Source organism: Paenibacillus lignilyticus (assembly GCF_017942085.1).
GTDB lineage: Bacteria > Bacillota > Bacilli > Paenibacillales > Paenibacillaceae > Paenibacillus_Z > Paenibacillus_Z lignilyticus.
This window is the reverse complement of record NZ_JAGKSP010000008.1, coordinates 57,672-115,342: the sequence shown is the minus strand read 5'-3', so window position 1 is coordinate 115,342 and position 57,671 is coordinate 57,672. Positions and strand designations below refer to the sequence as shown.

Below are 57,671 nucleotides of genomic sequence, written 5' to 3'. Positions count from 1 at the left end.
CGTCATAGTCGGAGATGCGATGGACGGTCAAGAAGCGCTGGAAATGGCGGAGCGGGAGCAGCCGCATGTCATTATTACCGATATCAGCATGCCTGTCATGGGCGGGCTGGAGCTGATTCGCGCCATTCACGAGAAGGGCTGGAAACCGGAAATCGTGATCCTATCCGGGTACGGTGAGTTTGATTACGCGCGGGAAGCGCTGCGATATGGCGTGGCCGATTATATTTTGAAGCCGATTCGCGTCTCTGCCGTTAAGGAACTCATGATAGGGCTCTATGAGAAGCATCGGGAGAGAATCGAATGCTGCCGCACGAAGAGCGACCTGATGTTCCAATGCCTGCAAGTATCCGGAGGGTTGTTCGAGCTGATTTGGAAAGTGGACGAGCGCGGCGTGAAAGCGGCGGCCGAAGAGGTTGTGCGCATGATTCTGAGCTACGAGCTGCCGGATGAGCAGAAGAAAGAAAGCTTGCTCGACACCGCTGCCGCCATTCGGCATCAAGCAGAAGAGCGGGGAACGCCGCTTGCCTTCCATCTTGTATGGAGAGAGCAGCTCTCGGAGATGATACAGGACTTTCACGACATGCTTCTTCATGAGCTTGGTCAAGTAAGAAGCAGCCGAAATTGGGGGAAACACTCCCTCATTCACGAGGCAATTGCGGTTATTCAGGCCCGTTACGCCGATCCCCAGTTTAAGCTGGAAGAGCTGCTCTCGGTGCTCAATATTTCCGTCACGCATTTCTATAATATGTTCAAGCAGGAGACAGGCAAGTCGTTCATCTCCTACTTGATCGAATACCGGATTGAGCGAGCGAAGGGGCTGCTGAGTCAGCAGAAACAGCTCAAAACCTATGAGGTCGGCGAGCGGGTGGGCTATCCGGATTACCCGCATTTCACCAAGCTGTTCAAGAAGGTCGTTGGCGTCACGCCAAGCGAATACCGAAAGCTCGTGTAAACGCTATCATTCCAGTGATGAATAACACATACTCGTGAAGATATGTACATCCTCAATTCCGTTCATGTCCCCTAGTATAAGTCATGTAAACATTGCAGCTCGAGCGAATCACTATTCTGTTAGGGGGATGAAAGGATGAAATTTAGAAAGAGTACGGCTGTGGTATTAGGCTCGGTGCTTCTAACCGGGGGTTTGCTGGCCGGCTGCTCGGACAACGCAAAGGATGCGAATACGGGCAATGACTCCAATGGTGCAGCAACGAACACGCAGCAGAATACAGAGACAGATGCGGCAGCTGCGCCGAAGGTCAATGCGTTTGGCTGGACGGTTCCGGAGAAGACGATTACGATCGATTACTATTCCGCAGACAAAGAAAATCCCGACAAAGCGGCTAAGAAATTAGTTGCGATTCATGATTATATCCTCGAGAACTTCAACGTAGACGTGAAGAAAACCTCCTATGATGTGGATGGCAAAGAGAAGCTGAACCTGATGCTTGCTTCCAGCGATTACCCCGGCGTGATGTCTTCGATTGACAGCGAATCGCTGGACAAATGGCGCTCGCAAGGCAAGCTGATCGACTTGGCCCCACTGGTGGATAAGTACGGCCCGAACATCAAAAAGGAACTCGGTGCCAAATATAGCTCTTACTTGGACAAGGACGGCAAACTCTGGGGAGTGCCAAGAGGCTGGGGTTACCTGCCGATTCCGGATTTTAGCGCCCATATTCGCTGGGATTGGTATCAAGCGATGGGCTCGCCGAAGATCGAGACGCCGGATGATTACTACAATGTGCTGAAGCAAATGGTGGCCGATCATCCGAAGAATGCGCAGGGTGAGAAAACGTACGCGATTTCCTGGAACGATCAGGTGGGCATCAACAACGTAATGGGCATCTGGGGCTTGAAGGACGGCTACAAAGAAGATGCGAGCCACAACCTGACGCACTGGCTGAATACGTCGGAAGGTCTGGAAGCAGTGAAATATTATAATCGCTTCTACCGCGAAGGGCTGATGGATCCGGACAGCTTCCTGAACAAATTCGATGACTGGAAGCTGAAGTTCTCGAACGAACGCATACTCGGCCATATCGGACCTTGGTGGCAGTCGTGGAATGCCGGCCATGAGGTATGGAAGACGACCATGCAGGGCTGGACGGATGAGCAGCGCTACGTGCAAATCGGCTTGAAAGCGCCGGAGGCCGAAGCTGCTTACTTGTCGCCCAAAGATACAACGGGCTGGAATTACACCGTCATTACGGATAAAGAAGAACATCCCGAAGATATCATCAAATTCCTTGATTTTGAAATGACGCCAATCGGCACGCGTTTATTGGGCTGGGGGATTCCGAATTTGCCGGAGTCGGTCTGGAACTATGAAGAAGGCGGCAAATGGTCCTTCAACGAGGAGCACAAGAAGGAGCTGTTTGCGGGTACGCTTGATTTTGAGAAGGAAGATGAGCTCACGGGTTGGAATCAAATTTGGCTCGCCCATCCGCAAGGCCTCATGAGTGACGACAATAAGAGCACCGCTTGGTACGACCAGAACTTCAACATGGAAGACAAGTGGAAAGCGCTGATGAACACGAACCTGAAGGATACGATCTATGACAATACGGCAAGACGCGTCGTCTTCTCGGTGGATAATCCGCTTACCATCGTCAATCAGCAGATTGAAGATTTGATCAAAACCGGCTTCGCAAAGGCCGTCATGAGCAAATCCGAGCAGGAAGCCGTTAACGCCTTCAACGATATGAAGGACAAAGCGGAGAAGCTTGGTTTGAAAGACATCGAAGCTTTCCGTACCAAAGAGTATCAGAACAATTTGGCTAAAATGCAATAACGAAGCGGAAAGCGGGGAACCGTTCCTGTTCGGAACGGTTCCCTTTTTTCATAGGAAATGGAGGCACAAGTATGACACAGCTATGGAAAAGAGTGCGGCGCGAACGGCAAATTTGGCTGCTCTGCATTCCGATGATCGCATGGGTGCTTACCTTCTCGTATTACCCCATGTATGGACTGCTCATCTCCTTTCAGAATTACGTCCCCGGCCACTCCATGTTCTCCAATTGGATCGGGCTGGATAATTTCGTTCGCTTCTTCAAGGAACCGGACTTCCTTCAGATTATGCGCAATACGCTCGTCATCAGCTTCTTGAACCTGGTGGTTGGTTTTCCCGCTCCGATTATTCTCGCCCTGCTGCTGAATGAATTGAGAGGCCGACTGTTCAAAAAGACCATTCAATCGCTGTCGTATATTCCTTACTTTATCTCGTGGGTGGTGGTGGCCAACATCCTCATTACGCTGCTGGGAAGCGACGGGATTCTGAACGATATATTGCTCAGGCTTGGCTTCATTGATGACCCGATCGGATTCCTGACCGAAGGGAAGTATTTCTGGACCATCCTTGTGAGCAGCAATGTATGGAAGGACATGGGCTTCTCGGCCATTATTTATTTGTCCGCCATCGCCGGCATTGATAAGGAGCAGTATGAAGCAGGCCGGGTAGACGGACTGGGGCGCTTCGGACTTATTCGCCATATTACCATTCCGGGCATCCGCTCTACGGCCGTACTTCTGCTCATCCTCGCGATCGGCGGCATTCTGAATGCCGGCTTCGAGCAGCAGCTCTTAATCGGCAATCCGCTCACGCAGGATCATTACGAGGTTATCGATACGTATGTGTATCGCTTCGGCGTACAGCTCGGGAATTACTCCTACGGAACGGCCGTCGGATTGATGAAGAGCGGAATCGGTCTTATTCTCGTCATCGTGGCGAACCGTCTGTCCAAGCGCTACATGCAATCATCTATTTTCTAGGAAGGAGGACTGACCGCGATGGAAACCTCTTATATCAAGCCCTCTTTTGCAAGCCGAGTGGCGGATGTGCTCATCATCGCTGCTTTGCTGCTGCTGGCTTTTATCGTTATCTATCCGTTTATCAATCTGCTGGCGTTGTCCTTTAATGATGGCAAAGATGCGGCGCGCGGCGGCATTTATTTCTTCCCGCGCAAGGTTTCGTTCTCTGCATACGGGATGCTCTTCGAGAACGAGAAGCTGCTGAAGGGGCTTGGCTGGTCCGTTCTTCGTGTCGTAATCGGAACGGGCACCTGCTTGTTCGTAACGGGGCTCTTATCTTACATCATCAGCATTCGAACGTTCTCGGGCCGTAAATTTATGCGGATTATCTTCTTCATGACCATGTACTTTAGCGGCGGCATCATTCCGACGTATATTCTGATGAACCAGCTGCATCTGACGAATACGTTCCAGGTGTACTGGATTCCGGGGCTTATTAATGCGTATTTCATGCTGCTCATGGCTTCCTATATCTCCGACCTGCCGGAAGCGCTGTTCGAATCGGCACGGATCGACGGAGCAGGGGAGCTCCGCATCTATTGGCGCATTGTCATTCCTGTAGCGATGCCGGTGTTCGCCGCCGTTTCCATCTATGCAGCCGTAGGGCACTGGAACTCTTGGTTTGATGTTATTCTGTACAACTTTAACGGGAAGTTCGATACGCTCCAGGTGTACCTGCGGCGGCTGCTTCTGGAAGTGGAGGCTACGCAGCAAATTCGCGATCAACAGCTGCTGCTGCATAAGTTTCAGGGCTTATCTCCGCAGACGCTGCGTGCGGCGACGACCGTCCTCGTGACGGTGCCGATTCTGTGTGTGTATCCGTTCCTGCAAAAATATTTTATCGGCGGGATTACGTTAGGTTCTGTCAAATGATAACGATCCGGCTGCTTTGAGATAAAGGGGTTATGAAATGAGTCCGATATCCGCGTTAAGTCCGTTTAAGCTGACTTCTTCATCCGAAGCGCTGGAGGCTGCCGCGCGCTGGGCCAAAGGGCAGGCGCTCGCCTATGCGTCGGTAAGCGATCCGGTTGGACCGTGGTACGAAGCGGCACTGCCGGGGCGTCAGGCTTTCTGCATGCGCGATGTGGCGCATATGAGCGCGGGTGCTGCCGTGCTGGGGTTAGGGGCGCATACGAAAAATATGCTGACGAAGTTCGCCGAGCATATCAGCGAGTCGAAGGATTGGTGCACGTACTGGGAAATAACGAAGGACGGGCTTCCGTGCCCGGATGATTATACAAGCGATGATGATTTCTGGTACAACCTGCCCGCCAACTTCGATGTCGTTGACTGCTGTTATCGGCAGTATTTGTGGAGCGGGGACCTGGATTACTTGAACGATGAACGTTTTCTTGCTTTCTATGAGCGAAGCTTAAACGACTATGTACGGCGCTGGGATCGCGATGGTGACGGCATTCCGGACCACGTGAAGGGGGAAGGCCGGCGCGGCATAGCATCCTATGTGGAAGATTCGCTTACGCCTCGAGTGGGAGGCGATCTGGTAGCGGCGCAGTATGGCGCTTATGCCGCCTATAGTGCCATTGCTTCGCTGCGTGGCGAGTATGATAAAGCGGCGCATTATATGGCTTTGGCGGAGCGGCTGCAGCGGAGGTTCGACGCCGAATGGTGGAGTGAAGCGGAGCAGCGGTTCAGTGCGGCGATCTTGCAGGATGGCCGCTATCATACGGACTACTATTTGTCGGCGCACTATATGCCTGTTTATTTTGGACTGATCTCGTCCGGCGAAAAGCGGCGGTTGGCGGTGCAAGACATTATTCGCAACGGCGTCTCCAATGTGGAGGAGATGTCGCATTTACCGGATATTTATTATGCCGCGGGAGAGAAAGAAGCGGCCTATCGGGCTATTCTCACGTTGTGTGACGAAGGGACCGAACGCAGGGAGTACCCGGAGGTGTCGTATTCCGTTATCGGCAATATGGTGACCGGGTTGCTGGGCGTCCGCCCATATGCCGACCAACAGCTGATTGAGATTGCGCCGCAGCTGCCGGACGGGGTGAATTGGGTACGAGCGGAAGGGATTGCGATGCTGAACAATACGCTTCTTGTTGAAGTTCGGGATGGCCGCATTGCGGTAACTAATCAACAGGGGCCGGTGATCCATGTGCGCATTGGCGATAAGAGGGTTTCTCTGGCGGAGCGGGAGGCATTCAGCGCCTAGCGCCGGTGTCGCTGCTTTGAAGCGGGTTTTAGGCGAGTGCAAGAATCGCGCGGTTATAACAAAGAGGCTTTCCCCGGACGTAAAATATTGGAGCGGCTGCTGGGGTGCAAATGCTGCTCGTTATGCAACATCTTGCCCCTCGAAGCAGGAACAAACGGCGAAATGCTGCGTGTATTGCAACATTTCAGAGAGACTGGAAAGCCAGAGGGATGATTGAGCCGGAAATGTTGTAACACGCGCAACTCTTCCTCTGCGAGTGCTCGACTTAGCCGAGAATGTTGCACGGATTGCAACAAATGGGAACGAGAAAGGTCTGAACTGGGGTGTTCTAAAGGCGGGGGAACAAGGGTGCGCGTTCCCGTGCTGCAGTCGACCGGAATTAAAAAAGGATGGCAGCCGGGTAACCCCAGCTGCCATCCTTTTTTAATGAAATTAAGCTTGTTTCGAAGCTTCGATTTCGATCGTGAATTTCACTTCGTCGCCGATTAGAACGCCGCCTGTTTCAAGCGCCGCGTTGTAAGTCAGGCCGTAATCGCTGCGTTTGAAAGCGCCTTTGCCGCTGAAGCCCACTTTCTCGTTGCCCCATGGGTCTTTGCCGCTGCCTTCATAAGTAACGGTGAACGATTCTGTACGAGTCAAGCCGTGCAAAGTCAGATCGCCGCTAACGTTATATTCGCCATCATCTGTTTTGCTGATGGATGTCGATTTGAAGGATAGGGTCGGGTATTGCTCGATATCGAAGAAATCACCCGTGCGAAGGTGGTTATCGCGATCGGCATTACGAGTGTCGATGCTGCTAAGCGCAATGTTAAATTCAATGTTTGCTGTAGTCAAATCCGTTGGATCCGCTTCGATTACGGCATTAAATTCATGAAACGTACCTTTAACTTTAGCAATCATCATATGTCTGATTGTGAAATCAACACTACTGTGGCTTGCATCAACGATCCATTTGGACAAAGACATGAATTGACCTCCTAAATTTACTTACAATTTATAATAAGCTTAATATTATATAGTAAGTTTATTCGAGAAAGAAGGTCTTTGTCAATACGAATGTCAGAAAAATCCTGCCGCCTTATTGCGGCTCCGGATAAGGGAACAAATCGGCAATGCGAGTCGTTTGGCCGCTTTCGGTCGTGAATACAACATGCTCCCGCCGCAGTCCGCGCGGACTGTCGAGACCGCATGCCGCAGACAGCGAAAACAAACCTTCCCTCAGCTGCAAAATATAATTCATGACGCGCCACTGCTTCTCCTCAGGCGCAAGAGCGGCTTGATATTTCGCATCGGTTGTCGTAATGCCTGTCGGGCATTTGCCCGTATGGCATTGCAGCGCCATGATGCAGCCGTTAGCCATCATGAAGCCGCGCGCCGAATTGACGCAGTCAGCTCCGAGCGCGAGGGCGATTGCGACTTTATCCGGCGTGATCAGCTTGCCGGAGGCGAAGATCCGAATGCGCTCGCGAACGCCGAATTTGCGGGCGGTGTCGTCAAGGATGATAAGCGCCGCATACAGCGGCAGCCCCATGCCGTCGGCCATCGCCTTGAACGTGGCGCCGGATCCGCCTTCGGAGCCGTCGACTGTAATAAAGTCGGGATAGATGTCCAGCTCCAGCATCGCCGAGAATAGTGGCTCCAGTCGCTGGGGATCCCCGACAACGATTTTGATACCGACAGGTTTGCCGCCTGCTTCTTGCAAGGAGCCGATGAATCGCAGCGCTTCTTCCGGACTCGTCAGCAGCTCGAACCGATTAGGCGAATTGACGGTCTGGCCGACAGGGACGAGCCTTGCTGCCGCTACCGCCTCTGTAACTTTGGAGCCTTCAAGATGTCCGCCGCGGATCTTGGCGCCTTGATGGAATTTGAGCTCGAACGCTTTGATGTTCGGAATCTCCGCTTTGCGTTTGAACTCGTCTATGGAGAATTTACCCAGATTGTCGCGGAAGCCAAACATCCCCGGACCTATCTGGGAAACGACGTCTGCCCCGGTTGCGAGGTGAACGTGGGCAACGCCGCCTTCGCCCGTGTTGATCCAGGATCCGCCGGCCATCGCTGCGCCGCTGCCGGTCGATTGGATATAGTTCTCGCCTACAGCGCCGAAGGAAGTGGCAGATGCGCCAAACATGCCCTTAAGCCGCCAAGGCTGAGGGCGATCTTGACCGACAATGATGACGTCGTCATCCGCGAGGAGCCAGCGCTTCACGTTTTCGTCGACTGTTTTTTCTTTGCGCGTGAACAGACCTTCATCGGTAATGACGTATTTTCTGCCGGGTACAAGCTGGAGGTTGTCGACCTTAAGCTCGCTCGTCAGCTTGGGAAACATCGCATTGGATAAATAGAAGCCGGGCTTCTCGTAGTCGCGCCGGCCGCCGAAGGAGATGAGATCCGTGCGGTATTTGGCCGCGTACACGATGCCGACGAAATCGGCCCGCGAGAACGGTCTTCCTTCCGTATCATTGTCGAACCAATATTGGCGGAACTCCGGACCGAGCTTCTCCAGCAAATAGCGGACCCAGCCGAGAAACGGATGAGAGCGAATGATGGAATGTTTGGGCCGTTTGGAGAGGATGTACATATAGCTGAAGAATGCAAGCAGCGGCAGCGCAACAAGCAAGAAAACGGCTGTAATTAGAATCGTGGATACCATCTCGGACTCCCCCAGTTGTCATATTAACAGGTGATAATTTCCCATTTCAGTATACCGTTCACTGCCATTTTTTAGTCGTGGACAACCTTGGAGAACGGGCAAAACGAGAAAACCTCCACCCCACCTTGGGAAGGTGAGAATGGAGGTTAGATAATAGACGGCTTGAAGCTAGCTGACATCCTGACGCTTGCGGTTGCTGAACTGGCTTTCGTACAGATCGGCGTAGAAGCCGCCTGCGGCAAGCAAGTCTTCGTGCGTGCCTTGCTCGATCACGGTGCCGTGGTTCATGACGAGAATGAGATCGGCATCGCGGATGGTCGAGAGGCGGTGGGCGATGACGAAGCTGGTTCGTCCTTGCATCAGCTGATTCATCGCATGCTGAATATGAATTTCGGTCCGCGTATCGACGCTGCTTGTCGCCTCATCGAGGATGAGGATGGCTGGGTCAGCGAGAATGGCGCGGGCAATGGTGAGCAACTGCTTCTGACCTTGCGAAATATTCGAGGCCTCTTCATTCAGAATCGTGTCGTAGCCGTCAGGCAGCGTACGAATGAAGTGATCGGCGTAGGCCGCGCGGGCTGCTGCAACCACTTCGTCTTCCGATGCGCCGATACGGCCGTAAGCGATATTGTCGCGGATCGTCCCGTTGAACAGCCACGTATCCTGAAGCACCATGCCGAACAAGCTCCGCAGATCGCCGCGGCGAAGCTGCGTCAGGTTTACGCCGTCGATGGTAATGCTGCCGCCATTGAGCTCATAGAAGCGCATCAGCAGGTTGATCAGCGTTGTTTTGCCGGCGCCGGTTGGGCCGACGATGGCGATCGTTTGACCTGCGCGGACATGGATATCCATGTCTTCAATGAGCGCCGTGTCCTCTTTGTAACGGAACTGCACATGGTTGAAGCTCACGTCGCCCTTCGGCTTCATCGCTTTGCCGACGACCGCTGCCGCTTGGCTGCTTACAAGGGCAACCGGAGCTGCTGCTTCCAGCACTTCTTCCTCCTCATCGAGCAGCTCGAAAATTCGCTCCGCGGACGCAATCGTCGACTGAATGATGTTGGCGATTTGGGCCGTTTGCGTAATCGGCATCGCGAATTGGCGCGAGTAGGAGATGAAGGCCTGCACGTCCCCGATTGTAATCGACTTATGCAGCACAAGAATGCCGCCCGCGACGCTGACCAGCACATAGCCGATGTTGCCGATGAAACCCATGATGGGCATAATCATCCCGGAGACGAACTGCGCGCGCCAGCCGGATTGATAAAGCTCTTCATTGACCGCATTAAACTTGGCAACGGATTTGCGCTCATGACCGAACGCTTTCACGATATTGTGGCCGGTGTACATTTCCTCAACGTGGCCGTTCAATTCCCCAAGCGCTTTCTGTTGGCCTTTAAAATAAAGCTGCGATCGCTTCGCAATCATCTTAATCGCGAGGAAGCTGAGCGGCAGCGTCACAATCGTGATGAGCGTCATGAGGGGGCTGATCGTCAGCATCATGACGACAACGCCGATTAGCGTCACGAAAGCGGTGATGAACTGCGTCAAGCTTTGCTGCAGCGTTCCGCTGATGTTATCCACGTCGTTGACAGCGCGGCTCAGTATTTCCCCGTGCGTGCGGGAATCGAAGAACTTCAAGGGCAGTCGTGCCAGTTTCTCGTTCACGTCCTTGCGAAGATCGTATACGGTCTTCTGAGCCACGCTTGCCATGACATACTGTTGAATGAATCCGAATAACGCACTAATGACATATAAGACCGCAAGTACAACAAGGATTTGCCAAATATAATGGAAGTCGATTTCTGCACCGGGAACGCCATTGATCTTGCCCATGAGTCCTTCGAAGAGCTTCGTTGTTGCTTTCCCCATGATCTTCGGTCCGAGAATCGAGAAGACGGTACTAAGCACCGCTGTCAAAAGGACGATAAGCAATGCGGTCCGGTGCGGCTTGAGATAACCGGTCAACCTGCGCAAGGTGCCTTTGAAATCCTTCGCTTTCTGAACCTGCATCCCCATCATGCCGCCGGGGCCGCCGCGGCCCGGGCCGAAGCCGAAATTACTTGGACCCGGGCCGGTTGGAGCGCCCGGTCGCGGACCGCCGGGACCGCCGTCTGCAGGGCCTTTCTGTAGTTCACTCATGCGATTTCCTCCTCCGACAGCTGTGACGTGACGATTTCGCGATAGACGGTGGACGAGTGCAGCAGCTCGCGGTGGGTGCCGATTGCCGAGATTTGGCCGTCGTCCAGCACGATAATGCGGTCGGCATCCATGACGGTGCTGACCCGCTGCGCGACGATCAAGACCGTCGCATCCGTCGTTTCGCTGCGAAGCGCCTCGCGCAGCTTGGCATCGGTCTTAAAGTCGAGCGCGGAGAAGCTGTCGTCGAACAAATAGACCGAAGGCTTGCGAACGAGTGCGCGGGCAATGGACAGCCGCTGCTTCTGGCCGCCGGATACGTTGGTTCCGCCTTGCGCAATCGGCGAGCCGAAACCTTCCTTCATCTCGGAGATGAAGTCGCTGGCTTGCGCTACAACGGCTGCATGGCGAATGTCCTCGTCCGTCGCATCTTCTTTGCCGAAGCGAATGTTCTCGGCGATGGTGCCCGTGAAGAGCACTGCCTTCTGAGGCACGAGGCCGATCATGGCACGCAGCGTTTCTTGCGGCATGTCTCGCACATCGATGCCGCCAATCGTAATGCTGCCGCTTGAAGCATCATAGAAGCGCGGAATGAGATTGATCAGCGTAGATTTGCCGGAGCCTGTGCCGCCGATAATGGCGGTCACTTCGCCGCGGCCTGCGCGGAACGAAATATTGGAGAGCGCCGGCATTTCAGCTCCCGGATAATGAAAGGATACGTTGTTGAACGCAAGCTCGCCGTTTGCCGCAACTGAACGAGCCGATGAAGCTGCATTAGGATCCGTAATATCCGGCACCGTGTTCAGCACCTCGTTGATCCGAGTCGCCGAAGCGGAAGCGCGCGGAATCATCACGAACATCATCGAGGCAAAGATCAGCGCGAACATAATTTGCCACGCGTATTGAATGAAGGCCATCAAGTCGCCGACCTCCATATGGCCGCTGTCGATACGAAGGCCGCCGTACCAGACGATGGCAAGGCTGGCGAAATTCAAAACCAGCATCATCGCCGGCATAAGCGAGGCCATGATCCGGTTAACTTTGATCGACGTATCGGTCAGATCGCCGTTGGCATCATTGAAGCGGCCTTGCTCGTGGTTGATCCGGTTAAAGGAACGGATAACGCGGATCCCGGTAAGATTTTCGCGGAGCACGAGGTTAAGCTTGTCGATCTTCTTCTGCATCGCTTTGAACAGCGGAACACCGCGGCTAACGATCAATAAGATAATGAGTGCGAGAATCGGTACGATCGCAATAATAATGAGCGAGAGGTTGACGTCCTTGTAGAGCGCCATGATGATTCCGCCGAAGCACATCATCGGGGCCATAACCATGACCCGCATCATCATCATGAGGACCTGCTGGACTTGGGTAATGTCATTGGTCGTCCGCGTAATGAGGGAGGCTGTGCCAATTTGGTCAAATTCGTGCAAGGAATACTTCTCTACATGCCCGAAGACACGGCTGCGCAGGTCGCGGCCGAAGCCGCCCGCCGCCTTAGCGGACAAGTAGCTGGCGCCGATCGAACAGATTCCGCCGCCGAGCGCGATGAGCAGCATCAAGCCGCCGATCCGCCAAATGTACGGATTATCGCCTTGCACGACGCCTTTGTCGACAATGTCGGCGAGCAGCGTAGGGAGATACAAATCGGATAACGATTGAAGGAATACGAATAACAGAACGAATGAAACAGGGATGCGGTAAGGCCGCAGCATACGAAGCAGTTTCATCATAAATGCCTATTCACCCTCTTCGGAATGGATTGGTTTGCTTGGATTGTCCTTGCACCATACGGAATATTCCTCCGGTCGCTCGCCATGATAGAAGGCGAAGACATCATCGAGCAATTCTACCAGCAGCGCTGCACGATCTTCGCCCAGATGTTCGATCAGCCCATTCATCCGGGCATGCATGGCGGCTCGTGCAAGACCGGTCAGCCTGGCGCCTTCCTCCGTCAGCTTAATCCGTACCACCCTGCGGTCGCTCGGGTCCGCGCTGCGCTCAAGCAAGCCTCTTGCCGTGAGCACATTGACTGTCTGCGTGATCGTCGGCGAGGCGACATTCATCAGGCTGCTGAGTTCCGACGCCTTCAGTCCGGCGGGATTGGAGCGCATGGCTCCTCCGATTGTAAACAGCGTCATCGTCTCGCTGGGCGTGCAGTTCTCGATCGGATTGCGGTTCTTAAACGGAATATGCTTGAGCTGCCGGAATGCGCGGATAAGCTGGTGGGCAGTGCCGCGGTCGTGCTCGTTATCACCTTGCATAGGAAGTGCTCCTTTTTTGCATCATGCATTTATTTTAGTTAGCTAACCTAAGTATATTTATTTCGCCAATGGAATGTCAAGATTGCTATTTATAAACACTCTGAAAATTGTGTATGATAGTAGGATAAGATTTTAGGTAGGAAAGGTTGGTCGCTATGGAGAACAAGACATCATCCTCTAACTTTATTAAAAATATCGTGGCTGACGATTTGAAAGCCGGTAAAGTCAGCGAGGTTATTACCCGCTTCCCGCCGGAGCCGAACGGTTACCTGCATATTGGCCATGCCAAATCGATCTGTTTGAATTTCGAGCTTGCCGATGAATACGGCGGTAAAACGAACCTGCGTTTTGACGATACGAACCCGGTGAAAGAAGATACGGAATATGTGGAATCGATCCAAGAGGACGTGACTTGGCTTGGTTTTGAGTGGGACGACCTTCGTTTTGCTTCGGATTATTTCGAGGAGCTCTATCAACGTGCGGTGCTTCTCATCAAGAAAGGCAAAGCATTCGTCTGCGATCTGACGGCCGAGCAAATGCGCGAAATGCGCGGCTCGTTGACGGAGCCCGGCAAAAACAGCCCGTACCGTGACCGCAGCGTGGAAGAGAACTTGGATCTGTTCGCTCGCATGCGTGCCGGCGAATTCAAGGACGGCGAACGGATTTTGCGTGCCAAAATCGACATGAGCTCGCCAAACATCAACCTGCGCGACCCTGCGCTGTATCGTATTGCGCATGCCCATCACCACCGGACAGGCGATGCTTGGTGCATCTATCCGATGTATGACTACGCGCATCCGATCAGCGATGCGATTGAGGGCGTAACGCACTCGATCTGTACGCTGGAATTCGAAGATCACCGTCCGCTGTACGACTGGACGATTATCGAGTGCGAGATGGAATCTCAGCCGCGTCAATATGAGTTTGCCCGCTTGAACGTGACGAACACGATCATGAGCAAACGTTACCTCAAAATGCTCGTCGACCAAGGCGTCGTCGAGAGCTGGGACGATCCGCGCATGCCGACGATCAGCGGCCTTCGCCGCCGCGGCTTCACGCCGGAATCGCTGCGTGCGTTCTGCCGCGAAATCGGCGTGGCGCGTGCCTATAGCGTAGTGGACGAGCGGATGCTGGAGTTCTTCATCCGCGAGGATTTGAAGCTGAAGGCGCCGCGCACGATGGCCGTGCTTGCGCCGCTGAAAGTCGTCATCACCAACTACCCGGAAGGGCAAGTGGAGATGCTTGATGCCGAAAATAACGCGGAGAACGAAGAGATGGGCAGCCGCCAAATTCCGTTCTCGCGCGAGATCTATATCGAGCAGGACGACTTCATGGAGAACCCGCCGAACAAATACTTCCGGTTGTTCCCCGGCAACGAAGTCCGCTTGAAGCATGCGTACTTCATTACTTGCCAAGAGGTAGTGAAGGATGAAGCCGGCAATGTCGTGGAGCTTCGCTGCACGTATGATCCGGAGACGAAGAGCGGGTCAGGCTTCACCGGTCGCAAAGTGAAGGGCACCATCCACTGGGTGGAGGCTTCCCAAGCGGTGCCGGCGGAATTCCGCCTGTTCGAGCCGCTGCTGCTCGACAATCCGGACGATGAGGGCAAGGACTTCCTCGAGCGCATCAACCCGAACTCCCTCGACGTGCTGCAAGGTTTCGTCGAACCGAACATGAAGGAAGCGCGCGGACAAGACAAGTTCCAATTCTTCCGCCACGGCTACTTCAACGTAGATCCGAAGCATACCAGCGAATCGAAGGTTGTCTTCAACCGCATCGTGTCGCTGAAGAGCTCGTTTGATCCGAAGGCTTAACTATAATGGGGCCGGCTCGCAAGTCATTGTTGATGACTTGTGGAGCCAGCCCCTTATTTGTGCTTGTTTTGTTTAGTTGGCTGCCGCAGCGGCCGCTCTCAACATGCTCTTCTTCAGCAGCTTCTCCCAACTAATCTTGGTGGAATTGTAGCCGATTTGGTGCTCAAAGTGGAAAATTCGCAAAAGAAGTCGCTCGATCGCCGAAACCTAACAACTCGCCTTTTCTGGGAGCTGTAAGTGGATATTCCGCCTACCAGCACGAACTAATGGCGTGGTTTCGGAGGTGAGAGTTCAGTTTCCGCGCTCTCATCGTCCGGTGTGGCTGCCCATGGGTCCCCCAACCAGCCTCACACAAAAACAAAAGTGCCAAGATCGTCTCCTGATGTTGCATATCCAGCAACATTTTGATTATTGGAGAATGGTAGTCGTTATAATGTTGCTTGATATACAACATTTACTTATAAAACAGGCTGAATGGGGTGTGTTTCCTCTGAAATGTTGCATATAGAGCAGCATTTTGTCCAAACGGAGCTGTTAATCTGCTTGAATGTTGCTTTTTAAGCAACATTTTATGAAGCGGTCGACCGGCGTGACTGGGAGGCGGGAGGACCGAGGCAGATCGGCCAGCGTGACTGGGAGGCTGGAGGACCGAGGGCAGGTCGGCCAGCGTGACTGGGAGGCCGGAGGACCGAGGGCTGGTCGGCCAGCCCAGCGAGGCCCAACCCAGCCTAACCCCGCCGCCCAGCTGGCCGCGCAAGAAAAAGGCGCCCCAACCCAGCGGGGCGCCTAGTTCTTATCCCTTCCGCGCCAGCTCATTCGCGCGGATTTCCTCCATAAACTGCGGCCACCACTCGGCTTGCTCAGACCAATCGGCCGTTTTGACGTTCGCTTGGCCCCATGCCTTCATGGCTTGGTCGCCGCTTTCGGTCATGGCCGCTAAGCTGCCGTAGTCCGGAACGAGCCACTTGCGTCCGATTTGGGCATGAAGCACCTCGTCGGCCCAATCGTAATCTTGGATCAGGAGCGAAATCGGATTGTTGGTGTCCTTCGCGATTTCCCATTCTTTTTGCTTGCCCGTATGTTTAGGCATGAGGCTTTGCTCGATCCGCCACAGGATGAGATGAGCCTCCTGCGGACTGAATTCGGTATTAAGAATCACCGAAGACCCCATATGAATCGGGTACTTATAGAATGGAACTCCGCCGAAGTAGAGGCCGATCTCCCCAAGCATCGCATGCCGGGTTTCATCCCAAAGCTGGCGGCTGAGATCGGTGTAGTATTCCCACGGCTTGCCTTCTGTTTTGTACAGAATCGGCCCCATCCACTCCGGTACATCCATCTCGCGAAGCCGCTTATAGATGAGCGAGTAGGCGCGCTCTTCCGGTGAGCAGTTCTCATCCCAGAAGTAGGAATCGATTTTGGCGGACGTATTGTAAGGATCGATGAACCGCTCATCGCGGCGAGGCATCGGGTCCATTTCATAGCGTTGACCATCCGAACGCGGGATTGCTTCACATACCACAGCATCGAGATCTCCCGACACGCCGCCGGCAGCGAGCAAGAAAGCGCGCAGATGAGCTTCCCACTGCTCGGCAATGCTCGCCTGCTCAGGCGAATCCATTAACGCCGCGAGGGCCGCTTCTCCCCAGGCGATCATTTCCTCTTCATCCTGCAGCATGCCGCGAAGCAGGCGGTACGTCGGATGCTCCGTCATTTTATTCATATTCCCAATATACTGGGACAGCGCTTTCACGATTTCCGGTCGAATGACCCGGTAGACTCCGGTAAGCAGCTCTACCGTATTCTCCGCGCGAATCGCTTCATCCAGCCAGATGCGCAGCTGCTCATCCGGATCTTGATCAAGATGAAGGGGAGGCTCGCGCATTTCAGAGACCCGTTTGCGAATGGCGGCACTATGCTCGGCGTCGAGCCACAGATGATAGCCAAATGCACATTTCACTTCCCATTCCGGAACAGCTGCCAGATGCGCGGACAAGATTTGATTGAGGTTCTTGGCAATAAAGTTGAAACGCTTCAGCAGATTTACGCTTTGGTCGACGGTAAATCCGGGTTTACAGGCCTCTTCGTAGGAACATATTCCGGCAAGAGGCGGTATGCCTTTATTGTCAATAACGACTCTGTTCAATACGCGACACTCCCTTGTGAAAGTTGTACTTACGTACGATTATATAAGTTCTAAGGGAGAATTTCTTGGTCTAAACAATCTCGTTTTTTGTCAAAATCAACTGTTCAACTCTTCCGCACTCGGACCGTTCTTCGCTCTGAAGGCTATTGGAGGAATACCCTCGGCCACCTTGAAGGCGCGACTGAACGCATGAATACTGCCGAAGCCCAAGTGATCGGCAATGTGCTGAATGGAGAGATTGGTATAACGCAGCAATTGTTTGGCTTGATCCATTCGAATCTGTCGATGGTACTGGATGGGCGTCGTCAAATAGTGTTTCTTGAACGTGCGCAGCATATAGTACTTGCTGATGTTAAACCGCTCGGACAGCTCCTCCAGCGTAATCTCGTTGTCCCATTTGGAGTGAAGATGACGGCGGATAGCTTGCATGTCTGTACCCGGCCGATTCATTCCGAGTTCATGCTGCCTGATCAAGTAGGTGAGCAAAGAGAGCAGCAATCCTTTGCAAGAGGTTTCATAGAGCGGCAAACGCATCTGAAACTCTTCGATTAATTCGAGCAGCATGGACTCGAACCGCTTCGGCTGACGGAGCCGAATATGGCTTGGCAGCGCGAGCGCTCCGTCAGACATCCGGTCCGGCCGAAACCATGCCAACTGTTCCTTTGTCATGTGGCTCGGCATCTGGAAGGACACCGACAGCTCCGGGCTGTCCGGCATCTCGATCAGGTCGAAATGCACATGAGGCTGACTTACGGGCGTATCGCCAAGCGCTTGAATGGAATGGGGCTGCCGCGGTTTAAACAAGAAGATGTCGCCGGGAATTCCCTCGTACGCTACACCTTCCACCGTTACAAGCAAATGCCCCTCCTGCAAGTATAGAAGCTCGTAATCCCAAATTTGCCGTGCGGGTATGGACCAACGGGCCGGGACGATGCTTGCCATTGCTATGCGAACATAAGGACTAAGCCTCGTGAGGAGATCTTGTTCTTCCATCTGCGTTGCCTCCTGGCTGCAATCTACTAGTAGAGCAATTGCTGTTAAAAAGTCACATGGTCCTGATAAATATTTCTTCGAAACGGTTCGTTATAATCTAGCTATCACGGAGCTAGTGAGAGGAGACGAATATGTTAAACCATATCAGTAAGATTCAACCCGGCATCAAAACAAAACGGATTTCGAGCTACGACCGCAGCGGAGGGAATGCCGACTTTATATCGATTCCCGCGGGCGAGACAGCAGATCTTGCCGTCATTGCCGGCGCTGGCATCGTAAAGCATATTTGGATCACGGTAAATGCACCGGACAAGTTCATTCGCCGCAATGCCGTCATTCGCATGTACTGGGATGGCGAAACCGAGCCGAGCGTAGAATCCCCGATGGGCGATTTCTTCGGACAAGGGTTCGGAGAAGAGTACAATTTCGCCTCGCTTCCGCTTGCTGCGGCACCTGTAAACGGCAAAGCGTTTAACTGTTATTTTCCGATGCCGTTTGGCGACGGGGCAAGAATTACGATCGAGAACCAATCGGCCGAGCCGATTACGAACTTCTATTATTATATTGATTTCGAGCAGCACCCGGAGATTCCTGCCTCTGAGGGCCGGTTTCATGCTTGGTGGAACCGTGAGATTACAGGCGTTCATCCGCAAGAAGGGGAGACGGAGTGGGGGGTTGTCGCGCCGCAGGGGAAGAACCCAACAACCGAGCATAACTATGTGTTCGCAAATATCGTCGGCAGCGGACAGTTCGTCGGCATCAACTACTACGTGGATAACCCGGGCCCGATGTGGTACGGCGAGGGTGATGACATGTGGCTCATCGATGGCGAGGATTGGCCGGGTTCCCTGCACGGAACGGGGACGGAGGACTTCTTCAACAGCTCCTGGTGCCCGAACGAAGTGTATGCGCATCCGTATTTCGGCTATGCTAAAGTGCCGAACAAGCTGGGCTGGATGGGCCGCACGCACTGCTATCGTTTCTTCCTGGAGGATCCGATCCGTTTCGAGAAATCGCTGCATGCGAGCATCGAGCACGGACATGACAATAGCTTGACGCTCGATCTATCGACCGTTGCTTATTGGTATCAAAGCGAGCCGCATCACCCATTCCCGGCGCTTCCGGCGAAGGAAGAGCGGGCCAACATGCCGGAGGTCGGCGTCGTGGATGTGCATCGGTGGCGGCATGCATGGCGCAATGCAAACGGCAGCAAGCCTACATTGTGGGGAAATGAGAAATAAGAGGCAGATAAGCGAGGATCGGAGCAGCTTGTACAAGCTGCTTTCGGTCTTTTTTTATTAGAAGCGAGTGCAGGTGTCCACGGTTGGCTGGTATACTTAGGGCAACTATCTTGATCGGAGGGGAACCGCGTGTCGTTACTGCTATCGGGGGTTCCGGGCGTCATTCTTGCAGGTGGACGAAGCTCGCGGATGGGGTCCGATAAGGCATTGCTGCCCGTTGGGACGCAAGGCGATGTGATTCTGAGAGTGGTTGCCGAGCAAATGTTGACTTTAGGCATGCATGATGTCGTTGTTTCCGTTGGCGATAGTGAGCGGGAGGACGCATACAGGTTGAGGCTGGGTGGGCTGCTCGGCCAGGTACGATTCGTGCACGACACCTACCCGGATTGCGGTCCTCTGGCTGGACTGCATGCTGCTTTGAGCTCTATGCAGGTGCCGGGTTATGCTTTCGTTATGGCATGCGATATGCCGGTGCTGTCGGGTGCCCTGCTGGCACGGATGCTGCCGCTGGCAAGCGAGGCGGCGGCGCCGCGTTCGGAAGCGGGCATGCCGCAAGTTATTCGCACGCCGAATCAACCGTTCCATGCGCTCTATCATACAAGCGTCACGAGTGAATTGAAGCAGCGGCTGGAGCGGCATGAGCTTCGCCTTATGTCGCTGCTTGATGCACTGCATACAGTTGAAATAGAGCCGCAGGCTAATGAGGAAAAGGCGTTTGTGAATCTGAATACACCTGAATTGTATGCCGACTATGTGCGCTCGAAAGGTAACTTATAGCCATAAAGATTGCTTTAATCCCAACTGCTTGCCCATGTATTGCCCTGAGGGCGACACATCCGCTGAAAACGCCAATTACCTGATGATGTGTTGCTCGTGGAGCTACACATAGTCCCAAATCGGCAATTGAACGCGGATGTGTTGCTCTTGAAGCTACTCTTCGTTCAACTAACCAGCAATCCCGGCCTTATAGAGCCTCATTCCCTCTGGAGAGAGGTAACAGGTACCGCTCATGGAGCGAGAAGGTCGCATTCCTGCTAAAGAGAGTTAACTGTTACCGCTCATGGAGCGGGAAAGCAGCAATCCAGCAAAAGAACGGTAACAGTTACCGCTCTAGGTAGCAGTCAAGGCCGCGTCAAAAGCACCATTACCACATAAAAAAAGCACCCGAAGAGGTGCTTTTTTTCACGACTACCCGTTGATATGCATTTCCATTTCGATATACTCATTCGAGCTATACGCGCCGATCACGGACTCGACCAATTGGCGCAAGGCCTCGACGGACGGTGCCTCCCAGAACGTAATGCTTCTGGAGCGGTCTGCGGTTCGGGATTGCACGCGAAGCTTAAAACCCGCTGGCAATCCGACGGAATCGGCTTGGCCGGCGGCGGCGAAGAATTTCGCCGGATCGGAAATCGTATGTAGGACGGCAATGGTCAATGGACATTCCCCCTATTCGTTGGTTATCGAATCGATATATCATATTCGAGCCCACGGGGAATATTCAGAACCGGCAAGGATGCATCTAACAAGCGCATCCTTGCCGGCTGCCGCTTACGGTGGCGCCTCCCGCGCAAGCCGGACGGCGCATAGCTTAAATTCCGGCATGCGGCTGATGGGGTGCAGCGCATCGTTGGTCAGCTTATTGATGGCGAGGTCGCCGCCCCAATGGAAAGGGACGAATACCGTCGTGGGGTGGATATCCTGCACCACCTTCACGTCGATGACCATCGTACCGCGCCGCGTGGTGAGGCGCAGGCGGTCGCCGGGGCGCAGCAGAAGTTTCTCTGCGGCGGAAGGATGGATTTCCGCGACGGGAACCGGCGCTTTCTTCATCAAGGCAGCCGTCCGACGCGTTTGGGTGCCGCTCAAGTAATGGTTGCCGAGCCTGCCTGTCGTCAGAATATAAGGATACTCGGAGCTCGTCGTTTCCGCGGGTTTCTTCGGCGTAATGCCGTGCAGCTTGGCGCGTCCGTTCGGATGATAGTAGACGCCGTTCTCGAACATGCGCGGCGTTCCGGGATGGTCCGGCGACGGACAAGGCCAGAATAACCCTTTCTTCTCCTTAATCCGCGAGTAGGACATGCCGCCGTAGTCAGCTTTTCCGCCTGCGCTGGCTCGGCTTAACTCATCGAACACCGCTTCCGGGGATTCATACTGAAAATAAGCACCGCGTCCAAGCCGCTCTGCCAGTGCCGCAATGAGCTTGTAGTCCTCCATCACTTCACCGGGCGTCTTCAGCGCGCGCGGACGATGAAACACACGGCCTTCAAGATTGGTTAACGTACCCTCGGCCTCCAGAAAAGTCGATCCCGGAAGCAGCCAGTGCGCATAAGCGGCGGTCTCCGTCTCGAAGAGATCGACGACAACGAGCAGCTCCAGCTTCCTCAATGCTTCTTCCACGCGCGAGTTATTCGGGCTCGATACAAGCGGATTAGAGCCGAGCACGATCATCGCTTTGATTTCGCCGTCCAGAATGCGGTCGAACAGCTCATAGGCAGAAACCCCTTTGCCCGGGATCTCCTCCGGCTCAATTCCCCAAACCGCCGCGACATGCCGCCGTGCTTCGGGATCGTCTATCATGCGGTAGCCGGGCAGCTGGTCGGCTTTCTGACCATGCTCTCGGCCGCCTTGCCCGTTGGCTTGACCGGTTACAGGTCCGAATCCGCAGCCGGGCCGGCCCATTTTGCCCGTTAACAGACAGAGATTAATATAGTTCAGCGTGTGCTCCACGCCGTTGATTTGCTGTTCCAATCCGCGTGCAGTGAGGACGACGCCTGTTTCCGCACGGGCAAATCCGCGCGCGATGGTGCGGATGACTTCTTTGGGAATGCCGGTGTACCCGGACACGGTATCGGGCGAGAAATCGCGAACAGACTCCCGCACCTCTTCAATGCCGGTTGTGTGAGCGTCTACGTAGGCTTGATCAAAAAGATTCTCGTTCAAGATGACATGGAGCAGTCCGTTGACGAAGACGGAGTCGAACCCCGGCTGTAAATTCACATGAATATCAGCCAGCTTGGAGGTCATGGTAGGGCGCGGATCGATCGTAACGATAATGGCCCCGCGTTTCTTCGCTGCCATTAGATAGGGAACCATCGTCGGCTGACATTCCGCAATATTGGTTCCGGCCAAAATAATATAGTTCGCCATCATTAAATCATCCAGCGGCACATTCATTCCGCGATCGATGCCGAAGGCGCGCATTTGCGCCGCAGCAGCGGAAGACATGCAGTAGCGCCCGTTGTAATCCACATACTTGGAGCGTAAAGCGACACGTGTGAACTTGCCTAGCAAATAACAGACCTCATTGGTGAGCGAGCCGCCGCCGAAGACGGACACGGCATCGCGGCCGTGCTGCTCTTGAATGGATAAGATCGAGGAGGCGATGCCATCCAGTGCATCTTCCCAGCTCGTTTGCTGCCATGTCGAGCCCGGCAGGGCAGAGCCGACCCGGCGCTGCGGCACAAGGAGACGCTCCTCATGGACGGTATGCCCCAAGGCATTCAGCCCTTTCTGGCATAGGCGGCCCGTCGCCACCGGGAAATCCGGACTTGGCTTAATCTCGAAGCCTGCCGCATTGTCTTCGGGAAGCAGCTCAATACCGCACTGCATACTGCAAAAGCAGCAATGGGAGCTAATTCGAGTCGCAGTTGGATCGGCTGCTATAGGTAGTGCGCTCATGAGGTTTCCTCCATTTCCGCTTGCGTAGGGTAAGGCGTGCAGACGGAACGGCTTTGTTCCGTCTGCCCCGGATGATGCACGCTGCCTTCGGCCGGCATAGGGTTCGGTCAACTGAAAGTGCGGGTATCAAGCGGGCTGGTCAGTCCGCCTAACGAAATCATTTAAGAAGCGGCTGTGTTCTGCATGCCCGCCGAATCGATGCGTGCTTTGCCGCCGCTGCCGATCCAGGATTTCTTCCAAGCGCCTTGCACGAGGAAGATCAAGACGATACAGATCAAGGCCACGCCGCTAAGAATAAGGAAGCCCGGCGTATAGGAACCGGTCGAGAGCTTTAAGTTTCCGAGCACCTTCGGGAGAAAATAACCGCCAAGTCCTCCTGCCGCGCCGACGATGCCGGTGACGATGCCGATCTCGTTCTGGAAGCGCTGCGGCACGAGCTGGAATACGGAACCGTTGCCCATGCCGAGGGCCATCATCCCGATGAACAGCAGAACAATCATCGCCGGAAGCGGCGGCAAGGTGGAGATGCAAGCCATCATAATGGCGACGACCGCATACAAGGCAATCAGCATGCGAAGTCCGCCGAGCCGGTCGGCAAGCCAGCCGCCAACCGGACGGAAGAAGCTGCCCGCGATGACACAGATTGTGGCAAAGTCCGCTGCGCGTACGGGGCTAAGGCCATACTGGGTATTGAAGAAAATCGTCAAATAGTTGGACATCCCGACGAAACCGCCGAACGTGACGGCGTACAGCATGCAGAACATCCACGTGTCCCGCTGCTTGAGCACCGAGCCGTAATCGGACAGCTTGCGCGGGGAAGGCTGGTTCGGACTGTCTTTGGCAAGCAGGGTGAACACAATGAATACGATCGCGATCGGAATGAGCGCCATGCCAAAAACAACATGCCAGCTGCCATAATGCTGGGCGATCCGATTGGCGAACAGCGTGGTGAATACCGTTCCGCTGTTGCCTGCGCCGGCGATGCCCATCGCGAGGCCCTGATATTTCGGCGGATACCAACGGCTTGCAAGGGGCAATGCAGCGGCGAAGGAAGCACCGGCAACGCCGAGCAGCAGCGCGACGATATACAGCTCGCCTAGGGAGTCGACGAACTTCCAGCCCCAGACGAGCGGGACCATCGTAAGGGCAATACCGATCTGGCCGGTACGCTTCGGCCCGATTACATCGGTGAAATACCCGAGCACAAGGCGAAGGATGGAGCCGCCGAGTATTGGCAAGGCGACCAGGTTCGCTTTCTGAGCGGCATCCATCTGATAGTCGCTCATAATAATGACAGCCAGCGGCCCCAGCAGGACCCATACCATGAAGCTCATGTCAAAATACAAAAACGCGCTCAGCAAGGACGGGCTGTGTCCGCTTTTCAAAAATCCATCGCGATTCATCATTGCAAGTAGCTCCTCTCCATTGTTCATTCCGGTCAATCTCTCTCTTTTTGTAAACGGTGCTGCTGCTTGATCTTCAGCTTCGGCTTGTCAAACGAGAAAATGAGGGTTGCTCGCTTGAAGCGACTGCTTTGTAAGCGTTTCTAACACAATAAAAGGCCGCATCGCAGTTAAATAACTGCAATACGGCCTCTTTGCCATCGGCCCCACGTCGGTGTGGCAGCCAAATTATCGTTCGATTCACGTCATTGTGATCTTAGTTGCAATTATAGGGGGCTTGCGAGGGTCATGTCAATATAGCTGACACACATATTTTTTATCGCCTGGGAGAGTTATTACCCGTGGATGAGTTGATAGACTTTCACGATGGAGGCGGCGATATCGCCGATTCGCTTACGTTCATTCATGGCCTGTTTCCGCAGGAAATCATAAGCTTCCGCCTCGGAAATCCCTTTGATTTCGCATAGTACAGCCTTCGCTTGATCGATCCATTTACGCTCATCGATCCGCTGCAGCAGCTGCTCCCGTTCCTCGGCCCATCGCTTGCGCTGCTGGAATACGCGCTGGCCCCACTTCAAAGCAACGCCCATTTCCAAGGTATTCATGGAGCTGAAGAGGACGCCGTCCAGCGTAAAGCCAAACTCAAGCTCATTCGGAACCGCGTTCTCGGAGCAAAGCCAAAGCGTTGGCAGCCGTCTCATGCCTGCGATTGTGGATTGCCAATCCTGCATCCGCTCTACGGTGACATGCATGACCGCGGCATCCGCGACACTAATAAGGCTCTTTACCTCTTCGGCATTAGCTGCACGGTGCAAGGTGCGGCAGTTTTGCTGCAAGCTATGCATCGATACGGGAGGTCTTCCTTCCTCAAGAAAAAGGATGGATCTCATCATCGGTCACCTCGTTTAGGCACAGCAAATGTCCAGCTTTGGAGCCCTGCCTGCAAATTTGTAATAAAATATAACATACCCTCCCTCAGAATGTCGACGTTCATTTCAACTATTTTTCCTAAATTTTAGGCGAGTGACCAAAAGTGGCATGTTACGTCCTATTTTATGTTAGATATATTGACATGTGCGGAAATGCAACCTATACTAAAGCCAAGATCTTTACGACGGCACAATGGCGTGCCCTCTTAAATCCGGCAATGGAGCCTGTTCTTTCGTCAATTGCGACGAGGGGATGGGCTTTTTATGGTTTCGGAAGCGGCCGGGGCTGCAGCGCAATAAGGGTCGTACCTCGTGCGACGCACTAACTTTTAGGAGAGATAGCCATGAGAAAGAAATTAGTCATGATTGGTAATGGGATGGCCGGTGTTTCATTCGTAGAGCAGCTGCTGAAGCTGAACCCGCATCGCTACGACATCTCGATCATTGGGGCGGAGCCGCACCCCAACTATAACCGCATTATGCTGTCGTCGGTTCTCGCAGGGGATGCGAGCATGAAGGATATTATATTGAACGATTGGGACTGGTATCGCGATAACGGCATTGCGCTTCATGCCGGTCAACAAGCCACATCCGTGGATACGGAGGCGCGTACGGTAACGACTGATCAAGGACTGACGCTGGCTTACGATGAGCTTGTTTTTGCTACAGGGTCGCTGCCTTTCATGCTACCGATACCCGGAGCAGATAAGGAGGGCGTTATCGCATTCCGCGACATCAAAGATTGCGAAACGATGATCGATACGGCGAAAACGTACCGGAAGGCCGTAGTCATCGGCGGCGGTTTGCTCGGTATCGAAGCGGCGCGCGGGCTGGTCAATCTCGGCATGGAAGTGAGCGTTGTTCATATCTTCACCTACTTGATGGAGCGGCAGCTTGATGCAACGGCGTCGCGTCTCTTGCAAGCGGAATTGGAACGGCAGGGGATGAAGTTTCTGCTGGAGAAGCAGTCCGATTTCATTACGGGCGAGGATCGTGTGACAGGCCTGACCTTCAAGGATGGGACGCATGTAGAGGCGGACCTCATCGTCATGGCTGCCGGAATTAGGCCGAACGTACAGCTGGCCAAGAGTGCCGGCGTGGAAGTCAATCGCGGTATCGTCGTTGACGATCATCTCCAAGGGAGTATTGCTAACATCCATGCGGTAGGTGAGTGTGCCGAGCATCGCGGGAATGTGTATGGTTTGGTGGCGCCGCTCTATGAACAAGGCGCTGTTCTCGCCAAGAAATTGGCGGGTGTCGAGAGTGACGGCTATCAAGGATCGGTGCTGTCAACCAAGCTGAAGGTGTCGGGGGTAAACGTATTCTCGGCCGGGCGATTTGCGGATGAACCGGGTACGAAGGCGCTTCGCGTACAGGATGATTTGGACGGTATTTATAAGAAGGTCGTGTTTGAGAACGGGAAGGTCGTCGGTGCTGTTTTGTTCGGCGATACGAGCGACAGCTCAAGGCTTTTCTCCGTCATTCGCAGCGGCAAGGACTTTACGGGAAATGAGAAAGAGGTGCTGTTCGGACCGTCCGGCGGTAACGGAGGCGGTAAGTCGGTGAGCACGGCGGATCTGGTAACCGCGATGAGCGGGGACGAAATCGTCTGCGGCTGCAACGGCGTTACGAAAGACACGTTGGTGGAGGCGATCACGGAGAAAGGCTGCGTCAGTGTTGGCGAGCTGAAAGCCTGTACCAAAGCATCCGGCGGCTGCGGCGGCTGTAAGCCGCTCGTGGAAGCGATTCTGACAGCCACGCTAGGCGCAGATCAGGTGGCGGCGGTGAAAGAAGGCATCTGCGGCTGTACTGCGCTCTCGCGCGACGAAGTCGTGAATGCCATTCAGCAAATGCACCTGACGACGACGAAGGAAGTCATGCATGTGCTGGAGTGGAACAATCCGGAGGGCTGCTCCAAATGCAGGCCGGCGCTCAATTATTATCTCGGCATGGCATTTCCGGATGAACACGAGGATGAGCTGGAATCCCGTTTCGTGAATGAACGTAACCATGCGAATATTCAGAAGGACGGCACGTTCTCCGTTGTTCCGCGCATTTACGGAGGGGTGACGACGCCGGAGGACTTGAAGAAAATCGCGACGGTTGCGGAGAAATACCAAGTACCGCTTGTGAAAATAACCGGGGGTCAGCGGATTGACCTGCTCGGCGTGAAGAAAGAAGATCTGCCGGGCATGTGGAAGGATCTCGATATGCCTTCCGGTTATGCATACGGCAAAGCGCTGCGCACCGTGAAGACCTGCGTAGGCAATACGTTCTGCCGATTCGGAACACAGGATGCGATCAAGATGGGCATCGATCTGGAGAAGAAATTCGAGCGGCTGAATACGCCGCATAAAGTGAAGCTGGCTGTCTCGGGCTGCCCGCGTAACTGCGCGGAGGCGACGATTAAAGATCTCGGCGTTGTTGCGATTGACGGCGGATGGGAGATTTACGTGGCCGGTAATGGCGGCACCCGCGTACGCGCGGCAGATTTGCTGACAAAGGTGAAGACGGAAGAGGAAGTTCTGGCGTGGACGGGCGCTTACTTGCAATATTACCGGGAAACGGCCAACTACATGGAGCGGACGAGTGAGTGGTCGCTTCGAATCGGCCTGGATACGATAAAGGCTGCTCTGGAAAAACCGGAGGATCGTGATGCCTTGAATGCGCGCATTGATAAGACCCTGGATCTCATGAAGGATCCGTGGCAGCAAATTATTGAGAGTGACGATCTGCGCAGTGCTTTCGATGCCCTGACAGCACCAATGAGTCCGGAAGCTGCGGCTGCAGATGCGACGGTAAAGCCATAACCAGAGACAGAGCTGCGGCTTTCATGCGGCAGCAGAGGGAGCGGATGAGAAGATGAATGAACTGATCATTGGGCACATTTCAGAATTTCCTGAACGGACCGGGCGCGTCGTGCGGCTCGGAGAGATCGAACTGGCGCTGTTTAAGCTGACGGATGGAACGGTCAAAGCGATCGAGAACTTATGCCCGCATAAGAACGGCAAGCTCTCCGAAGGGATAGTATGCGATCATCATGTTTATTGTCCGCTGCATGATTGGAAGATTAATTTGCATGATGGGCTCGTGCAGGCGCCGGATGAGGGCTGCGTGACGACATACAGCACGATTGTCGATGGAGCGGGTAATGTGATATTGCTGGTACAAGACGGAGCGAATGAGCGAAAGGTATCGTAGGCTTGCTGCCTGAAACGAGTGAATATCGATAGGACTGGGAGGCGGCGGCTATGGCGCGTTTAGAGGGGAAAAGGATCGCTGTGACGGGGCCGCGCAAAGCGGATGAGCTGAGCAAAATGATTGCGAAATTCGGCGGAACGTCGGTGCTTCGTCCTGCGCAGGGGACGGTGTTTCTCGACGATTCTCAGATTGAAGAGCAGCTGAGCGCACTCATCGCGCGACCGGCCGATTGGCTTGTGCTGACCACGGGCGTTGGAACGGAAGCGCTCGTGCAAATTGCCGAGCGGCTCGGTTTGGCGGAGCAGTTTGTGCATGCGCTGAGCGGGATGCGAGTCGCCGCCCGCGGATACAAGACGGTGAACGCGCTGCGCAAGCTGGGGATTACGCCGGAGGTGCGCGATGATGACGGCACGACTGCGGGATTGCTTCGTTTAATGGGCGACCATGATCTATATGGTCGGACCGTTGCGCTCCAGCTGTACGGCGATCCGGCCCCGCGTCTGATCGGCGAGCTTTCCCGTCGCGGCGCGCTCTGCGAGGAGCTGCTGCCTTATCGGCATATCCCGCCGCAAGGAGATATCGTCGAGACGCTGATCGACGAAATCGTGAGCGGGGAGGTAGACGCTGTCACGCTCACGAGCACCGTTCAGGTGCGTTATGTGATGGGCTGCGCGGCTAAGCTTGGCAAGCTGGAGGCGGTTCGCGCCGCTTTTGCAGAGCGCGTGCTTGCGGTTGCCGTCGGTAAGGTGACGGCGGAAGCGCTGCATGAGGAAGGCGTGGAGCGGGTGATGTTCCCGGAAGAGGAGCGCATGGGCAGCATGGTAGTGGCGATGAGCAAATATTTTGGCGGCGGGCAGCTGACGGATAGCGAAGCGGCGGTTGGCGCGGTGTCGGGCGATTGCGCGGGCGGCGCCGAGGCTGGTGCAGGCGCAAGTGCAGGACCAGGTCCGGGTCCAGGCGTGGGCGTGAATGCAAGCAGCGCAGTTGCTGATGCACATGAAGGTCCGGGTGCGGGGCTCGGAGTAAGCGTAGTAGGAGAGCCAAACACAGGTGTAAGTGCGAGTGCATAGTCTTAGGGCGGACGTTTAGGCAACATAGTGGCAGCAAGACATATCTGAGCTGGGGAGAGTGGGCGCATGGGCGGCGATTATGGGAAGGTGTACTTAACGGGAGCGGGTCCGGGCGACCCGAAGCTGATTACGGTCCGCGGGCTGGAAAGTATCCGGCTGGCTGATGTCATTGTTTATGACAGGCTCGTGTCAGGGGAGCTGATTAAGGAGGCTCGAAAGGACGCGGAGCTTATCTATGTCGGCAAAGCTTCAGGCAGACATACCCTTAAGCAAGAGGATATTAATGCTCTTCTCGCCGAGCGCGCCATGCGCGGTCTGACCGTTACCCGGCTGAAGGGAGGCGATCCTTTCGTGTTCGGGCGCGGCGGCGAAGAAGCCGCTCACTTAGCTGAGCGCGGAATCGCATTCGAAATCGTGCCCGGCATCTCTTCTTGCATCGCCGCCCCTGCGTACGCCGGCATTCCGGTTACCCATCGGAAGCTGGCTGCTTCCTTCGCGGTCATTACCGGCCATGAATGTACCGACAAGGACAGTGCCTGCGTCGATTGGGCTTGGGCGGCCGGAGCGGAAACGCTCGTCGTGCTGATGGGGCTGGCGCAGCTTCCTTATATCGTGGAGCAGCTGCTCGGCAATGATAAAGCGCCGAGCACGCCGGTCGCACTCGTGCAAAGCGGGTCCTGCTCCGAGCAGCGAACGGTTGTCGGCACGCTTCGGACCATCACCTCGCAGCCCGAGGTCGAGGAGCTGGTTAGCCCGGTCGCCATCGTCATCGGCCCGGTCGTCACCATGCGGGACAAGCTGAAGTGGCGAGCGGTGGAGGCCGTGCTGAATTGACCCTTTAAACGATCGATGAGTCGTTATCCGCGAGCGAGCCGGCGCGTGGAGGCGGCTTTTTATTTTCACTCATATACTATCCAGATGCTGTATGATTGACCATATACTGCAACCAATCTCAATATAGCCTCGTCTATAGGTGCAACAATGAGAGTCGGAGTGAGGATACATGAAGCAAGGTTTTGGCCGGAGGTTATATGCAATGCGAGCAGTACTTCTTCTATTAAGCTGTCTGTTGCTGCTGTCCGGTTGCTCTTTTCAATTGCCGGGCACCAAGGTCGGCGGCGCTGATAGGAAGGAATGCCGCGATAAGACGTCCATTCCCGAATATATCCCGGCGCTCCGATGGAATGGCATCACTTATATGTCTATGGGGAACAGCGAAGATGCAAGCTTCGTGCGGCAAGGGGAGAAAATCGGGCAAATCGGCTATAAGCTATCGGAGCATGCCTGCGAGGATTATGTGATGCAGGACGGGGATGCGACGCTGCTTGAGATCGGAACGGAGGTATTCGAAGTCAAAGGCTACAAACAGAGCTATCGACTTCTGGCAGGCGGACAGCTCTTTCAAGTTTCGGAGAATAAAGCTGCGGTTACAATCGGCGACCTCTATGATATTGCGGGCCGAATCAAGAATGTCCGTTTCGTAAGCGGAAACGACGGTTCGCCGCTGAAAGATTTCACGCCGGAAGCGGTCGCTGCGTTTGCCGAGGAATACGTAAAGCTGAAGGTTGTAGACCGCATGGCGCTTGCCAAACAGACGAAGAATTTAGCCGGCGGGAATTACAGTTTGCGCGTTATTTTGAAAGACGGTTCGTCGTTTGGGATGAGTTATTGGATCAAGTTCGGCGTGCTGAGTCCGGGCGCATATGCGACAGAAGAACTGAAGCAGCTGGTAGAAGAGCAGCGGAAGCTGATGTATACGAGTTAATGCAGAACGGACGGCGGGTGGCTCGATCACCGGTCGTCTTTTTATTGCTTACTTCGCTCAGGAAGCGGAGGTGGATTTGGTATTGGTATAATAGGGAGAGAAAAGGAGGCTGCTGCCAGTGAAAGCGAGTACGGTTTCGGATACCTACTGCGAGGATCTCGAGAAGATGCTTCGCAGTCATGCGAGTGAGGAAGTTGCCGGGCCGATGACGGCTTATATGCGGGATTTGTTTCCGTTTCTGGGGATTCGGACGCCGGAGCGGGCTGCGGTGACGAAGCGGTTTATGAAGGAGCGCGGTGTTCCGTCGGGTGCGGAGCTCGAGCGGGTCGCTCGCAAGCTGTGGGCATTGCCGGAGCGGGAATTTCATTACACGGCGATGATGCTGCTCGAGAAGCGGAAGAAGGATCTGACGATCGAGCAGATCGATTTCATCGAACATCTCATCACAACACATTCTTGGTGGGATACGGTCGATTTGATCGCGAGTCATCTTGTAGGGGGAATGTTCACCCATTATCCGGAGCTTGTGCCAACCTATACGGAGAAATGGATCGTATCGGACAACCTATGGCTGCGTCGTACCGCAATCCTATTTCAGCTCGGCTATAAAGGCCGAACGGATGCGGAGCTGCTCTTCTCGCTTATTCGCCGAACGGCGCATGAGGATGAATTCTTTATTCGCAAAGCGATCGGCTGGGCACTGCGCGAATATGCGAAAACCGATGCGGCTGCGGTGCAACGGTTCGTGGCGGATACTGAATTATCGCCTTTAAGTGTGCGTGAAGCGCTCAAGCATGTCGGTGCAAAAGCATAGTCCGATGCCGGGCAAACTGGCGATTGACGGGACGCGCATTTCCGTGCTATTCTTAATTCCAACAAAGTAGGTAGGAATTATAGGAATAAGGTGGTGCCGATTATGAATCATCCGATATCAATCCGCAGCGGCGACATAGAATTGTCCGGCGTGCTGCAGTATCCCGTAGTGGATCGCGAAGAGAAAAGAGCTGCCAAATATCCGTTAATCATCATTTGCCACGGCTTTATCGGCAATCGCATGGGTACGGACCGGTTATTTGTTGAAGCGGCGGAACGGCTGACTCGCAGCGGTTATCTTGTGCTGCGCTTCGATTACGGCGGCTGCGGCGAGAGCACCGGCGATTACGGCAGCGGCGGTTTGGATGAGCTGATCGGACAGACGAGAACGGTCATTGACTACGCGCTCAGCCTCGATATGGTTGACGCGGAACGGCTTATCCTTGTGGGACACAGCCTGGGCGGTGCGGTCGCAGTGCTGACGGCTGCTCGCGATTCGCGCGTGAAGTCATTGGTCATGTGGGCGCCGGTTGCCCACCCGTTCATGGATATTCGCAACATTATCGGAACCAAGGCGATCCAAGAGATCGACACCGTCGGAACGACGGATCATATGCATTATCAGTTTACGAAGAAGTTCACCGATTCGCTGGCGCAATTCCAGCCGCTGACGGAGCTGCGCGGCTACAACGGAGATGTGCTGATCGTGCATGGCACGGCGGACACGGTCATCCCCGTCGACTACTGCTTCTTGTATCAGAAAATGTTCTGGCTGCGCAAAGAGGGCAATTGCGATAAAGAGGTTATTTTGCAGGGTGACCATACGTTCTCCTCGAAGGCTTCGCGCGATGAGCTGTTCGATGTATCGCTGCGCTGGATCGATGCAATCGGTCGCAGACGCAATGATTGGAGCTTGTGGACGATCTAATCAAAATGTATTGTAAGTTAGGCCGCTTTCCCTTTCGTCGGGGAAGGCGGTTTTTTTTGCGCTGCAGCACGCATTTATAGATTAATAAAATCTAACTCTGCAACTTTTGGCGGTTCTTCTTACGTTGTAATGGTTACAATTGCAATAAGTACGCGAAGAGGAACGGGTGACCATGCAGATGAGAAAACTTGCTATAGGAATAATGGCTTTGACGATTACGATATTAGGCGGTTGTACGCATAAGGGAGAGACAAGTGAACAGCCGCCTGTCGTATCGCCGCCTGCCTCGGACCAGCCGGCTGTGAATGAGCCGGTGCCGCCAACGGAAACACCGGATACCACGGATGAAGAACCGGCAACGCCGGCCGTGCCGGAGACGCCCGAACAGGCGCCGGCAGATGAAATCACGCAGCAGGTCGAGAAGATGTCGCTCGATGAGAAGCTCGGGGCGATGATTATCGCCGGCGTGGACGGCACGACGGGCAGTCAAGCAGCGAAACGAATGATTGCGAGTCAGCACGTGGGCGGGGTTATTTTCTATGCTAATAATATTACGACCCCCAAAGGGGTCGTCGCCTACGTGAATCAGCTGAAGGCGTGGAACAAAGGGAATGTTTCGCCGCTCATTATCTCCGTCGATCAGGAGGGGGGCAGGGTGAGCCGCCTTCCCGGACTTGTAAAGCTGCCAACCGCCAAGGCGATCGGAGACACCGGCAACAGCGCGTATGCAGCTAAGATCGGAAGCATACTCGGGGAAGCGAGCAAGAAGATGGGCTTCAACGTGGACTTCGCTCCGGTGCTGGACATTAACAGCAACCCTAAGAATCCGGTTATCGGGGATCGCTCCTACGGCTCGACGCCTAAGCTTGTGACGAAGATGGGGATCGCCGCCATGGAGGCTATTGAGAAGGAAGGTGTCATTCCGGTTGTGAAGCATTTTCCGGGGCATGGCGATACGTCGGTGGACTCGCATCTGGAGCTGCCTGTCGTGGGCAAAAGCGAAGCTGCGCTCAAAGCCTTCGAGTGGGTCCCCTTCCAAGAGGCGATTAACGAAGGGGTGGACGCGGTCATGATCGCGCATATTCTCTACCCTAAAGTGGACGCCAAGGTACCGGCCTCCCTATCGAAACGAGTGATCACGGATGAGCTTCGCGGCGAGCTGGGTTACGAAGGTGTCGTTATGACGGACGACTTGACGATGGGAGCAATCGCGAAGAATTATGGCATGGGAGAAGCGGCGGTCATGACGGTCAAGGCGGGCAGTGACATATTGCTGGTGGCCCATGAGTACAAGAATGTGGATATTATTCTGGCGGCGCTGAAGAAGAGCGTGAATAGCGGTGACATTACCGTGGAGCGGATCGATGAAAGCGTGAAGCGGATTCTGATCCTGAAGAAGAAATACGAGCTGACGGACGAGAAAACGCCGGCGACGCCGAATCTGGATGCACTCAATGCGGCGATTCAAAAAGCGGCAGCGGTTTATTAAACATAGGCCTAATAAAAAGGCATCTTCCGGCTCGTTAGCGGAGGATGCCTTTTGTTACGTTATCTTGCTGCTCGAAATCGAAGATTCCCGCACGATCAGCCGATGCGGAATAATGATATGGTTCTGCGACAACGGCTCATCGTGCACGATGCGCAGCAGGGACTGCGAAGCGGTGTAGCCGAGCTGATAAGTGCCGATATCAATGGAGCTGATCGGCGTCGAAGCGAGCTCGGACAGCGGAATATTGTTAAAGCTGACGATGCAGATGTCCTGCGGAACGCTGTAGCCAAGCTCTGTCAGTCCGCGCAGCACGCCAAAGGCGAGCAGGTCGTCGAAGATGACAAGCGCAGTGGGCCGATCCGGCAAACTCATGAAGAAGGACATCGCCCGGTATCCGCTTTGCTGCAGCAGATCGCCTTCCAGCACCCATTCCTGCTGAAAAGGCAAGTTCGCTTCCTTGAGTGCTTTCTTGTAGCCGAGGAGTCGATCCTGAGATACAACGAGATTCGGCGGTCCGCTGATGAAGCCGATTCGTTTATGCCCCTGGGCGATAAAGTGGCTTGTCGCATCATAGGCTGCTTGAATATTGTTATTATCGATCGACAGCACATCCGGAAACTCGTCGCTTCGCCCGATGAGAACGAAGGGGAAGTTCTGCTGCTTCAGAAATCCGATGATCGGATCCGATGTGCGCGAGGACAATAGCAAAATACCATCCACGCGGCGTCCCATAACGAGGCGCGAGATGGCTTCGAGCTCATTCGAATCGGAAGTAACCGTTGTCATTAGCATGTCATAGCCGGCTCTGGTCGCCTGCGTAACGATACCCCGTATCAACTCGCCGAAAAAGAAGTTCAGAAACAGCTCCTCGGCAGGGCGCGGCAAGACGATGCCGATCGTTTGGGTTGTTTTCGACACCAGACTCTTCGCCATCATGTTCGGATGATAGCCGAGCTGATCCATAATCTCTTTCACCTTCCGGGACGTTTCCCGACTGATTCGCGGATGGTTCGAGACAACTCGCGAGACGGTGGAAGGCGAGACGCCGGCGATTTTTGCAATATCTTTAATCGTGACTGACATAAAATCCCCCAATTGCGCAAACGTGTGCACTTATCTTGTTTATGTGAGCCGATGCTTTTACATGTATGTTACCTAGAGTATATCATTGAAAAGTTTTTCATGCACAAATTTAATTTTCTGAGATATGGGGAGAAAAACAGAGGAAATGGAAGAACGGTCCGTAATTATTTGTGCAAATGGACTGTGCAAACGTTTTCCCAACCAGCGGGCCTTAGTGTATAGTAAGGGCGTCGGTAAAACGCTTTCTTTCGCAAAAAGAAGGAAAATAAAGCCTCGAATTACCATTTGCATCGCCATTTGTACAAACGTTTGCACAAAAGCGGAGGATCGTGTACAATGCAAGAGCCGCATTTTTATGCAACATGCACGGCTCGGATTATTGCATCATCCAAGGCAACCGCGCGATTCGTAATAGGATGTCGATAATTGGTTACGCTAGGTTTATGCTCCGGCGATTACGCTTTAATAACGAGAGGGGTTAAATAGAATGAAAAAGACAGTATCCTTGCTTCTAGTCCTAACACTTGCTGCAACACTGACGGCATGCGGCTCAAAGAACAACACCAATGAGAACACAGGCGAAACCAACACCGGTACAGTAAACAACGGCACAGGCAACAACACAGCTGAAGACGCTGAGCTTGTACCTGAAGATGGCGCAACGCTGCTTGTATGGGAATCCAAAGAAGAGCGCCCTTTCGTTGAGAAAATGATGAAAGAATTCAAAGAAAAATACGGCGTTGAAGTGAAAATGGAAGAGCTTGGCGCTGGCGATCAAGTAGCGAAATTGACAACTGACGGTCCTGCCGGAATCGGTGCAGACGTTGTATTGTTCCCTCACGATAACCTGGGTAAAGCAGTAGCTGCCGGTCTTGTTCTTCCGAACGATGTTTACGAAGAAGAAGCGAAATCGGAGAACAGCGATGTTGCGGTTCAAGCGGTTACGTATGATGGCGTTCTATACGGTTTCCCGCGTGCAGTTGAAACGTATGCCATGTTCTACAACAAAGATCTGATTGCAACGCCTCCAACAACGTTCGACGAAGTGAAAGAATTCGCGAAAACGTTCAACGACGGTAAAAAGAATAAGTATGCATTCATGTGGGACATCGGAAACTTCTACTTCAGCTATCCGTTCCTAGCTACAACAGGCGGCTTCGTCTATGGCAACAACGGCCAAGACAAAGCGGAAATCGGCCTTAACAATGCCGGAGCAGTGGAAGGCGCAACTTACTTCGCGTCGCTGAAGAAAGATGTATTGCCGCTTAAATCCGGCGATGTGACGTACGACATCAAGAAAGGTCTGTTCACGGGCGGTACGCTTGCCATGAACATCGACGGCCCATGGGCGATCGGCGATATCAAGAAATCCGGCATCAACTTCGGTGCAGCGCCAATCCCTAGCATCAACGGTAAACAATCCGTATCGTTCTCCGGCGTTAAAGCTTGGTACGTAAACTCGTACACGAAATACCCGAACGCAGCGAAATTGTTCGCACGTTTTGCTTCCACGAAAGAAGCGCAACTGGATGACTTCACTTTGACTGGCGCGATTCCTGCAAACAAGGAAGCTACGGAAGATCCGAAGATCCAAGGCGATGAAATTGTAAAAGCATTCGTAGAGCAGTTCAAAAACTCGCAGCCAATGCCTTCGATCCCTGAAATGGGCAACGTTTGGACACCGATCGGCGCAGCGCTTTCCGACATCTGGAACGCTGGCAAAGATCCAAAAGCAACGCTTGATAATGCAGTGAAGCAAATTGAAGATGCAAACGCAGCCGTAGCGAAGTAATTCGCGGCGACCGCAGCATCAGATGCAGCCGGGTCGGCTGCGAATAAACAACCATACAATGCCGTCACCCGCCCTTTCTCAAGAGGGGCGGGTGACGTAACTTTATTCGGACAAGGGAAAGGAGCTGGAGGTGGATGCAGCGGCATCAAAAAACAGCAACTATTTTATCTGTTCTCGCCATGGGTCTTGGTCAACTGTACAATCGTCAGTTCGTGAAAGGCATTCTTCTGCTTTGCGTTGAAATTATGGGCGGCTACTACTTTATTCAGAAGCTTCCGCATGCCATTTGGGGTCTTGTTACGCTGGGCGATACGCCGACGAAGCTCGTGAAAATCGGCAAACGCTATAAGAACGTAGTCGGCGACCACTCCGTCAACTTATTGATCGGCGGGCTTGTTATTCTGATTTTATTCAGCTTATTTGTTGTCATCTATGTGATGAACGTCAGGGATGCGAACCGAACCGGCAAGCTGCGGGATCAAGGCGTAACACCGGCATCGTTTAAACAATCCGTCAGCTATGTAACCGACAAACGGTTCCCTCAGCTGCTGCTGACGCTGCCTGCCATCTCCGTGCTGTTCTTAACGATCATGCCGATTTTGATGGCGATCCTGCTGGCATTCACCAACTACTCCGCACCGGAGCATATTCCGCCTGCGAAGCTTGTCGATTGGGTTGGGTTCCAGACGTTTATCGATTTGCTCCAATTAAAGACGTGGAGCCATACGTTCTACGGCGTTTTCGCTTGGACGGTTATTTGGGCGGTTATCGCCACCGTTACGACGTACTTCGGCGGTTTGTTCGTCGCGCTCCTGATCAATCAGCAAGGCATCCGTTTCAAAGGCATGTGGCGTTCGATCTTTATCATTCCTTACGCGATTCCGCAGCTCATCTCGCTGCTCGTCATGCGTAACTTATTTAACGGCCAATTCGGGCCGATTAATCAGTATCTCGGCTATTTCGGCATTGGCAAGCTTCCTTGGCTGACCGATCCGTTCTGGGCGAAGGTAACCGTAATTCTCGTCAACATGTGGGTCGGGATTCCGGTCTCCATGGTCCTTATTCTTGGCGTACTTACTGCGATCCCAAGAGATATGTACGAGGCTGCAGAGGTGGATGGCGCTACAGCGTTCCAGAAGCTTCGCGTAATCACGCTGCCTTTCGTGTTCTTTGCCACAACGCCGATTCTCATTACGCAATTTGCAGGTAACATCAATAACTTCAACGTCATCTTCCTGCTGACGAACGGCGATCCGGTTAAGGGTGACTATCAATACGCAGGCAGCACCGACTTGCTCGTTACGTGGCTGTACAAGCTGACGCTTAACAACAACAAGTATAATTTTGCATCCGCGATCGGTATTATCATCTTCGTGATTGTCGCTTCGCTCTCGATTTGGAGCTACCGTCGTTCACGGTCGTTTAAAGAGGAGGATATGATCCAATGAGTATGAAATCGAGGAACGTCTTCCGTTTAACGTTGACCTATATCATTCTGACCCTAATTGCGATTTGTGCGATTTATCCGGCTGTATGGGTGCTGTTCTCAGCTCTGCGTCCCGGCAGCGCGCTGTTTAGCGAACAGTTCTTCCCGAGTCATCCGACTCTTATCCATTTCAAGGAGCTGTTCACTTCACCTAGCTTCAGCTTCGGCCGCTGGTATTGGAACACGCTGAAGATCGCTACACTGTCGATGCTTCTTTCGACCTTGCTGACTACGCTGAGTATGTACGCTTTGTCGCGTTTCCGGTTCAAGGGTCGTAAAACGTTGCTCACTACGATGCTTGTCCTGGGGATGTTCCCGGGTTTCATGAGCATGGTCGCAATCTATATCCTGCTGCTTCAGCTGGATTTGCTTGATACGCATGCAGCGCTCGTTCTCGTCTATTCTTCGGGATCTGTGCTTGGCGGTTTCATTGTAAAAGGGTTCTACGATACGATTCCGCGGAGCTTGGATGAAGCGGCGCGGATTGACGGAGCAAGCCACTTAACGATCTTCTGGCGCATTATGCTGCCGCTGTCGCGTCCAATGCTTACGTATATCGGACTAACGACGTTTACAGGTGCATGGGTAGACTTTATCTTCGCCAGACTTGTTCTGCGTTCCAAAGAAAACTGGACGCTTGCGGTCGGCATGTGGGACATGGTGGCGAACTTCCAGAACAGTAACTTCACGATGTTCGCGGCAGGCGCTGTTATGATTGCGATTCCGATTATGATTCTGTTCGCGTTTCTGCAGAAGTTCCTCGTGGAAGGACTCACTGCGGGGGCATCCAAGGGGTGATGATCATCCGTACATGTATAAGCAACAAAATCGCGGCGGCCACATTGGCCGCCGCTCTTCTAATCAGCGTGCTGGCAGGTTGCTCCTCTTCTAAGAACGAACGGGAGCAAGAGAAGAAGGTTGGAAAAGAAGCGGTTGCGGCACAGGTCGATGAGCAGCCGGGGACGGTTTATTATGAAATCTTTGTTCGTTCCTTCTCGGACTCCAACGGAGATGGCATTGGCGATCTCAATGGCGTGACGGAGAAGCTGAGCTACCTGAAGGAACTGGGGATTGGCGGGATCTGGCTGATGCCGATTAATCCTTCACCCAGCTATCATGGTTATGATGTCACGGATTATTATGGCGTGAACAAAGATTACGGCACGCCGGAGGATCTGAAGAAGCTGACGAATGCGGCGCATAAGCTTGGGATTAAGGTTATTATGGATTTGGTCGTCAATCATACGAGCAATGAACATCCTTGGTTCAAATCCGCGATCGCCGATCCGAAGAGCCCTTATCGAAATTGGTATCATATTGAGGAAGCGGATGCACAGGTGCCGGCAGACGGTGCTGTGGGCGGCAATCCGTGGCATCCATTCGGAAGCTTGAAGTACCTGGGCGACTTCTGGGAAGGGATGCCTGACCTGAATTTTGACGAACCTGCTGTACGCAGCGAAATGATCAAGGTCGGCAACTACTGGCTGGAGCAAGGCTTGGACGGGTTCCGGATGGATGCGGCGAAGCATATTTACGGTGACTTCGCATCCACCATCAACACGGATGCTGTAAAAGCGAGCAATCAGAAGTGGTGGCAGGAGTTCCGTAAAGGTATTGCCGGCACGAAGAAGGATGCCTATATCGTAGGCGAAGTCTGGGATTCTTCGGTTATTATCGCGCCGTACCTGGATCAAGCGCTTGATTCTGCCTTTAACTTTGATTTGGCGAAGAAGCTGCTGTCCGGCGCGGATCGGGAGCAGAATCCCGATATTGCGTTTAGTCTCGGCCGCATCTACGAGATGTACAACAAGTCATCGAATGGTGCGTTCGTGGATGCGCCGTTTCTGACGAATCACGACCAGAACCGGACGATGAGCGAGCTTGGCGGCAATGTCGATCATGCCAAGATGGCGGCAGCCCTGCTGCTTACGCTTCCGGGTAATCCGTTCATCTACTACGGTGAGGAGCTGGGCATGAAGGGGATGAAGCCCGACGAAGCGATACGCGAGCCGATGCCTTGGCATGCATCGGGGACGGCGGGCGGCAAAGGGCAGACGACCTGGGAAGCCTCCCGTTACAACACGACGCCGAATACGGTTTCGGTCGAGGCGGAGCAGGCTGATCCGAACTCGCTGCTCTCGCATTACAAGAAGCTGATCGCTTGGCGTAATGAACTGCCAGCCTTGCGCGATGGCACGATTGTAGAGAAAAACACCGATAGCCCGGCCGTTGCTGCTTATTACCGAGTGACGAACGATCAGAAGGTTCTCGTCGTGCACAATATGTCGAAGACGGAGCAGATTATCGATCTGACTTCGGGCGGAAACGCAGCGAAGGATGAGTTCAAGGAAATCGCGCGCTCCAGCAAGGACGGCGCGAAATTAGGCGAAGGCAAGTTGAAGCTGCCGCCGTATAGCACGGTTGTTTTGCAATAGTTAGGGGCTGTTCCGCCTGGGATCATCGGAGGATGATCCCGGGTGGGGCAGCTTTTTTTGTGTATGCATCGGTGCGGCATTGTGAGTAAGTTGTGGATAGTGTGGATAATATGTGTGTAAGGTTGGGGATAAGCGAGGCTGGTCGAATGGTTGGCTGAGTTGAGTTCAACCAATTGGCTCGATTTGAAGCAAACTAACGAACCAGACCTGGACGATTCGTTAGCATTCGAGCGGCGAGAAATTCGGCCAAATAAGGCTTCTGCGATTCGTTAGAATCCTAGAAGCAAGGAAATCCCGCCCGATACGGCCTCTACGATGGATTAGATTATCGAGGGAAAGCCCTAACGAATCGTACAAGGCTTATTTGCCTCGAAATAGGCTCGAAAAAATTCTAACGAATCGTAGAGACGCTATTTGGCAGTTTGCGCGCAGAAAAGGGGCGTTTTGACCTAAATAAGACCTGTACGATTCGTTAGAATCTTAGCGGCGAGAAATTCGGCCCAAATAAGGCTTCTATGATTCGTTAGAATCCTGGAAGCGAGGAAATCCCGCGCAATAAGGCCTCTACAATGCATTAGATTATCGAGGGAAAAGCTCTAACGAATCGTAGAGACGCTATTTGGCAGTTTGCGGGCGGAAATGGGTGGATTTTACCTAAATAAGACCTGTACGATTCGTTAGAATCCTATCGGCGAGAAATTCGGCCAAATAAGGCTTCTACGATTCGTTAGAATCCTGGAAGCGGTAGCAATTTCGGTCCAGGATCACCTCTTCGATGTCGCACTGCAAGAACTGCAGGATATGAGTGGCTACAAAGTGAATATTAAATTATTCAATTTATAACTTGTAAAATTAAATGTTTATGTTTAATATAATTCAATATACGATACAAATTTTTAAAATCACTATCAAAATAGAAGGAGGGATTGCTCTGAAGTATCCACCACCGCAGCAATGTCCCGTATGCGAGAATAAGCTGACGATCCAAGAGCTCAAATGCGATCATTGCCACACGACGATTAAAGGCAGCTTCGAATCGACCCGATTGGCTTCCCTTAACGACGAACAGCTGAAATTCGTGGAGGTTTTCTTGAAAGTTCGGGGGAACATCCGGGAGATGGAGAAGGAGCTCAGCATCTCGTATCCGACGGTACGGAACCGGCTTGACCACATCGTGGAAGCGCTTGGTTACCAAGCCGTGCCGGCAGAGGCACCTGTCCCTGCAGAAGATTCACAGCGCAAGCAAATTTTAACGAAGCTCGATGAAGGCGCGATAACCGTGGAAGAAGCGTTGAAGCTCATCCAGGCCAACAAAAAATAAAGGAGCGATTGCGATATGCGTGAAGAACGGACGATGATTACGAGAATGATCGAGGAGCGGAAAATTACCGTAGAGGAAGGCTTGGCGCTGCTCGAGGCACTCGAGCGAGGCGAGAGTAAGCCGGTTGAAGTCGAGGAAATTGCGGTCGCTCCCGCTCCGCAGCTTAACGAAGACGGAAGCGGACAGATAACGCAACGGGGACAAGGCGAGGCTTACTGGGAAAGCAAGCATCATACGTTTCCGACGGAGTATGTGGAATTTGCGACGGATAATGCGTCCATCCGGTACCGGGCATGGGACCAGCCCTTCACTCAGGTGAACGTTACGGCAAGGATGGATAGACCGGGCAGTGACTTCGATTTGTCCCAATGGCTGCAGGAGGCGGTTACTCAGAGCTCCGATGACGAACGTTACCGATTCAGCTTGAAGACGGACGATCTGAACGGCCGTCAAGTAGATCTCGCCGTAACCATTCAAGTTCCGCAAGGACAAGCCTACGAGTTGTTCCACATGTCCGCGACGAACGGTGGCCTTGATGTCCAGCAGATGAACTCAGAGACGGCTGCATTCACATCGAACAACGGAAGTATCGAGATTGAAGGCATGCAGGCGGAACAGGTGAATGTAACAACGGTTAACGGCTTTATTCACATAGGGGGGCTCCTAGCCGAATCGGCTGTGCTTACGACAACGAACGGCAAGATTACGGCGAAAGGCCAGCTGGAAAAGCTGGAATGCCGCACAACGAACGGTTCCGTCCATACAGACGGCGTTATAGCCGAGACGATAGAGGTACACACGCAGAACGGCAACATCAAAGCGAACTGTCAGTTCGAGGAATTGGCATGCAAATCGCAAAATGGGAAGATTGAGATTCTGGTAGCGAATGCGACCTCAGAAAGCAGCATTACCGCTAAAACACATAATGGCAACATTACGATTCAGTTCCCGGCTCATTCGACCGGTGTTTACGGCGAATTAAACGTCAATCATGGTCGCGCGGCCTGCCGCTTGAATGGCCAACAGCTGGTCGACAAGAAACAAGGCGATGATGCCGACTCCTGCCAAACATTCCGGCAAGGGGAAGAGGAACTTACCTATGTGGAGGCTTCTTCCCACAACGGATCGATCCATGTGAGCGACGAATTTTAGCTTGCATGTATTGCTCCTGAGGAAGACATCCCTTATACCGGGAATTCCTTACACTTCCATTTTGAAAGAAGGATGATTGTGGAAACACAGGCGGCGCTCAGTCCGAAGAAAACACTCATTCGCAACCTGAAGTGGCTCCTGACCGCGTTGTGGCGGCATGACACAGCAGCGGTCCTCTTCATGGCGGTGGCGGCGATCGCCGAGGCGGTTGTACCGATGATTGTAGTCCTGATCCCCAAATTAGTGCTGGATGCCATCGCGCAAAGCCGTAATTTGAAGGGCCTGTACACCGTCATTATCGGACTTGGCTTGCTGCTGTTTGCAGCTCAAGCGATTGCCACATGGTCCACGCATCAAGTATGGCCCCGCTTCTCCGTATTCCGCATGCAGCTTATTCGCCTGTCGGGGAAGAAGTTCATGGAGATGAATCAAGAGGATATTGAGAATGCAAAGGTGCTCGATTTCAGTCAGAAAGCAGACAATGCGGTACAAAATGACGGAAACGGGGTCGAGGGGCTGCTTCACAGCGTAACGGAGATTTTGAACCGGGCGCTCGTCGTCATCGGCTGCTCGGCCATACTGCTTAACTTGAATGTGGTTGTTATTCTAGTCCTCGGCATCATCATTTCGATCAATTTCTATGTCAATTTGCGCAACCGTTATGTGGAGAAAAGCATCCTCGATTCTCTCTCTACGATATTTCGGCAGACGGACTATATCATGGCGGCGACGAAAAATTTCAAATTCGGCAAAGACATCCGTTTGTTCGGTTTAAGCAAGTGGCTGTCAGATAAGTTTTGGAGTGTTGTGAGCGTTGACATCGCGAAGAGCTGGCTGCTCCGCAAACGCTACATCATTATCGATGCGGTATACAATATCGGCATTGTCGTGCAGGAGGCCGTGCTTTACGCTTGGCTGATCTATAAAGTGCTGTATGCGGATTTGTCGATTGCAGACTTTACGATGTACGCGGCCGCCGTTCGGGCATTCTCCTCGAACTTCGGTCAACTGCTGGAACGGTTCGCAGAGTATTTGCAGCAAAATATGCGCGTGGACGACTATCTGGCGTTTATCGAGCTGCCGATTCGGGACAATTCCTTGGAACGAATCGCGCTCGCGCCTGATTCGAAGGCCTCTTATACCATTGAATTTCAGAACGTGTCGTTCCAGTATTCCGGGCGGGACGATTATGCGCTTCGAAACGTTTCAATTGTACTCAAGCCTAAAGAACGACTGGCGATTATCGGATTGAACGGGGCAGGCAAAACCACCTTCATCAAACTGCTGACGCGGATTTATGAGCCGACGGAAGGGCGGATTTTGCTGAACGGAACGGACATTCGCCATTTTGATAAGAAGACGTATTACCAAATGTTCTCCGTCGTGTTCCAGGAGATTATGATGTTTGCTTTTTCGGTGAAGGAAAATGTCGCCGTGCGAGAGCTGGAAGTGCTGGATGCCGATAAAGTCGAGCGTGCCGTTCAAGGGGCCGGGCTGGGCGACAAAATCGCCAATTTGCCAAAGGGCTACGATACTTACGTACAGAAGGTGCTGGACGAAGAGGGGATCGAGTTCTCCGGCGGCCAGAACCAGAAGATCGCGCTCGCCAGGGCGCTCTATAAGGATGCGCCGATTGTCGTGCTTGATGAACCGACATCCGCGCTTGATGCATTGGCGGAGTATGAGGTCTATCAAAGCTTCGATCGGATGATCGGCGAGAAGACCGCCATTTATATTTCGCATCGACTCTCCAGTACGCGGTTTTGCACGAATATCGCGGTGTTCAACGATGGCCGGATTGAGGAATACGGCACGCATCAAGCGCTTATTGCTCAAGGCGGCACCTACAAGAAGATGTTCGATATGCAGGCCGTATACTACAGCAATGAGGTGAAGGTCGTTGGCTAAAGCGAATCGGAATCACGTTGGCACGCTGCGAACACTGGGCTATTTCTACCGCTTTACATGGCGCCACAACAAACGATATCCGCTCTATCTGGTGCTGAGTATTTTGCTCAAAGCGGTGGTCCCGTTTCCGAACATCATGTTCCCCAAATATATAATCGATGAGCTCATCGGCGGCAAAAGCATTGAGAAGCTCGTGCTGTACACGGCGCTGCTGATCGGAAGCAATCTAGTGATTTCCTCGCTGTTGTCGGTGTGCAACCATCTGCTTCAGTTCATTAATATGCGGACGAACAAGCTGCTCGATTTTGTCATCATTAATAAAGCGATGGCGATGGACTACGAGCATATCGAGAATGCATCGGTGCTGAACATGTCGGAGAAAGCGACCTCTTCGATGAAGTGGGGCACTTGGGGCATGTACGGCGTCACCTCCAAGACCGTCGAAATTCTCGCGGGCATCATTACGCTTGCGGGTCTAGGCTATGTCTTCTCCACGGTGGAGTGGTGGATCGTTGCGCTGGTTCTGTTGTTTGTCGCATCGAATATGTATTTTGGTGCTAAGCTGTCGGAGGCCAATCATCGTTTCTGGGGCAAAATGTCGGGCTACAACCGGATGTTCGACTACTTCCGGGGGATCCTGAAGGATTTCAAATTCGGCAAAGATATTCGGCTGTACGATGCTTCGGGATTAATTCTGAGTCGACAGCAGGAAAGCATTCAATTCAATCGCAAAATCTCCGGTGAGTGGTCCAGCCTGAATGTGAAATACAACATGCTGTTCAACTTCCTGAATGTGCTGCAGCAAATGGTGCTGTATGGGTATTTTGCGGCGAAGGTGTTCGCGAATGCGATTACGATCGGCAGCTTTACGATGTATATTGCGGCTGCGTCGGCGCTGAAGGACAGCATCGAGAACGTCTTCGGCGAAACGCTGCGGCTGCGGGAACAGGCGAAGTATCTGGCCGAGTTCGTTCGATTCGCGGAGCTTGAGGATGTGAAGCCTCGGGGGCAGGAGGCACTGCCGGCGGAGCGGGATTTTGTCATCGAGTTTCGGAAGGTGTCGTTCAAGTATCCGGGGAGCTCGGAGATGATTTTGAAGGACTTCTCGATTACGATTCCGTTCGGGCAGAAGCTGTCTGTGGTGGGGATGAACGGCGCGGGCAAAACGACGTTTATTAAGCTGCTGACGCGGCTTTATGATCCGACCGAAGGGCAGATCTTGCTGAACGGGGTGGATATTCGGACGATCGAGCTGGCTGAATACGAGAAGCTGTTCTCGGTCGTGTTCCAGGACTTTGCGATATTCGCTTTCAGTATGAAGGAGAACATCCAGATGACGATGGGCGATCAGGCCGAGAAACTGCAAGAGGTTATCGACAAAGCCGGTTTGACGAGCGTGGTGGAGACGCTGGATAAGGGTGTCGATACGGCGGTTTATAAATATTTTGACGAGGATGGCGTGGAGTTCTCCGGCGGGGAAACGCAGAAGATCGCGCTCGCGCGCTCTCTGTATAAAGATGCGCCGGTCGTGGTGCTGGATGAACCGACGGCAGCGCTAGACCCGATCGCCGAGTATGAAATCTACAATCGGTTCAACGAGATTATTTCCGGCAAGACGGCCGTGTACATTTCGCATCGGTTATCCAGCTGCAGATTCTGCGATGTCATTGCGGTCTTCCATCAAGGCCGGCTCATCCAGTACGGCAGTCATGATGAATTGATGCTGGAGCCGGAAGGCAAGTATGCGGAGATGTTTAATGCGCAGGCGCAGTATTATGTGGATGAAGGGACGGCGCAGGCGGGATGATTGCCTGGGTTCGCCGGGATTGGAACAAATAGGCGGTACAGCTGATGGCTGGATCGCTGCATATTTCCTCTCCGCGGAATAAACACTAACCTGAGGTTTACTGTCAGAAGCGGGAAGGACGGCATGGCATGATTGATGAGAAAATCGTTGGCATTCTGGATGATCGCATTGAAACGATCAAAAGCAAAAACGGTACGTTGATCTTAGTTGGGCCTATTCAGCTGCCGGTTAATTTAGAGGGGGAAACGCACACCTTCCAGTGGTATTGCTGGCTTCCGTGCCGGGATCTGGTCCATACCGAGGGCGGATGCAAGGAAAAGGAGCGAACCGAGTTTCTGATCGAGCAGCTGTCCGCGTCCAATCTCGCGGAGAAGCAGCAATCGAGCGCGCTTGTGTACGGCGACTTCGCAGGCGGCGAGGATGCCTTGATCCGTATGCATAGCATCTGCCATACGGGGGATATCTTCGGGAGTAAGCGATGCGATTGCGGGTATCAGCTGCACCAATCGATGAAGATGATCACCGCGCACGGTACCGGCGCTCTGTTCTACTTGGCCAACCATGAAGGGCGAGGAATCGGGCTGTTCAGCAAGGCGATGGCTTATCTGCTGCAGGAGAAGGGCTACGACACGGTGGAGGCGAATCTGGAGCTCGGGTTCAAGGATGATACGCGCAGTTACGAGGAAACGCTGCTTGTCCTCGGCCATCTGCGCAGCAAGCCGGTCACGCTCATCACGAACAATCCGAGGAAACTCGCGGCTCTCAAGGCATCCGGCATGAACGTGGAAGACCGCGTCCCGCTCTGGGGCGACATTTCCGAGTTCAACCGCAAGTATCTCGAAACCAAAGTGAACCGCTCCGGACACTTCGCGGAGGAACTGCCCATCCCTTGAGGGGAGGGGAAAGGCCGACTCTTCATCATAGGCGATGAAGGGTAGGTCTTTTTTTTAGTTGTAGTGCTTGTTCGACCGCTATGGGTGTCTCACAGCCAAGATAGAACTCAGTGTAGCTCACCCAGGGATCTACTTTGGCGGGCATTTGGGGAAAAGGGAGAAAGTAGCTCACCCCGAGATCTACATTCATCAAAATTCGGCGGAAAGAGAGCATGTAGCTCAACCGGAGATCTACATTGCTGGACTCAGGCAGATGAATGGCATCCAGAGCAACATATTGGCTAGTAACTGACGAATCGAGCACCAGAGTGGCCCCCAGAGCAACACATTGGCTGGAAAGCGGTGGATCGAGCGGAAGAGTAGCCTCCAGAGCAACACATTGGCTAGTAACTGACGAATCGAGCACCAGAGTGGCACCTAGAGCAACACATGCGCTCGAAAGCAACGGATTGCTCCGAAACCATCCCCGTTCGGCGGTGGAAGGAAGCTGAGAGTAGGAAAAACCGACTCTCAGCACCAAACTCGCCGCAAAAAAGAGCAGAGAGTCGAAAAACGCGACTCTCAGCTCCGAAACCAATCCCGCTCGGCGGCGGAAGGAAGCTGAGAGTAGGAAAAACCGACTCTCAGCACCAAACTCGCCGCAAAAAAGAGCAGAGAGTCGAAAAACGCGACTCTCAGCTCCGAAACCAATCCCGCTCGGCGGAAGGAAGCTGAGAGTAGGAAAAACCGACTCTCAGCACCAAACTCGCCGCAAAAAAGAGCAGAGAGTCGAAAAACGCGACTCTCAGCTCCGAAACCACCCCCGTTCGGCGGTGGAAGGAAGCTGAGAGTAGGAAAAACCGACTCTCAGCCCCAAACTCGCCGCAAAAAAGAGCCGAGAGTCGAAAAACGCGACTCTCAGCTCCAAACAAGCCTGCGCGCGCCAATTTGCTCGAGAATCGAGCGGGCGAGCGGGCGGGCCTAATCTACCCCAAAAGCTTATAAACAACGAAGTCAAAGCCGCCGAGGGCGATGGAAAGCTGCTCGCCTTTCGCCGCTGCCGTCGTACCGGCGAACATATCCTGCCAGTTTCCGCTCGCAGCCGGCACAGTGAGGCTGCAAGCCTTCGCTCCCGCGTTCATGGCAATGATGAATTGCTCGTCGCCGCTGCGGCGAGCGTACACAATCGCTGCATCGTCAGCCTCTGCATGGAGGAACGTAATATCCATCGAGCGCAGAGCGGCATGCTGCTTACGAAGCGCGATCAGCGTCTGATAGAACTTCAGCAGATCGGCGTTCTGCTGCTCCTCCTCCCATACCATGCACTGACGGCAGTCAGGGTCGCCGGCGCCGGACATGCCTACTTCGTCGCCGTAGTAGATGCACGGCGTGCCCGGGTAGGTCATTTGGAACAGGGCGGCCAGCTTCATGCGGCCTTCATTCCCTTCGCACAGCGTGAGCAGGCGCGGCGTGTCGTGGCTATCCAGCAGATTGAACGCAACCTCGGTCGCTTGCTGCGGGTAGTTCGCCAGCTGCGTGCCGATGGCGTTCGCGAAGCTGCGGCCGTCGAGCTTGCCATATGCGGCATAATCGAGCACGGCGTTGGTGAACGGGTAGTTCATAACCGCGTCGAATTGATCGCCCTCGAGCCACATCATGGAATCATGCCAAATCTCGCCGAGAATGTAGGCATCGGGATTCACGTCCTTGACCGTCTTGCGGAAGTCGCGCCAGAAATGATGATCGACCTCATTCGCGACATCAAGCCGCCAGCCGTCGATGCCGATTTCCTCCACCCAGTAGCGGGCTACGCGAAGCAAGTACTCTTTGACATCCGGATTCTCGGTATTCAGCTTCGGCATGATCGGTTCAAAAGCGAACGTGTCGTAAGTAGGGATGCCATCCTCGATACGCAGCGGCCATTCACGCACATGGAACCAGCCCGCATACTTCGACTCGGCGCCTTTCTCCTGCACATCAAGGAACGGAGGGAAGGTAGCGCCGGCATGGTTGAACACCGCATCGAGCAGCACGCGCATGCCGCGTTTGTGGCAGATGTCCACGAGCTCCTTCATGAGCTCGTTCGTGCCGAAATGAGGATCCACCTTCAAATAATCCTGCGTATCATATTTGTGGTTCGTCGTAGCTTCGAATACAGGAGTAAAATAAATCGCGTTTACGCCCAGCGTCTCCAAGTAGTCCAGGTGATCGATAACCCCTTGAATATCGCCGCCGAAGAAATTCTTCGGCGTCGGCTTGCCGCCCCATGGCTCTACGTTGTCGGGATCGAGCGAGGGGTCACCGTTCGCAAAACGTTCCGGGAAGATTTGGTAGAATACCGCTTCTTTCACCCAAGCCGGCGGCTGGAACACGTCGATCGGATTGATGAACGGGTAGTCGTAGAACGTGAGGGAGTCGGAAGGCAGCGCGTCGACGAAACCACTTTCGGTCAGCCACAGCGTCTTCGTGCCTTTCTCCAATTGGAACGCATAACGCAGGCGGCGGAAAGGCGGTTCCACGGCAACTTCCCAGTAGTCGAACATAGCATCCGTTGTAAAAATGCGCATCGGCACGATTTGCATCGTTTTGTCCCACGCATATTTGTCGCCTACCACGGCTTGAACAGCGTCCATGTCGCCTTTCTGCGTGCGGATCCGCAAATGCAGCGTGGAACGGTCATAAGCATAGGACCAGTTTTGCTTCGGACGATGATAAATGGCTTCGAGCATCATAATAAGGTTCACTCTCCTCAAATAGATCTAAACCAATGCAAAAAAGGTACAACCTCGTCATTCATAGCGAGGTTGTACCTTTGCGGTAGCATGGCCTTTTAATTACGTCTATTGTACCACATCTTCCGCCAAATATTCACGCCTAAATTACTGCTGCAGCTGCTTCAGCTCCTCCGCACGAGGCGCGAGAAGGATGCAAGTAAGCTTCGAGTAAAATGCGAACACTACGCATACATGTCTCACCCAAAGTTTGGCTCAGGCCTGTCACCGCTTGACACCCGCTGCCAAAGGAGCTATTATCACTTGAGGCTAACTAACGTTCGTTAGGCAATAATACGGACCATGCAAGGGGAGAACTAAAGATGACGGCGAATCGGTTGAAGCAAGCTGCATTGACGTTATTTGCGGATTCAGGCTATGAAGGCGTGTCGTTATCGGAAATCGCCAAGTCAGTCGGGATTAAAACACCGTCGATCTATGCTCATTTCGACTCCAAGGAACAGCTGTTTATCGAGCTGCTGGAGGACGCGATCCGGGAGGAGCGGGAGAAGCTTCTGCTGCTGCTTCAGGGCATGGAGGATCATCCGCCAATCGAGCGGCTGTATGCCGTGTTCTTGTTTTACACCGATCTCGATCAGATTACGAAGGGGCAATCCTTCCTTAAGCGAACCATGCTTGTCCCGCCACGGCATTTGGAGTCGCGGCTTAGTCAATATTTTACGACCTACGAAGAGGAAGTAACGGTTCACGTATCGGAGCTGCTGCGAGGCAGCACGAACGGGGGAACGCTCGGCGAGGAACGGGCCGAACGGCTGCTTGCCTTGTTTTATGCGCTAATTGACGGGTTGCTGGTGGAACATAAATTGTATGATTCGGCGTTGTACCGGAAGCGGCAGGAACAGCTGTGGAGCTGGCTGCGGGAAGCGTTGAGGCCGGGAACGGCATAGAGAGGGGATGAGTCGCGATGGCGTGGTTGTATTTGCTGTTGGCCGGACTGCTTGAGGTGGGCTGGGCTTATGGCATGCAGGCGTCTGACGGGTTTACGGAATGGCTGCCTAGTTTGATCACTATCGTGCTTTTAATTATAAGTTTTATGTTGTTTGCCAGAGCGATGCGAAGCATTGAAATCGGAACGGCTTACGCGATATTTACCGGTATTGGGACCGTGGGTACCGTCATCGTCGGCATCGTTCGCGGTGAGCCGGCAGATCTGCTCAAATTGCTGTTTATCGCCATGCTTATCGGGGGCATTGTGGGACTCAAAGTGATATCAAGCAAGGAAGAGACAACGAAGAAACCTCAAGCGGAGCTTGCTGCTCCCGAGGGAACGGAGTAAGGGGAGGTGGCTCAAGTGGCCTGGTTGTTCTTGCTCATATCTGGGCTGGGTGAGGTAGGCGGCGTGACGGGCATGAAGCTGTCGAATGGATTCAAGAACTGGAAGGGAACGGTGCTCGCGTTAGCCTCCGGGATGGTCAGCTTTTACTTCCTGTCGCGATCGCTGCAGGATGTTCCGATCAGTACCGCATACGGGGTTTGGACGGGAATCGGCTCGGTCGGCAGTGTTTTGCTTGGGATGCTGGTGTTCGGTGAATCGAAGGATAAACGGAAATTGCTCTTTATCGCTATGATCATAATAAGTGTTGCGGGGTTACGGGTTACAGGCGGCGGTCATTAATGACTGCCGTTTTTTTATGTTGTGGGGAGGCACTAAGAAAAGCCCGCAAGAGAGATAATGGTTACCTCTCTTGCGGGCTTGGCGGCTGCGGTGCAATTCTCTCCATGCTGAGCTATCACATCGAGCTTAGCCGTTTTCTCCTCGGCGCGCGGATTACACGCCCGTATTAACGCCGCTCATCAGACCGAGCAGCTCCTCGGCGGGATAAGCGCCGGACAGCGCATAGCGGTTGTTAAACACGAAGAAAGGAACACCGGTAACCCCGATTTGCTGCGCGCGCTTCAGATCGGCGTCTACGGCTTCGCCGCCTTCGCCGTTCTCAAGACGAGCCTGCAGCTCCGGAGTGAACACGCCGAGCCGTTCCGCGATCAGCATAATGACGCTCATCTGCGCAACATCCAGCCCTTCTTCGAAATAAGCGCGGAACAGCTCTTCCACTGCTTCTGCCTTACGTTCCTCTGGCACAATCGCCACGAAACGATGCGCAAGCCGCGTGTTCGGCATCCGAGTGACCCGGTCGAAATGGAACGTCACGCCGACGGCAGCACCCGCTTGCGTAACCTGCTGAGTCGCGCGTTTCATCGATTCGGGGCCGCCCATTTTCTTGGCCATCACTTCATCGAACGGTTTGCCCTCTTCAGGCAGATCAGGATCAAGCTGAAACGCGTGATAGGTGACGGTGACCGGTTCATCGTTCTTCTCCGACCATAGCGCCAGCGCACGGTAAAGATTTTGCTTGCCGATGCGGCACCAAGGGCAGACCACATCCGAGTACAGGTCAATATGCATATGGAAACGACAACCTTTCGAATAGTTTGTCAGGTCTTTTCATCATTTGTTGCGTTACATAACCATGCTAATGTAGTTTTGCATATCAAGCAAGAGCAGATACGGCGCACGCGGCATTTTCGAATATTTGCTTTGTTATTTAAGGGGGCGGTAAACTAATTCGTATAGGAAGCTTCGGACAATAAGGAGGGGGACTTTTTTGATTGAAATTGGTCTGTGCGGCTGGGGGGATCATTCGGAGCTGTACCGGGAAGCGGGCAAGGACAAGAATAAGCTGCCTGCCTATGCGCAGTGGTTCCGGGTCGTCGAAGTGGACAGCACGTTCTATGCCATCCAGTCCCCGCAGGTGATGGAGAAATGGGCGGCTGAAACGCCGGATAGCTTCCGCTTCGTCATTAAAGCGTATCAAGGGATGACAGGTCATGCACGCGGGGGAAAAGGACATCACCCCTACGAAAGCGAAGCGGCGATGTTTCAGGCGTTCCGGGAAGCGATCGAGCCGATCCGTGCCGCGGGCAAGCTGCTTGCCGTCCTATTTCAATACCCGCCTTGGTTTAATTGTACGCGGCCAAACGTGGAAACGCTGCGGACGGCCAAAGCCCGGATGGCCGATATCCCTTGCGCCCTCGAATTTCGGAACCAGAGCTGGTTCACGAACGAGATGAGCGAGAAAACAATCGCTTTTACGCGCCGCGAAGGCTGGATTCATACGGTATGCGATGAGCCGCAGGCCGGTGAAGGCTCGATTCCTATCGTAGAAGCGGCCACGGACGACCAATTCACCATCGTTCGGCTCCATGGACGCAACACGGATGGCTGGGTTTCGGCCGGACAACCTAACTGGCGGGATGTCCGTTATTTGTATCGTTATAATGAAACGGAGCTGTCGGAGTGGGTGGAGCGGCTGAGGCGTTTGGAGCAGTTAACCGGCACCGTATGCGTGCTGTTTAACAACAATTCCGGCGGGGATGCGGCGGATAATGCCTTACAGCTCATGGCGATGCTGCATCAGCTGCCGCCCCGCGGCTCATTCAAACTGCCGCCGCCGAAGGAAACCGCGCAGCAGCTGGAGCTGTTTGAGTAAGCGCCTGAATAGACAACTGCTCCAATTCGCAAAATAGAAGTACAACCGCCGTTGACAGGTTCAACTGTAACTGATATGATTACAGTACAAAGCGGGGTGCCGTTAAGCATGAACAGCGAATTCACCATTGCCGTACACAGTTTGGTTTACTTGGCTTTTCTGCCTGAGCGCATGGCTCCAAGCGAAGCCATTGCCGATAATGTCTCGACCAATCCTGCCAGAATCCGCAAGGTGATGAGCTGTTTGAAGCGAGGCGGTTATGTCGATACCAGGGAAGGCGCGGGAGGCGGATATCGGCTTACACTGGATCCGGCGATCGTCAACCTAGCCGACATTTACCGGTTAATGGCGCAAGGCTCCGTTATTCCGAGCTGGTGCTCGGGCAATCCAGAGATGGATTGCGTTGTCGGGTCGAACATGCGGGAAGTCATGGATGGGATCTTTTGCAGAGCGGAGAAGCAGCTGGAGAATTATTTCGGCGGCATTACGATCTCCGATGTGCTGGGTCAAATCAAGGAATGTGAAGAGTGTTGAACAAGGTGTGACGGGGTTTCCCTTCCCATAAGCTTGTGAACTTATAGTAGAGAGGATGATTGAATATGGCAGTAGCATTGACGAAAGACACATTCAACAAAAGCATCGAGAGCGGCGTAACGCTCGTTGATTTCTGGGCACCATGGTGCGGACCTTGCAAAATGCAGCTTCCAATCGTAGAAGAGCTTTCCGGCGAGCTTGCCGGAACAGCTACAATCGCTAAAATCAACGTGGACGAAGAGCCTGAATTGGCATCCCAATTCGGCGTGATGTCGATCCCGACACTGATTCTTTTCAAAGACGGTCAACCGGTTGACAAAATGGTTGGTCTGCAATCCAAAGACGCCCTGAAAAACAAAATTCAAGGCCAAATCTAAGCATTGCTTTACGAGCCCTCGCGCCTTCATGGTGTGAGGGTTTCGTTGTGTAAATACATATCCGATACCGAGAGGATTGGATTCATTTCTGCGTCTATATAGGTAGTGAATAAACCGTCAAGGGGGCAGGGTCTTCCATGCAGAACTGGCTCGCGCAGCTTCGTAAAGGCTATGGCAAGAAGTTAGCTAAGCTTCATTCCGTCAACGGTTGGATTGTCGTCATTCTGACGCTGACAGGATTGGTGTTGTTCCAAGGACTTTGGCGCGGCATTCTGGGTGAAGGCCGGGTCATCATTCGTTATGTGCATATCGTGGTCGGGATCGCTTCGCTGCTGCCGGTTGTGTTCTATTTGGCGCTGGCCGCGAAACACTGGAAACAGCTGAAGGGGAAGGCGTGGCAGAAAGCCAATGTCATCATCGTACTGGGTCTGCTGGTCGGGTGGCTGCTGTCGGGCGTGCTTCTGTGGCAATTCAAGGCGGTTGGCCCGGCATGGTCGAGCACGGCGCTCACCATTCATGACCTGCTGACGTGGATCGGACTTCCTTATATCATCTACCACTCCGTCACAAGGCTGAAATGGCTCAAGGAGCCGCATCGCCGCACGATCAAGACGGGACAGCAAGGAGAAGGCGTTCATCCGGCGGCCAGACCGGAGGCGGTCATGTCGAGGCGTTCGTTTATTCGGGTTACGGTAGGAGCGGGGATTGCCATCGCGATCGGGCCTTCTTTTCTAAAATGGCTCGGCAACCAGGCGTCGCCCGGCGCGAATCTCGAGGAGATCATAGAATCAGATGCGAACTCGCTCATTCCCGCACCGCAGCCCCTTCCGGCCTCTTCGCCGCCGATTGGCGGGGGGAGCCGCGGCTCGTTCCGGATTTATACGGTGACGCCGATTCCGGAGTTCGACAACAGCACCTTCAGTTTCATTGTCGATGGTCTGGTGGAGAAACGGCTGCAGTGGAACTGGGAGCAGTTTGTGGCGCTGAAGCGGGAAGTGCAAGTGAGCGATTTTCACTGCGTGACCGGCTGGTCCGTTCTCGGCAACACGTGGGAAGGCATCAAGCTCAAGGATTTCTTGAAGATGGCGGGCGTGAAGCCGTCCGCGAAAACCGTAAAGCTGTACTCCGGCGACGGCGTATATACGGACTCGCTAACCCTCGAACAGGCCGATATGGATGATGTCATGGTAGCGGTGCTGCACGATGGCAAGCCGATCCCAAGCGACCTCGGCGGTCCGGTGCGGCTGATCGTGCCGAAGATGTATGCGTATAAGTCGGTCAAATGGCTGAACCGGATTGAGCTGATTGACGGGAATCACACCGGGTACTGGGAAGAACGCGGCTATGATATTGATGCATGGGTGTAGGGAGCGGCAAACGTTTTGCTTTGAAAAATAGGTTTGACATTCACGTTACGTAAAGGTGTAGAGTGAGGTTGTCGGGAGGTGACGAAGGTGGAATATACAGTTCAGAAGCTGGGCAGGCTCGCGGGAATCAGTACGAGGACGCTGCGGTTCTATGATGAAGTAGGCATTCTTAAGCCGGCAAGAATGAATTCTTCAGGTTACCGTATCTATGGTCAGGCGGAGGTCGACAGGCTGCAGCAGATTTTATTTTATCGGGAGCTTGGCGTTAGTCTGGATCGCATTAAAGAGCTTCTGACTGATCCGTCCTTCAATGGCACCGCGGCCTTAATTCAGCACCGGGAACAGCTTCTCGACAGAAGACGGCAGCTCGATGCGCTGATCGCAAACGTAGATCAAACCATCGCTGCGGCTGAAGGGAGAATCTCGATGAGTGACAAACAGAAATTCGAAGGCTTTAAGCAGCGCCTGATTGACGAGAACGAGCAGAAATACGGCAAGGAAGCGCGCGAGAAATACGGCGATGACGCCGTCAACAAGTCGAATGCGAAGGTCAAGGGCATGTCGCAGGAAGACCACGAGCGGGTAACTCGTCTGGCTGAGGAAATTAAGGAGACGCTGGCGGAGGCTTTCAAGCAAGGCGATCCGGCGGGCGAGCTCGCGCAGAAGACTGCCGATATGCACCGTCAATGGCTCGGCTTTTATTGGCCGCAGTACACCAAGGAAGCTCATGCTAATCTGTCGCAAA

At 53.6% G+C, this 57,671-nt stretch carries 47 protein-coding genes (2 of these 47 cut by a window edge); 33 read left to right on the top strand and 14 right to left on the bottom strand.

Annotated elements, in window-relative coordinates; all coding sequences use genetic code 11:
* From I8J30_RS19475 to I8J30_RS19455, 5 genes are all read left to right on the top strand, one after another.
* Positions 1-952, top strand: the 3' portion of a protein-coding gene (locus I8J30_RS19475) for a response regulator transcription factor (RefSeq protein ID WP_210660915.1). 86 nt of this gene lie to the left of the window's left edge; 952 of the gene's 1,038 nt are visible here — the last part of the coding sequence; its start codon lies off the left edge, out of view; it ends in the stop codon at positions 950-952.
* A 135-nt stretch (positions 953-1,087) separates the two neighbouring features.
* The gene (locus I8J30_RS19470) at positions 1,088-2,794 is read left to right on the top strand and encodes a sugar ABC transporter substrate-binding protein (RefSeq protein ID WP_210660913.1); all 1,707 of its coding nucleotides are present in this window, start codon (positions 1,088-1,090) and stop codon (positions 2,792-2,794) included.
* A gap of 71 nt (positions 2,795-2,865) precedes the next feature.
* Positions 2,866-3,771 carry an ABC transporter permease gene (locus I8J30_RS19465; RefSeq protein ID WP_240548199.1) on the top strand — a complete coding sequence of 302 codons (906 nt, stop codon included), beginning with the start codon at positions 2,866-2,868 and terminating at the stop codon, positions 3,769-3,771.
* 18 nt (positions 3,772-3,789) lie between these two features.
* Entirely contained in the window at positions 3,790-4,683 is an 894-nt protein-coding gene (locus I8J30_RS19460; RefSeq protein WP_210660911.1) for a carbohydrate ABC transporter permease, read from the top strand.
* Positions 4,684-4,720: 37 nt separating this feature from the next.
* A complete protein-coding gene (locus I8J30_RS19455) occupies positions 4,721-5,989 on the top strand; it encodes an MGH1-like glycoside hydrolase domain-containing protein (RefSeq protein ID WP_210660909.1) in 1,269 nt (422 codons plus the stop codon).
* Between the two features lie 432 nt (positions 5,990-6,421).
* Here the strand turns inward: I8J30_RS19455 and I8J30_RS19450 are convergent, their stop codons facing one another.
* The 5 genes from I8J30_RS19450 to I8J30_RS19430 form a co-directional block, all read right to left on the bottom strand.
* Positions 6,422-6,955: a YceI family protein gene (locus tag I8J30_RS19450; protein WP_210660907.1), complete on the bottom strand. Its 534-nt coding sequence runs from the start codon at positions 6,953-6,955 to the stop codon at positions 6,422-6,424.
* A gap of 112 nt (positions 6,956-7,067) precedes the next feature.
* Entirely contained in the window at positions 7,068-8,639 is a 1,572-nt protein-coding gene (locus tag I8J30_RS19445) for an FMN-binding glutamate synthase family protein (protein ID WP_210660905.1), read from the bottom strand.
* A 168-nt stretch (positions 8,640-8,807) separates the two neighbouring features.
* Positions 8,808-10,778, bottom strand: a complete 1,971-nt coding sequence (locus tag I8J30_RS19440) for an ABC transporter ATP-binding protein (RefSeq protein ID WP_210660904.1) — start codon at positions 10,776-10,778, stop codon at positions 8,808-8,810.
* Positions 10,775-12,508, bottom strand: a complete 1,734-nt coding sequence (locus I8J30_RS19435; RefSeq protein ID WP_210660902.1) for an ABC transporter ATP-binding protein — start codon at positions 12,506-12,508, stop codon at positions 10,775-10,777. Before I8J30_RS19435 ends, I8J30_RS19440 begins: the two co-directional genes overlap by 4 nt.
* Before the next feature lie 6 nt (positions 12,509-12,514).
* Positions 12,515-13,039 carry a MarR family winged helix-turn-helix transcriptional regulator gene (locus tag I8J30_RS19430; protein WP_210660900.1) on the bottom strand — a complete coding sequence of 175 codons (525 nt, stop codon included), beginning with the start codon at positions 13,037-13,039 and terminating at the stop codon, positions 12,515-12,517.
* Between the two features lie 155 nt (positions 13,040-13,194).
* Between I8J30_RS19430 and I8J30_RS19425 the strand changes: the two genes are divergently transcribed.
* Positions 13,195-14,853, top strand: coding sequence for a glutamine--tRNA ligase/YqeY domain fusion protein (locus I8J30_RS19425; protein WP_210660898.1), 1,659 nt, complete (start codon positions 13,195-13,197; stop codon positions 14,851-14,853).
* A 793-nt stretch (positions 14,854-15,646) separates the two neighbouring features.
* On the opposite strand, the gene I8J30_RS19420 is transcribed toward I8J30_RS19425, so the two are convergent.
* Positions 15,647-16,999, bottom strand: a complete 1,353-nt coding sequence (locus I8J30_RS19420) for a hypothetical protein (RefSeq protein ID WP_210660896.1) — start codon at positions 16,997-16,999, stop codon at positions 15,647-15,649.
* Positions 17,000-17,095: 96 nt separating this feature from the next.
* On the bottom strand, positions 17,096-17,992 hold the full coding sequence (locus I8J30_RS19415; protein WP_210660893.1) for an AraC family transcriptional regulator: 897 nt from the start codon (positions 17,990-17,992) through the stop codon (positions 17,096-17,098).
* 131 nt (positions 17,993-18,123) lie between these two features.
* Between I8J30_RS19415 and I8J30_RS19410 the strand changes: the two genes are divergently transcribed.
* On the top strand, positions 18,124-19,233 hold the full coding sequence (locus I8J30_RS19410; RefSeq protein WP_210660891.1) for a glycoside hydrolase family 172 protein: 1,110 nt from the start codon (positions 18,124-18,126) through the stop codon (positions 19,231-19,233).
* A gap of 129 nt (positions 19,234-19,362) precedes the next feature.
* Positions 19,363-20,010: a molybdenum cofactor guanylyltransferase gene (locus I8J30_RS19405; protein WP_210660890.1), complete on the top strand. Its 648-nt coding sequence runs from the start codon at positions 19,363-19,365 to the stop codon at positions 20,008-20,010.
* Positions 20,011-20,421: 411 nt separating this feature from the next.
* Here the strand turns inward: I8J30_RS19405 and I8J30_RS19400 are convergent, their stop codons facing one another.
* From I8J30_RS19400 to I8J30_RS19385, 4 genes are all read right to left on the bottom strand, one after another.
* Positions 20,422-20,670, bottom strand: coding sequence for a hypothetical protein (locus I8J30_RS19400; protein WP_210660888.1), 249 nt, complete (start codon positions 20,668-20,670; stop codon positions 20,422-20,424).
* Positions 20,671-20,784: 114 nt separating this feature from the next.
* The gene (locus I8J30_RS19395; RefSeq protein ID WP_210660886.1) at positions 20,785-22,914 is read right to left on the bottom strand and encodes a molybdopterin oxidoreductase family protein; all 2,130 of its coding nucleotides are present in this window, start codon (positions 22,912-22,914) and stop codon (positions 20,785-20,787) included.
* 161 nt (positions 22,915-23,075) lie between these two features.
* The gene (locus tag I8J30_RS19390) at positions 23,076-24,317 is read right to left on the bottom strand and encodes a nitrate/nitrite transporter (protein WP_210661112.1); all 1,242 of its coding nucleotides are present in this window, start codon (positions 24,315-24,317) and stop codon (positions 23,076-23,078) included.
* Positions 24,318-24,652: 335 nt separating this feature from the next.
* Positions 24,653-25,210 carry an ANTAR domain-containing response regulator gene (locus I8J30_RS19385; RefSeq protein WP_240548198.1) on the bottom strand — a complete coding sequence of 186 codons (558 nt, stop codon included), beginning with the start codon at positions 25,208-25,210 and terminating at the stop codon, positions 24,653-24,655.
* A 380-nt stretch (positions 25,211-25,590) separates the two neighbouring features.
* On the opposite strand from I8J30_RS19385, the gene nirB reads away from it, so the two are divergent.
* The 8 genes from nirB to nagZ all read left to right on the top strand — a co-directional run bounded on the left by nirB (position 25,591) and on the right by nagZ (position 34,512).
* Entirely contained in the window at positions 25,591-28,056 is a 2,466-nt protein-coding gene (nirB, locus tag I8J30_RS19380; protein ID WP_210660884.1) for a nitrite reductase large subunit NirB, read from the top strand.
* 52 nt (positions 28,057-28,108) lie between these two features.
* Entirely contained in the window at positions 28,109-28,447 is a 339-nt protein-coding gene (nirD, locus tag I8J30_RS19375) for a nitrite reductase small subunit NirD (RefSeq protein ID WP_210660882.1), read from the top strand.
* Positions 28,448-28,497: 50 nt separating this feature from the next.
* Entirely contained in the window at positions 28,498-29,517 is a 1,020-nt protein-coding gene (locus I8J30_RS19370) for a uroporphyrinogen-III synthase (protein ID WP_210660881.1), read from the top strand.
* Between the two features lie 66 nt (positions 29,518-29,583).
* On the top strand, positions 29,584-30,351 hold the full coding sequence (cobA, locus tag I8J30_RS19365) for a uroporphyrinogen-III C-methyltransferase (protein WP_210660879.1): 768 nt from the start codon (positions 29,584-29,586) through the stop codon (positions 30,349-30,351).
* Between the two features lie 202 nt (positions 30,352-30,553).
* Entirely contained in the window at positions 30,554-31,282 is a 729-nt protein-coding gene (locus tag I8J30_RS19360; RefSeq protein WP_210660877.1) for a hypothetical protein, read from the top strand.
* 118 nt (positions 31,283-31,400) lie between these two features.
* Positions 31,401-32,096 (top strand): DNA alkylation repair protein, encoded by a 696-nt coding sequence (locus I8J30_RS19355; RefSeq protein WP_420831238.1) that lies wholly within the window; start codon positions 31,401-31,403, stop codon positions 32,094-32,096.
* A 102-nt stretch (positions 32,097-32,198) separates the two neighbouring features.
* Positions 32,199-33,023: an alpha/beta hydrolase family protein gene (locus tag I8J30_RS19350; protein ID WP_210660875.1), complete on the top strand. Its 825-nt coding sequence runs from the start codon at positions 32,199-32,201 to the stop codon at positions 33,021-33,023.
* A gap of 172 nt (positions 33,024-33,195) precedes the next feature.
* A complete protein-coding gene (gene nagZ, locus I8J30_RS19345; protein ID WP_240548197.1) occupies positions 33,196-34,512 on the top strand; it encodes a beta-N-acetylhexosaminidase in 1,317 nt (438 codons plus the stop codon).
* Between the two features lie 54 nt (positions 34,513-34,566).
* Here the strand turns inward: nagZ and I8J30_RS19340 are convergent, their stop codons facing one another.
* The gene (locus I8J30_RS19340) at positions 34,567-35,595 is read right to left on the bottom strand and encodes a LacI family DNA-binding transcriptional regulator (RefSeq protein ID WP_210660873.1); all 1,029 of its coding nucleotides are present in this window, start codon (positions 35,593-35,595) and stop codon (positions 34,567-34,569) included.
* A gap of 487 nt (positions 35,596-36,082) precedes the next feature.
* Here I8J30_RS19340 and I8J30_RS19335 point away from each other — a divergent pair, with 487 nt between their 5' ends.
* The 9 genes from I8J30_RS19335 (at position 36,083) to I8J30_RS19295 (ending at position 48,389) form a co-directional block, all read left to right on the top strand.
* Positions 36,083-37,387, top strand: a complete 1,305-nt coding sequence (locus I8J30_RS19335) for a sugar ABC transporter substrate-binding protein (protein ID WP_210660871.1) — start codon at positions 36,083-36,085, stop codon at positions 37,385-37,387.
* A gap of 134 nt (positions 37,388-37,521) precedes the next feature.
* Positions 37,522-38,835 carry a carbohydrate ABC transporter permease gene (locus I8J30_RS19330; RefSeq protein WP_210660869.1) on the top strand — a complete coding sequence of 438 codons (1,314 nt, stop codon included), beginning with the start codon at positions 37,522-37,524 and terminating at the stop codon, positions 38,833-38,835.
* Positions 38,832-39,671, top strand: a complete 840-nt coding sequence (locus I8J30_RS19325) for a sugar ABC transporter permease (protein ID WP_210660868.1) — start codon at positions 38,832-38,834, stop codon at positions 39,669-39,671. Before I8J30_RS19330 ends, I8J30_RS19325 begins: the two co-directional genes overlap by 4 nt.
* Positions 39,671-41,308, top strand: coding sequence for an alpha-amylase family glycosyl hydrolase (locus I8J30_RS19320; protein ID WP_210661104.1), 1,638 nt, complete (start codon positions 39,671-39,673; stop codon positions 41,306-41,308). The genes I8J30_RS19325 and I8J30_RS19320 overlap by 1 nt, the downstream gene beginning before the upstream one ends.
* 862 nt (positions 41,309-42,170) lie before the next feature.
* Complete coding sequence (locus I8J30_RS19315; protein WP_210660866.1) at positions 42,171-42,629, top strand: DUF2089 domain-containing protein; 459 nt, start codon at positions 42,171-42,173, stop codon at positions 42,627-42,629.
* Between the two features lie 15 nt (positions 42,630-42,644).
* Positions 42,645-43,781 (top strand): DUF4097 family beta strand repeat-containing protein, encoded by a 1,137-nt coding sequence (locus I8J30_RS19310; protein ID WP_210660864.1) that lies wholly within the window; start codon positions 42,645-42,647, stop codon positions 43,779-43,781.
* Positions 43,782-43,859: 78 nt separating this feature from the next.
* Complete coding sequence (locus I8J30_RS34050) at positions 43,860-45,689, top strand: ABC transporter ATP-binding protein (RefSeq protein WP_210660862.1); 1,830 nt, start codon at positions 43,860-43,862, stop codon at positions 45,687-45,689.
* Positions 45,682-47,496 (top strand): ABC transporter ATP-binding protein, encoded by a 1,815-nt coding sequence (locus I8J30_RS19300; RefSeq protein WP_210660859.1) that lies wholly within the window; start codon positions 45,682-45,684, stop codon positions 47,494-47,496. Before I8J30_RS34050 ends, I8J30_RS19300 begins: the two co-directional genes overlap by 8 nt.
* A gap of 128 nt (positions 47,497-47,624) precedes the next feature.
* Positions 47,625-48,389 carry a GTP cyclohydrolase II gene (locus I8J30_RS19295; RefSeq protein WP_210660857.1) on the top strand — a complete coding sequence of 255 codons (765 nt, stop codon included), beginning with the start codon at positions 47,625-47,627 and terminating at the stop codon, positions 48,387-48,389.
* A gap of 965 nt (positions 48,390-49,354) precedes the next feature.
* On the opposite strand, the gene I8J30_RS19290 is transcribed toward I8J30_RS19295, so the two are convergent.
* Positions 49,355-51,100, bottom strand: coding sequence for an alpha-glycosidase (locus I8J30_RS19290; RefSeq protein WP_210660855.1), 1,746 nt, complete (start codon positions 51,098-51,100; stop codon positions 49,355-49,357).
* A 362-nt stretch (positions 51,101-51,462) separates the two neighbouring features.
* On the opposite strand from I8J30_RS19290, the gene I8J30_RS19285 reads away from it, so the two are divergent.
* Genes I8J30_RS19285 through I8J30_RS19275 form a run of 3 tightly spaced genes read left to right on the top strand, consistent with a single transcriptional unit; the run spans position 51,463 to position 52,775 of the window.
* On the top strand, positions 51,463-52,047 hold the full coding sequence (locus I8J30_RS19285; RefSeq protein WP_210660853.1) for a TetR/AcrR family transcriptional regulator: 585 nt from the start codon (positions 51,463-51,465) through the stop codon (positions 52,045-52,047).
* A 17-nt stretch (positions 52,048-52,064) separates the two neighbouring features.
* Positions 52,065-52,436: a DMT family transporter gene (locus tag I8J30_RS19280; protein WP_210660851.1), complete on the top strand. Its 372-nt coding sequence runs from the start codon at positions 52,065-52,067 to the stop codon at positions 52,434-52,436.
* 15 nt (positions 52,437-52,451) lie between these two features.
* The gene (locus tag I8J30_RS19275; protein ID WP_090982155.1) at positions 52,452-52,775 is read left to right on the top strand and encodes a DMT family transporter; all 324 of its coding nucleotides are present in this window, start codon (positions 52,452-52,454) and stop codon (positions 52,773-52,775) included.
* A gap of 153 nt (positions 52,776-52,928) precedes the next feature.
* On the opposite strand, the gene I8J30_RS19270 is transcribed toward I8J30_RS19275, so the two are convergent.
* A complete protein-coding gene (locus tag I8J30_RS19270) occupies positions 52,929-53,564 on the bottom strand; it encodes a DsbA family oxidoreductase (RefSeq protein ID WP_210660849.1) in 636 nt (211 codons plus the stop codon).
* A 199-nt stretch (positions 53,565-53,763) separates the two neighbouring features.
* Here I8J30_RS19270 and I8J30_RS19265 point away from each other — a divergent pair, with 199 nt between their 5' ends.
* The 5 genes from I8J30_RS19265 to I8J30_RS19245 form a co-directional block, all read left to right on the top strand.
* Entirely contained in the window at positions 53,764-54,648 is an 885-nt protein-coding gene (locus tag I8J30_RS19265; RefSeq protein WP_210660847.1) for a DUF72 domain-containing protein, read from the top strand.
* A gap of 108 nt (positions 54,649-54,756) precedes the next feature.
* Positions 54,757-55,182, top strand: coding sequence for an RrF2 family transcriptional regulator (locus tag I8J30_RS19260; protein ID WP_091225085.1), 426 nt, complete (start codon positions 54,757-54,759; stop codon positions 55,180-55,182).
* A 65-nt stretch (positions 55,183-55,247) separates the two neighbouring features.
* Entirely contained in the window at positions 55,248-55,559 is a 312-nt protein-coding gene (trxA, locus tag I8J30_RS19255; protein ID WP_090982163.1) for a thioredoxin, read from the top strand.
* 137 nt (positions 55,560-55,696) lie between these two features.
* On the top strand, positions 55,697-56,926 hold the full coding sequence (locus I8J30_RS19250; RefSeq protein WP_210660845.1) for a molybdopterin-dependent oxidoreductase: 1,230 nt from the start codon (positions 55,697-55,699) through the stop codon (positions 56,924-56,926).
* 87 nt (positions 56,927-57,013) lie between these two features.
* Positions 57,014-57,671 carry the 5' portion of a MerR family transcriptional regulator gene (locus I8J30_RS19245; protein ID WP_210660843.1) on the top strand. Its footprint extends 110 nt past the window's final position, so 658 of the gene's 768 nt are visible here — the first part of the coding sequence; it begins with the start codon at positions 57,014-57,016; its stop codon lies beyond the right edge, outside the window.

Bases quoted from the DNA above. Each gene is read 5' to 3' on its own strand.
- I8J30_RS19470 (WP_210660913.1), top strand. From the start codon at position 1,088: ATGAAATTTAGAAAGAGTACGGCTGTGGTATTAGGCTCGGTGCTTCTA.
- I8J30_RS19465 (WP_240548199.1), top strand. From the start codon at position 2,866: ATGACACAGCTATGGAAAAGAGTGCGGCGCGAACGGCAAATTTGGCTG.
- I8J30_RS19460 (WP_210660911.1), top strand. From the start codon at position 3,790: ATGGAAACCTCTTATATCAAGCCCTCTTTTGCAAGCCGAGTGGCGGAT.
- I8J30_RS19455 (WP_210660909.1), top strand. From the start codon at position 4,721: ATGAGTCCGATATCCGCGTTAAGTCCGTTTAAGCTGACTTCTTCATCC.
- I8J30_RS19450 (WP_210660907.1), bottom strand. From the start codon at position 6,955: ATGTCTTTGTCCAAATGGATCGTTGATGCAAGCCACAGTAGTGTTGAT.
- I8J30_RS19445 (WP_210660905.1), bottom strand. From the start codon at position 8,639: ATGGTATCCACGATTCTAATTACAGCCGTTTTCTTGCTTGTTGCGCTG.
- I8J30_RS19440 (WP_210660904.1), bottom strand. From the start codon at position 10,778: ATGAGTGAACTACAGAAAGGCCCTGCAGACGGCGGTCCCGGCGGTCCG.
- I8J30_RS19435 (WP_210660902.1), bottom strand. From the start codon at position 12,508: ATGATGAAACTGCTTCGTATGCTGCGGCCTTACCGCATCCCTGTTTCA.
- I8J30_RS19430 (WP_210660900.1), bottom strand. From the start codon at position 13,039: ATGCAAGGTGATAACGAGCACGACCGCGGCACTGCCCACCAGCTTATC.
- I8J30_RS19425 (WP_210660898.1), top strand. From the start codon at position 13,195: ATGGAGAACAAGACATCATCCTCTAACTTTATTAAAAATATCGTGGCT.
- I8J30_RS19415 (WP_210660893.1), bottom strand. From the start codon at position 17,992: ATGGAAGAACAAGATCTCCTCACGAGGCTTAGTCCTTATGTTCGCATA.
- I8J30_RS19410 (WP_210660891.1), top strand. From the start codon at position 18,124: ATGTTAAACCATATCAGTAAGATTCAACCCGGCATCAAAACAAAACGG.
- I8J30_RS19395 (WP_210660886.1), bottom strand. From the start codon at position 22,914: ATGAGCGCACTACCTATAGCAGCCGATCCAACTGCGACTCGAATTAGC.
- I8J30_RS19390 (WP_210661112.1), bottom strand. From the start codon at position 24,317: ATGAATCGCGATGGATTTTTGAAAAGCGGACACAGCCCGTCCTTGCTG.
- I8J30_RS19385 (WP_240548198.1), bottom strand. From the start codon at position 25,210: ATGATGAGATCCATCCTTTTTCTTGAGGAAGGAAGACCTCCCGTATCG.
- nirB (WP_210660884.1), top strand. From the start codon at position 25,591: ATGAGAAAGAAATTAGTCATGATTGGTAATGGGATGGCCGGTGTTTCA.
- nirD (WP_210660882.1), top strand. From the start codon at position 28,109: ATGAATGAACTGATCATTGGGCACATTTCAGAATTTCCTGAACGGACC.
- I8J30_RS19370 (WP_210660881.1), top strand. From the start codon at position 28,498: ATGGCGCGTTTAGAGGGGAAAAGGATCGCTGTGACGGGGCCGCGCAAA.
- cobA (WP_210660879.1), top strand. From the start codon at position 29,584: ATGGGCGGCGATTATGGGAAGGTGTACTTAACGGGAGCGGGTCCGGGC.
- I8J30_RS19360 (WP_210660877.1), top strand. From the start codon at position 30,554: ATGCGAGCAGTACTTCTTCTATTAAGCTGTCTGTTGCTGCTGTCCGGT.
- I8J30_RS19350 (WP_210660875.1), top strand. From the start codon at position 32,199: ATGAATCATCCGATATCAATCCGCAGCGGCGACATAGAATTGTCCGGC.
- nagZ (WP_240548197.1), top strand. From the start codon at position 33,196: ATGCAGATGAGAAAACTTGCTATAGGAATAATGGCTTTGACGATTACG.
- I8J30_RS19340 (WP_210660873.1), bottom strand. From the start codon at position 35,595: ATGTCAGTCACGATTAAAGATATTGCAAAAATCGCCGGCGTCTCGCCT.
- I8J30_RS19335 (WP_210660871.1), top strand. From the start codon at position 36,083: ATGAAAAAGACAGTATCCTTGCTTCTAGTCCTAACACTTGCTGCAACA.
- I8J30_RS19330 (WP_210660869.1), top strand. From the start codon at position 37,522: ATGCAGCGGCATCAAAAAACAGCAACTATTTTATCTGTTCTCGCCATG.
- I8J30_RS19325 (WP_210660868.1), top strand. From the start codon at position 38,832: ATGAGTATGAAATCGAGGAACGTCTTCCGTTTAACGTTGACCTATATC.
- I8J30_RS19320 (WP_210661104.1), top strand. From the start codon at position 39,671: ATGATCATCCGTACATGTATAAGCAACAAAATCGCGGCGGCCACATTG.
- I8J30_RS19315 (WP_210660866.1), top strand. From the start codon at position 42,171: ATGTTTAATATAATTCAATATACGATACAAATTTTTAAAATCACTATC.
- I8J30_RS19310 (WP_210660864.1), top strand. From the start codon at position 42,645: ATGCGTGAAGAACGGACGATGATTACGAGAATGATCGAGGAGCGGAAA.
- I8J30_RS19295 (WP_210660857.1), top strand. From the start codon at position 47,625: ATGATTGATGAGAAAATCGTTGGCATTCTGGATGATCGCATTGAAACG.
- I8J30_RS19290 (WP_210660855.1), bottom strand. From the start codon at position 51,100: ATGATGCTCGAAGCCATTTATCATCGTCCGAAGCAAAACTGGTCCTAT.
- I8J30_RS19285 (WP_210660853.1), top strand. From the start codon at position 51,463: ATGACGGCGAATCGGTTGAAGCAAGCTGCATTGACGTTATTTGCGGAT.
- I8J30_RS19280 (WP_210660851.1), top strand. From the start codon at position 52,065: ATGGCGTGGTTGTATTTGCTGTTGGCCGGACTGCTTGAGGTGGGCTGG.
- I8J30_RS19270 (WP_210660849.1), bottom strand. From the start codon at position 53,564: ATGCATATTGACCTGTACTCGGATGTGGTCTGCCCTTGGTGCCGCATC.
- I8J30_RS19260 (WP_091225085.1), top strand. From the start codon at position 54,757: ATGAACAGCGAATTCACCATTGCCGTACACAGTTTGGTTTACTTGGCT.
- trxA (WP_090982163.1), top strand. From the start codon at position 55,248: ATGGCAGTAGCATTGACGAAAGACACATTCAACAAAAGCATCGAGAGC.
- I8J30_RS19250 (WP_210660845.1), top strand. From the start codon at position 55,697: ATGCAGAACTGGCTCGCGCAGCTTCGTAAAGGCTATGGCAAGAAGTTA.